Source organism: Streptomyces sp. NPDC058751 (assembly GCF_042746485.1).
Taxonomy (GTDB): domain Bacteria; phylum Actinomycetota; class Actinomycetes; order Streptomycetales; family Streptomycetaceae; genus Streptomyces.
In genome coordinates this window covers 68,089-120,959 of record NZ_JBHYPZ010000004.1, presented here as the reverse complement: position 1 = coordinate 120,959, position 52,871 = coordinate 68,089, and the positions used below count along the sequence as shown (strand labels likewise).

Here is a 52,871-nt window from a genome sequence, read left to right as displayed (position 1 = left end):
TTTTCTTGGGGGTGGGTTTTCCCCCCCGTTCGGTTCCGTTTTCCGGGCCGTCCGGGGGGTTTGTCCCCCGGGGGGGGCGCGGGGGGGGTTTGGCGGGGCGGGGCCCCCGCCCCGCGTATGTTTCACGCCGTCGTCGTGAGCCTTCTCTCGCTTGGTGCAAATGGCTTCAATAGCTTCCTTAGTGGACATTGGCCATGTGGGTGTCGCCCACATGGCGTGTATGTTCCGGGGCCGAGAGCCATGGAAGGGACCAAACCGGTGAACAAGAAGCTCGCGGCCGCACTGTCCGGCGGTGCGGTACTGGTGCTCGCGCTGTCGGGATGCGGCAGCAGCGAGGACAGCGGCAACGACAAGCTGGACTCCTGGGCCAAGCAGGTCTGCGACGCGGTGAAGCCGCAGGCGCAGAAGATCGAGGAAGCGAACGCCGCGATCCAGAAGCAGACCTCGGACAACAGCACGCCGGAGGCCGTCCAGAAGACCGACGCGCAGGCCTTCCAGGACATGTCCGACGCGTACAAGGCGATCGGCGCCGCCGTCGACAACGTGGGACCGCCGGACGTCGAGGACGGCAAGACGAAGCAGGCCAACGCGGTCAAGGAGCTCAACGACATCTCCGCGTCGTACGCCGCCCTGAAGACGCAGGTCGCCAAGCTCGACACCAAGGACCAGGCCAAGTTCGCCGAGGGCCTCAAGGGCATCGCGACCCAGCTCGGCAAACTGAGCCAGAGCGGGAACGACGCCCTGAAGAAGCTGGAGGAGGGCGAGGTGGGCCAGGCGATGGCGCAGCAGCAGAGCTGCAAGTCGGCGGCCGGGTCCCCGGCGGCGGTCAACGGCTGAGAAGGTCCGCGGGCCGAAGGGGTCCGCGGGCCGAGGAAGAGCCCGGCACGTGGGCGCGCCGGGCTCCGGGCTTGCGCCCGCGCCGGCCCCGTGCGGGGTTCTGGGCCTGCGGCCGTGCCGGCTGCGCCGGGCTTCGGGTCTGTCCGCGCCGGCCTGTCCGTGTCGGCCCGGCCGGTCCTGTGCCGCGGGTGCCGAGCCCGTTGTCCACAGGTGAGGCTCTGTCCACAGGGGTGGGTGCCCCTGGGCGATAGCGGACACAATGGGAGGCGTGAGTCACACCAGCCTGTCACCGTTGCCCTCGTCCGATCGCACCGACATCGCCGCCCGCCTGCGGAGCGCGCTCCTCGACGCCTCCTTCACCGCGGACGGTCTCCTCGATCTGCTCGGCGCCCCCGCGTACGCGGCGCTGGCACGCAGTGAGACCGTGCCCGCCCTCCGGGCGACCCGCGGCGACACACCGCTGGAGACGCTCGTCCGGTTGTTCCTGCTGCAGCAGCCCGTGCCGTACACGCGCGTGGTGGACGTGCTGCCCGTCGAGGACGCACTGGAAAGCGGCTGGCTGGCCCGGACGGGCGGGGACGAGGTCGCGGCGAGCGTCGACATCAGGCCCTACGGCGGGCCCGGTGGCGAGGACTGGTTCATCGTGTCCGACCTCGGATGCGCCGTCGGGGGCGCGGGCGGCATCGGCAGCCGGGAGGAAGGCGTCGTCCTCGGCGTGGGAGGTGCCTCCACGACCCTCGCCGGCATCACCGTGCGCGGGCCCGTCGACTCCGCGCTCGACCTCGGCACCGGCTCCGGGATCCAGGCCCTGCACGTCGCGCAGCACGCCACGCGCGTGACGGCGACCGATCTGAACCCCCGCGCCCTGCACATCACCGCACTCACCCTCGCGCTCTCCGGCGCCCCGGCCGCCGACCTGCGCCAGGGCTCCCTCTTCGAGCCGGTCCGCGCCGACGAGACGTACGACCTGATCGTCTCGAACCCGCCCTTCGTGATCTCGCCGGGCGCCCGGCTGACGTACCGCGACGGCGGAATGGGCGGGGACGATCTGTGCCGCACGCTCGTTCAGGAGGCGGGGGACCGGCTGAACGAAGGGGGGTACGCCCAGTTCCTGGCCAACTGGCAGCACGTGGAGGGGGAGGACTGGCAGGACCGGCTGCGTTCCTGGGTGCCGCGCGGCTGCGACGCGTGGATCGTGCAGCGCGAGGTGCAGGACGTCACGCAGTACGCGGAGCTGTGGCTGCGCGACTCGGGCGACCACCGGACGGACCCGGCCGACTACCAGGCGCGCTACGACGCGTGGCTCGACGAGTTCGAGGCCCGCAAGGTGAAGGCCGTCGGCTTCGGATGGATCACCCTTCGCCGGACGGCGGCGGCCGAGCCCTCGATCACGGTCGAGGAGTGGCCGCACTCCGTCGAGCAGCCGCTCGGCGATGCCGTGCGTGAGCACTTCGACCGGGTCGACTACCTGAGACGGAACGACGACGCGGGGCTGCTCGCCGGTCACTTCAGACTGGTGGCGGAGGTCGTGCAGGAGCAGGTCGGACTGCCAGGCGCCGAGGATCCGGAGCATGTGGTGCTGCGTCAGCACCGGGGAATGCGCCGTGCCACCAAGGTGGACACGGTGGGTGCGGGCTTTGCCGGCGTGTGCGACGGCACGCTGAGCGCGGGGCGGATCCTCGATGCCATCGCGCAACTGGTCGGCGAGGATCCGGTGTTGCTGCGGGACCGGACGCCCGCGCAGATCCGCCTGCTGGTCGAGCAGGGATTCCTGGAACCGGTCGAGTAAGCGGTCGCGCCCGCTCGGCGGGGCCGGTCGGCCGGTCCGGCCCCGTGGGGAGAGGCGCGAGGAGACGGGCGGCTTTCCCCGCGCCCGCTGTGCGGGACGGGGCGGGGCGGGCCCCGCCGACGAGCGCCCGCTCGCCCCTGCCCGGGCGGGTTCCATGGGTCGGCGTCTTCCTGTCCCCGTCCGGACGGGCCCCGCCGGCCGGCGAGTGCTCGACCTGTCCGGGTGGGTCCCGTGGGTCTGGTCCGGTTCGGGTCGGGAGCGGGATCCGTTCGGCAGCGTTCGGCGGGAGGGGAAACCGGCCAATATGCACGACCCTCTTCGGCGCCGTGGCCGTCGTCGATGGTTACTCGCGGTATTCGCGAGACCCGCATATGGATGGCCGATATGAATGACCGAGCCGCATGACGGATATGGATAGGCGAACGGAGAGGGGCGCGTACTCGAGCCGCGGGAGATATTCCGTGGAAAGAAGGTGAGGGAAGAGGACCGGGCGCGGGAGAACCCTGCGTGCGGCGGGCGGCGGCGACGGGACCGGGCGGTACGCGGGCGTGGGACGGCGGCCGCCGAGCGATCGGCGGGAGGAGGAGGGGAACGACGGATTCGCCACAGTCGGGAGCGTGCGGCGCCGTGTCGGCGGGCCGGGGACGGCGGGGTGGACCGTGAGCCGGGCGGGGTGCGGGAGCCCCCTGGGGCACCGGTTGCCCGGTGTTCACCGTGGGTTCGTACGCCGGCTGCCGGGGCGTGTCAGTCTCGCGAGCCGGGGGACCCGGGTGAAAGGACAGAGCCATGGAAAGCGGGCCGGCGATCTTCGCGGGGACGGTGTTCGCCCTGTTCGGTGGCGGGATCCTGGCCTGGACGATGGTCCGGGTGCGGCAGGGCGCGCCGGTCGCCCACGGTGTGAACCGCGTCGCATCGGCGGCCCTCGCGGGTGTCGCCGGAAGCGGGGCGCTGCTGCTCGGAGTGTGGTGCTTCACGCGCCTGTGAGACCGCGCGCGAGGGTGAGGGCCCCGGTAAATGGGAAGTTACCCTCCGGATAGGGCCGGAAGGGCAGGTCGACACTCCGGGCGGCAGGAATGGCGGTAGTCGGGTTACCGTTCGAGTGGCCGTTGCGGGCTTTTCCCGTTTGACACGGGGGCGGGATGTACCGTCACACTCCGCAGCGTCAGCAAGACCCGACCCCCCGGGAGCCGAGCCCCCCGGGGTGATTCCGCGTCGACCGGAGAGAAGAGCGAAGTTGTCCCCGACCAGCGACACCGCACACGGCGGCCGCCGACTCGTCATCGTCGAGTCGCCTGCCAAGGCGAAGACGATCAAGGGCTACCTCGGCCCCGGCTATGTCGTCGAAGCGAGCGTCGGGCACATCCGCGACCTCCCCAACGGCGCCGCGGAGGTGCCGGAGAAGTACACCGGTGAGGTCCGCCGCCTCGGTGTGGACGTCGAACACGACTTCCAGCCGATCTATGTGGTCAACGCCGATAAGAAGGCCCAGGTCAAGAAGCTCAAGGACCTGCTGAAGGACTCCGACGAGCTCTTCCTCGCCACCGATGAGGACCGCGAGGGCGAGGCCATCGCGTGGCACCTCCTGGAGGTCCTGAAGCCCAAGGTCCCCGTCCACCGGATGGTCTTCCACGAGATCACCAAGGACGCGATCCGCAGCGCCGTCGCCAACCCGCGCGAGCTGAACAAGCGCATGGTCGACGCGCAGGAGACCCGCCGCATCCTCGACCGTCTCTACGGCTACGAGGTCTCGCCGGTCCTGTGGAAGAAGGTCATGCCGCGCCTGTCGGCGGGCCGCGTCCAGTCCGTGGCGACCCGGCTCGTCGTCGAGCGGGAGCGCGAGCGCATCGCCTTCCGTTCCGCCGAGTACTGGGACCTGACCGGCACCTTCGGCACCGGCCGCACCGGTGACGCGAGCGACCCGTCCAGCCTCGTCGCCCGTCTGACCTCGGTCGACGGCAAGCGCGTCGCCCAGGGCCGCGACTTCGACTCGCTCGGCCAGATCAAGGGCGCGAACACGCTCCACCTGGACGAGACGAACGCCCGCGCGCTCGCCGCCGCGCTCCAGGACACGGACTTCGCCGTCCGCTCGGTCGAGTCCAAGCCCTACCGCCGCTCGCCGTACGCGCCGTTCCGTACGACGACGCTCCAGCAGGAGGCCTCGCGCAAGCTCGGTTTCGGCGCGAAGGCGACCATGCAGGTGGCGCAGAAGCTGTACGAGAACGGCTTCATCACCTACATGCGTACGGACTCCACGACCCTGTCGGACACGGCCGTCGCCGCCGCCCGCGCCCAGGTCACCCAGCTCTACGGCGCCGACTACCTGCCGGCGCAGCCGCGTACGTACGCCGGGAAGGTCAAGAACGCGCAGGAGGCGCACGAGGCGATCCGTCCCTCGGGTGATCGTTTCCGCACCCCCGCCGAGACGGGACTGACCGGCGACCAGTTCAAGCTGTACGAGCTGATCTGGAAGCGCACCGTCGCCTCCCAGATGAAGGACGCGGTCGGCAACTCCGTCACCGTGAAGATCGCCGGCACGTCCGCCGACGGCCGGGACGCCGAGTTCAGCGCGTCCGGCAAGACGATCACCTTCCACGGCTTCCTGAAGGCCTACGTCGAGGGCGCCGACGACCCGAACGCCGAGCTCGACGACCGTGAGCGGCGGCTGCCGCAGGTCGCCGAGGGCGACCCGCTGTCCGCCGAGGAGATCACGGTCGACGGCCACGCCACCAAGCCGCCGGCCCGCTACACCGAGGCATCCCTGGTCAAGGAGCTCGAAGAGCGCGAGATCGGCCGGCCGTCGACGTACGCGTCGATCATCGGCACGATCCTCGACCGCGGTTACGTCTTCAAGAAGGGGACGGCCCTGGTGCCCTCCTTCCTGTCGTTCGCCGTGGTCAACCTCCTGGAGAAGCACTTCGGGCGGCTCGTCGACTACGACTTCACCGCCAAGATGGAGGACGACCTCGACCGCATCGCCCGCGGTGAGGCGCAGGCCGTGCCGTGGCTCAAGCGCTTCTACTTCGGCGAGGGCGACGCGACCGGCGCCGCCGACGCGGGCAACGGCGACGGCGACCACCTGGGCGGCCTCAAGGAGCTCGTCACCGACCTGGGCGCCATCGACGCCCGCGAGGTGTCCTCGTTCCCGGTCGGCAACGGCATCGTGCTGCGCGTCGGCCGCTACGGCCCGTACGTGGAGCGCGGGGAGAAGGACGCCGAGAACCACCAGCGCGCCGACGTCCCCGAGGACCTGGCGCCCGACGAGCTGACGCTCGACCTCGCCGAGGAACTGCTCGCCAAGCCGAGCGGTGACTTCGAGCTCGGCGCCGACCCGCAGACGGGCCACCAGATCGTCGCCAAGGCCGGCCGTTACGGCCCCTACGTCACCGAGGTGCTCCCCGAGGGCACCCCGAAGACCGGCAAGAACGCCGTCAAGCCGCGTACGGCTTCGCTCTTCAAGACGATGTCGCTCGACACGGTGACCCTGGAGGACGCCCTCCGGCTCATGTCGCTCCCGCGTGTCGTCGGCGCTGACGCCGAAGGCGTCGAGATCACCGCGCAGAACGGGCGCTACGGCCCGTACCTGAAGAAGGGCACGGACTCCCGGTCGCTGACCACCGAGGACCAGCTCTTCACCATCACGCTGGAAGAGGCGCTGGCGATCTACTCCCAGCCCAAGCAGCGGGGCCGCGCGGCCGCCAAGCCGCCGCTGAAGGAACTGGGCACCGACCCGGTCAGCGAGAAGCCGGTGGTGGTCAAGGACGGCCGCTTCGGCCCGTACGTCACCGACGGCGAGACCAACGCGACCCTGCGCTCCGGCGACAGCGTCGAGGACATCACTCCGGAGCGCGGCTACGAGCTGCTCGCCGAGAAGCGGGCCAAGGGCCCGGCCAAGAAGACCGCGAAGAAGGCGCCCGCCAAGAAGGCACCGGCCAAGAAGACCGCCGCGAAGAAGACGACGGCTTCGAAGACGACGGCCGCCAAGAAGGCGCCCGCCAAGAAGACCGCCGCGAAGAAGACGGCGGCCTCGGAAGGCTGAGCCACCCGCCGGATCCCGCCGAAGAGCGGAAGCCCCTACACCATTTGGTGTGGGGGCGTCCGTTTGTTCGGGCACCCCTCCGGGGAGTCAGCGGGTCCGGATAGGCTGGCGGGATGACGCGAGCCGAGCAGCCAACGGCCCAGAACTGGGCCCCCGACGAAGCCCTGGTCGCGGATTCGCGCGAGCGTGCCGTCCGCGCGCTGCTGCGGCAGCCGCAGCTGAAGCGGTTGTGGAGCGCACACCTCGTGGGAGGTGTCGCGGACGTCCTGGCGCTGCTCGTCCTGGTCGTGCTCGCCCTCCAGGCGGCGGTCTCCGAGGGTTCCTTCGGGGGAGGCGCCCGCGGGGCCGCCCTCGCCGTGGCGGCCGTCTTCGGGACGCGCGTCCTCGCGACGCTGCTCTTCGGAGCCGTGCTCCTGGGGCCCCTGACGTCGCTCACCTCGCCCGACGGGCCCCTCGACCGGCGCTGGACCATGCTCGTGGCCGACGGCCTGCGGGCCGCGCTCCTCATCGTCGCGCCCCTGTTCATCGACTGGACCCCGGACAACGCGCTCGCCGTGCTCCTGGTCATCGTCTTCGTGTCCGGAGTCGCCGAGCGGTTCTGGACGGTGTGCCGGGAGAGCGCGGCGCCCGCGCTGCTGCCCGCGCCGCCGCTGGAGGGCGCCACCGTGCGCCCGCTGCCGGACCACATGGACGCGCTGCGGAGGCTGTCCCTGCGCACCGCGTTCGTCGCGGTGCCGCTCGCGGCCCTCACCCTGGTCGCCGTCTCCCTCGTCAGCAACATGCTGGGCGCCGGGATCGACTGGTTCCACCTGCACCAGGTGGCGCTGGCCTCGTACGTGGCGGCCGGACTGTTCGCGGCCTCCCTGTCGGTCATGGCCTTCCTCGAACTGCCCGACGCCCGCACCCCGCGCGCGCGGTCGCCGCTCGAAGGACTGCGCCGTCCGAAGTCGGCCACCGGCGGCGACAGGGGCCGCACCGGCGCGATTCCGCTCCTGGTGCCGGCCTGCGCCGCCGTCGCCGGGGCGATCTCGGCCGCCGTCGCCGTCTCCGTGCTGGACGCCATCGACCTGGGCGGCGGCCCGGTGACGTACGGGCTGCTGGTGCTGGCGCTGACCGGCGGCGTCGTCGTCGGCATCCGCACGGCCCCCTCCCTGCTCCCGTCGCTGTCGCGGCGCAGGCTGCTCGCGCTCGCGATCGCCTTCACCGGGATCGCGCTGCTGGCCTCCGGCCTCGTCCCGGACGTCACCACCGTGCTGCTGATCGTCGCCTTCGCCGGGGTGGGCGCGGGCGTCGCCGCCAACACCGGGCACGCGCTGCTCGACCAGGAGACCGAGGACCACAGGCGGGCCCGCACGACCGAGCACCTCCACGCGGTCGTACGGGTCTTCGTGGCGGTCGGCGCGATCGTGGCGCCGCTGGTGGCCGCGGCGATCGGCCCGCACCGCCTGCAGAGCGGCAAGTTCGTGTTCGCGCACGGCGGCGCCGCCTTCACCCTGATGCTGGTCGGCGCCCTCCTCCTGCCGGTGGCCGCCCTGGTGCTCGCCAAGGTGGACGACCGTTCCGGCGTACCGCTGCGCAAGGACCTGCTGGACGCGCTGCGCGGCGGCGACGACCCGGCGCAGACGTCCGCCACGAGCGGCTTCTTCATCGCCCTGGAGGGCGGCGACGGGGCCGGCAAGTCCACCCAGGCGCAGGCCCTCGCCGACTGGATCCGGGCCAAGGGCCACGAGGTCGTGGTGACCCGCGAGCCGGGCGCCACACCGGTCGGCAAGCGGCTCCGCTCGATCCTCCTCGACGTGTCGTCCGCGGGCCTCTCGCACCGCGCCGAGGCCCTGCTGTACGCCGCCGACCGCGCGGAGCACGTCGACACGGTCGTACGTCCCGCGCTGGAGCGGGGCGCCATCGTCATCTCCGACCGCTACATCGACTCGTCCGTGGCCTACCAGGGCGCGGGCCGCGACCTGTCCCCCACGGAGATCGCCCGCATCAACCGGTGGGCGACGGACGGCCTCGTACCGCATCTGACCGTGCTCCTGGACGTGTCGCCGGAAGCCGCCCGCGAGCGGTTCACCGAGGCGCCCGACCGGCTGGAGTCGGAGCCGCTCGAGTTCCACGCGCGCGTGCGGTCCGGTTTCCTGACGCTCGCCGCCGCCGACCCGGGCCGCTACCTGGTCGTCGACGCCGCGCAGGAGCCCGAGGCCGTCACCACGGTCGTACGGCACCGGCTCGACGTGATGCTGCCCCTGTCCGAGGCCGAGGTGAAGGCCCAGGAGGAGGCGCGCAGGGCGGCCGAGGAGGAAGCCCGGCGCAAGGCCGAGGAAGAGGCCGCGCGCAAGGCGGAGGAGGAGCGCCTGGAGCGTGAGCGCCAGGCCCAGCTGGCGAAACTGCGCGCCGAGGAGGAGGAGCGCAAGCAGCGCGAGCTGGAGGAGGCCCAGCGGCGTGAGGCCGAGCGCCAGGCGGAGGAGGCCAGGCAGCGCGCCGAGGAGGCCCGCCGCCGCGCCGAGGAGGAGCGGCTCCGCCTCCTCGCCGAGGAGAAGGCGCGCGCCGAGGAGCAGGAGCGGGCGCGCAGGCAGGCCGAGGAGGAGGCGCGGCTGCGCGCCGAGGCCGAGGAGCGCCGTCTGGAGAAGCAGCGGAAGGCCGAGGAGGCGCTGCTGCGGGCGGAGGAGGCCCGGCGGATCGCCGCGGAGGCCGCCGCCGCTTCGGCGGCCGCGGCGGCTTCGGCCGAGGCCGCGGTGTCGGGCGCCGGGACGGCTCCGAAGCCGGGCGGCCCGAAGGGGGCGCGGGCCGGTGCCGGGACGGGATCCGACGCCGACGAGGCACCGGCGCCCTCGGCAGCTCCGTCTCCGTCCGCTTCCCCCGCCGCCTCGACACCCTCATGGGCCGTGCCGGCCTCCGCGTCGGACAACGAGTCGACCGTGCCCACGCCGGTCGTGCGACCGGGTGAGGGCCGCCCGGGGACCCGCTCCGACGTCGAGGACACGGCCACGCTGCCCAAGCCGCCGGTTCCGGACGAGACGGCGGTGCTGCCGTCCGTCTCCCCGGACGCGGACGCGGACGCGGGCGCGGTCGACGAGACGGCCGTCCTGCCTCCGGTACGGGGCGGGGACGCGGGGACCGGTCCCGACGGGCCGTCCGGCGACCCCACGGACCGGATGCCCCGGGGCTTCTTCCGCGACGAGCGGCCGGCGCCGGGGCCCGAGGGCCCCTCCGACCGCACGCGGGAACTGCCCCAGGTGGACGAGACGGGCGCTCCGCGGCGCAGGCCCCGCCCCGACTGGGCCGAGGAGACCCCGCTCGACGACCTCCCGACCCTGGCGGACGAACTGCTGGGCCCGCGCGAGGACGAGGACGACCGGGACGAGGGCCGTGGCGGCGGCCGAGGCGGGCGGCGGCGCTAGTCCGGCCGATGGCTGACGGCTGACGGCCGGGGGAGCCGTGCTCCGGGACGGTGACCGGGTGGGTCGCGGCTGCGGCTGACGTACGGAGCGCGGGGCCCTCGTACGCGCGCCGGTTACCGGCTGTCGACCGCCGGCTGTCAGGGGGAGCCGGGGCGGTGAGCGGGCGGATGTGTCCGGTTGTCAGTGGCGACCCGCACAATGGACGACGCGAGACGAAGCGCGACGGAGGGGTGGAGCCCATGCCCGTGTGGGACGACCTGGTGGGCCAGGAGAAGGTGGGCGAGCAGCTCGCCGCCGCTGCCCGGGACGCCGACGCCCTCGTCACGGCGGTCGCCGAGGCCGCCCCGCTCCCCGAGGCGTCCAAGATGACGCACGCCTGGCTGTTCACGGGCCCGCCGGGGTCGGGCCGTTCCACGGCCGCGCGCGCGTTCGCGGCCGCGTTGCAGTGCGTGAGCCCGGACCGCGCGCTCGGCGGGATGCCCGGCTGCGGGTTCTGCGACGGCTGTCACACGAGCCTGGTCGGCACCCACGCCGATGTGGAGATCGTCCGCACCGATCTGCTCTCCATCGGCGTCAAGGAGACCCGTGACCTGGTCCGCCGTGCCCAGCTCTCCCCGGCGGGCGGCCGCTGGCAGGTCATCGTCCTGGAGGACGCGGACCGTCTCACGGAAGGCGCGGGCAACGTCCTGCTGAAGGCCGTCGAGGAGCCCGCTCCCCGCACGGTCTGGCTCCTGTGCGCGCCGTCCATCGAGGACGTGCTGCCCACCATCCGCTCCCGCTGCCGACTGCTCACGCTGCGCACCCCGCCGGTCGAGGCCGTGGCCGACATCCTCGTCCGCCGCGACGGCGTCGAGCCCGAGGTCGCGGCGGCCGCCGCGCGCGCGACGCAGGGCCACATCGGGCGGGCCCGCCGCCTCGCGACGGACCCGAGCGCCCGTCAGCGCCGGGCCGCCGTCCTCAAGCTCCCGCTGCGGATCGACGACATCGGCGGCTGCCTCAAGGCGGCCCAGGAACTGATCGACACGGCTTCTGAGGACGCGAAGCAGCTCGCCGAGGAAGTCGACGTCAAGGAGACCGAGGAGCTGAAGGCGGCGCTCGGCGCCGCGCAGGGCGGCCGGATGCCGCGCGGCACGGCGGGCGTCATGAAGGAGCTGGAGGACCGGCAGAAGCGCCGGAGAACGCGTACGCAGCGCGACAGCCTGGATCTGGCCCTGATCGACCTCACCGGCTTCTACCGCGACGTCCTCGCCCTTCAGCTGGGTTCCCGGCTGGCCATCGCCAACGCGGAGGCGGAGGATGTGCTGGAGCGGCTGGCCCGCGGCGGTTCGCCGGAGTCGACCCTGCGCCGCATCGACGCGATCGCCGCGTGCCGCGAGGCACTCGACCGCAACGTCGCTCCGCTGCTGGCGGTGGAAGCGATGACGATGGCGCTCCGCGCGGGCTGATCCCCGCGCGCCCGCCGTCGGGCCCGGGCGGCCCGACCGGTGGGGGCCGGTCAGGGGTGACCCGTCCGTGGCCGGTTGACCGGGTCACTCGTACGAACCGCTTACGCGACTGAAGGTGATCGATTGATCGCGCAAGGTTACGCTCGCGGGATGCACATGAGGCGCACCACACGGCCGACCCGACCCCTCCGTGCGAGCGGCGTGCTGCTGGTTGCCGCGGCGCTGCTCGTCTCGGCCTGCTCCTCCGGGGGCTCCACGACGACGGGGAGCTCCACGAGGCCGGCGGCGACCCAGGCGGTGCTGACCGCGCTGCCGAGTGCCACGCCGTCGGCACTGGCGCCGTACTACGAGCAGAAGCTGAACTGGCGCAACTGCGGCGTGCCCGGCTTCGAGTGCGCCACGATGAAGGCGCCGCTCGACTACGCGAAGCCCGGCTCGGGCGACGTCCGGCTGGCGGTCTCCCGCAAGAAGGCCACGGGGCCGGGCGAGCGGCTCGGTTCGCTGCTGGTCAATCCGGGCGGGCCGGGCGGTTCCGCGGTCGGCTACCTCCAGTCGTACGCAGGGATCGGCTATCCGGCGGACGTCCGTGCCCGCTACGACATGGTCGCGGTCGACCCGCGGGGCGTGGCCCGCAGCGAACCGGTCGAATGCCTCAACGGCCGTGCGATGGACGCGTACACGCAGACGGACACCACGCCGGACGACGAACGGGAGACGGACCGGCTCGTCGAGGCCTTCAAGAAGTTCGCCGAGGGCTGCGGCGCGCACTCGCCCGAACTGCTCCGGCACGTCTCCACGGTCGAGGCGGCCCGTGACATGGACATCCTGCGGGCCGTGCTGGGCGACGAGAAGCTGACGTACGTGGGGGCGTCGTACGGGACGTTCCTGGGGGCGACGTACGCGGGGCTCTATCCGGACCGGGTGGGCCGGCTGGTGCTGGACGGCGCGCTGGATCCGTCCCTGACCGCGCGCAAGCTCAACGAGGAGCAGACGGCCGGGTTCGAGACGGCGTTCCAGTCCTTCGCGAAGGACTGCGTGCGGCACAGCGGCTGTCCCCTCGGCGACGCGGGCTCCAGCCCGGACGAGGTGGGCAGGAACCTGAAGGAGTTCTTCCGGCAGCTGGACAAGGAGCCCGTCCCGACGGGGGACCCGGACGGCCGCAAGCTCGGGGAGGCGCTCGCGACGACCGGGGTGATCGCGGCGATGTACGACGAGACGGCCTGGCCGCAGCTCCGTGACGCGCTCACCTCCGCGATGAGGGACGACGACGGCACGGGCCTGCTCGCCCTCTCCGACAACTACTACGAGCGGGACGCCGACGGCCGGTACGCGAACCTGATGTCCGCCAACGCCGCCGTGAACTGCCTCGACCTGCCGGCCGCCTTCTCCGGCCCGGGCCAGGTGGAGCGGTCGCTCCCCGACTTCGAGAAGGCGTCCCCCGTCTTCGGCGAGGGACTGGCCTGGGCCGCGCTCAACTGCGCGTACTGGCCCGTCGGGAACACCGGCGAGCCCCACCGCATCGAGGCGAAGGGCGCGGCGCCGATCCTCGTCGTCGGCACCACCCGGGACCCGGCGACCCCGTACCCCTGGGCGCGGTCCCTCGCCTCCCAGCTCTCCTCCGGGACGCTCCTGACCTATGTCGGCGACGGTCATACCGCGTACGGGCGCGGCAGCGAGTGCATCGACTCCACGATCAACCGCTACCTCCTCCAGGGCACCCCGCCCGAGAAGGGAAAACGCTGCTCATAGCCCTGCGGGGCCCTCGCGCGGCACCCGCCCCGGGGCGTGTGCGAAGCACCCCCGGAAACTGTGTAGACTTACCGACGTTGCTGATCGCACCATGGGTGCGGACAGCGCGCCGCCTTAGCTCAGATGGCCAGAGCAACGCACTCGTAATGCGTAGGTCTCGGGTTCGAATCCCGAAGGCGGCTCCAGCGAAGCTCCAGGACTCACTCGCCGTGACCTGGGGCTTTTGCTTTTACCGGATACGACGGCGGGTGCGGGCGCGAGCCGCGCGGCGGTCTCCAGTCTCAGTTGCGGGCTCGGGGACAGGTTCCGGGGTGGGCAGGAAGGTGTCTCCCCTGCGGCGCATCACGTCCTTCGAGAGATGCGAGCGGCCCTTGACGTAGCGGCGCGTCTGACTGATCTGGGTGTGCCGCAGGATCTCCATGCATATGGAGACGCGACCTTTCGGTCTCAAGCCGTCCCGAACGGCAAGGGTCGGGTCCGCCCTCGGCCCGCTCTGTCCCGGGCCCCTGGCCACAGTTGGAAGGCAACCCGAAGAGGACCTTCCGAAGTGGCGGGAACTGGCCGACCGGTACGCCGGGCTGATCAGGAGCGGCGAGATCGGGCCCGACCAGCAGCTTCCGCAGATTCGGGAGCTCGTAGAGGCGGGCGAAGGCTCCAAGGAGACGGTGAGACGGTTCACAAGGCTTACAAGGCATGGGAAGCCGAGGGGCTGGTCGCGATGACCCGTGGTCACGGCACGGTCGTTCGAAGAAACCCGGATCGTCGACCCGGCCCCGGGCCCGGCCGGGCGGGGCGGAGGGTTCCGGGTCCTCTACGACGCCGGATACGAGATCGACCACATGACCGAGGTTCTCTTCGCCCGCGCGCCCACCGCGGATGAGACTCAGCTACTCCAGCTCTCGCCCGGCGAGTGAGTGGTAGAAGCTCCACCGGACCACGCGCACTGTTCGAAGAGCGGCACGTGCCCGTCTCGTCTGCCCTCCTGGTGAGCAAGCCCTACGAGGAACGGCGGTCGTACGCGACCGCCCGCAAGCTGTGGCCCGACGCCGAGGAGGTTCCCGACGGCATCAGGGCCGCGTTCGAGCGGCTGCGCGACAACGGTTTCACGAGTCGGCTCATGCCGGAAATCGCAGATCAGACAACAGACCTCGCGAGCGACCTCGATCTGCACCAGCGCCGTCTCCACCTGCGCCCGCGCGCGGATGACTTCCACAGCCTCGGCGTGCCGGTGTTTCTCCCCGCGGACGGTCATTTCCCGGTCGTGGGCCGTCTGCTCACGCTGGTCGGTACGCCGACGCCGCCCGGTCAAGGCGTGGCCGAGGGCGGTAGCGATGCCCCGAAGCGGCAGCGGCGGCATGAGGCCATAGGCATATGCGGCAAAGTCGAGCGCGCCCTCGGCGTGATTACTCAATGTTACTGATTCAATCCACTTGGTCACTAGTCGTGACGTGCACGACGCCCGTAACCAAGGAGAGAACCCTCATGCGACGCATGCTCACCAGGGCGGCCGGTCTGGCCGCCGTCGGCGTGCTGGCCTTCGCCACGGCGCAGCCCACCCAGGCCAACACCCTCGGCAAGCAGCCCGGCCACGCCGCCGCCGAGAGCTCCGCGTACTTCGTGATGACCGACATCACGCGGGAGGAATTCGTCATCAAGCTGACCAAGCCCGGGGACATCGAGCACGCCCGGGAACTCGTCAACGGGCAGACCACCGACCGTCCTCACGTGTTCACGCGGATCGTCAAGCGGCAGGCTTCCTACAACCCGCGCTGGAGCTACCACAACAGCCCTGACAACACGGAATTCTTCGACCAGGCCTTCGAAGTCTGTGACGCGACCATCCCGTACGTCGAAGACAACATCGACGAAGCCGGCGGCCCCTTCCTGCCCGGCCTGGTCTGGTGCGACTGGACCTCGCGCCTCATCAGGGAAATCCCCGCCCCGTAGCTGACCGGCAAGGCCGGCCGGCGCCGTGCTCTCACGACGCCCCGACTCCAGTCTCGATTGCTGTGGAATCCGGCGTCGTCTGCACCCGTCGACGAACGTTCGGCACGTCGCCTGACCTGCGAGACGAGTCGACTGTCAGGCACCCCTGGACCGCCACGGAACAAGCCCGGACAGCTCGTAATGCGTAGGTCTCGGGTTCGCATCCCGAAGGCGGCTCCGATGAGGGGCCAGGTCGCATGGCTTGTGACCTGGCCTTTCGGGTTGTTCCGGGTGTGACGTGGCACGTGGCGGCTCCGTGCGACCGACGGTCGCCCCGGTTGGCTGGATGGCCGGGGCGGGTTCGTCCGGGTTGCGAGTGGCGGGGACCACCCCGTGGTGGAGCGAGAGGGGCGCGGGCATCGCCCCGAACGCTCCCGAGGCGCCCGGCATATGACCGGCCGTCCGCTTCGTCGGATCGATGCCGACCCACGCCGCCGGCCCGTTCGGCATCGGCACGGGGGCCGCGAACGAGGACGGCTTCCGCATGCCCGTCCGCTCGTACGGGTCGTCCTGTCCGAGCGCGCTCAGGATGCCCCGATCCCGATCCCAGTGCCGACGACATGGCGAGGCGTTCCGGTTCCGCCTGGGCCGGCCCGCGTCCTCGAAGGCCCCGCGGGCCGCGGCCACGGCCGGCTGTTCCCCGCGGTCGAGCTTGTGGCCTGGACCCGGCCGATCGCCTCGACCGGGTCCGCGGTCACCGTCCCCGCGATCCGTCATGAATGCCGGATTCCCCGTGCGATCAACAAGTGCCCGGTCCTGCCGATTTTCGAAGAATGATCTGTTCCGTTTCATCGGGGACGGAAACCGTCGTCCGGGTGGCCGCCGTCGTCGGCCGACGGACCGTGATGGTGGTGATCCCGTCAGGGGGAGGGGTTCGCCATGGAGGGATCGTTGTATCTTCGATGGTGGAGACTGCCACGATCGAAGGAGTCGGCTCATGGCGCGCAGCGGTAACGCCGAGCGGCACGGGGCGTCCCCCCGGAAGGACTTCCTCATCGCCGAGCGGCCCGGCTACCTGCTCCACAAGGCCGGGCTGGTGCTGGTGGAGGACGTGGAGAAGGCGCTGGCCGGGGTGGGCATGCGCATCCGCGACTTCTTCGTGCTGGCCGCTCTGGCCGGCGGACCCGAACTCTCGCAGCAGGACCTGAGCCGACTGCTCAACCTCGACCCGACCACCGTCGTGACGGTGATCGACGAGATGGAGCGCAACGGGCATGTCGAGCGCCGGCGCAATCCGGCCGACCGGCGGCGCTACAACCTGATCCTCACGGAGTCCGGCCGTGCGGCGCTCGCGACGGCGGACCGGGTGGCCACGGAGGTCGAGTCGGCCTTCTTCGGCGGGCTCGCGGAGGACGAGCGCGAGGCGCTGCGCAAGATGCTCGGCGTCCTGATGGCGGGCCGCTGGCCCGCCTCGGTCTGTTCCGACTGACGCGCGCTCCCCGCCCGCCTCCTCGCCGGTTCCCTGTTCGCTCCTCACCGGCTCCTCGCCTGCTCTCCGCCGGGCTCTCGCGGATTCCCCGTTCGCTCCTCGCCGGCTCTTCGTCCGTTCTTCGCCTGCTCCTCGCGCACTCTCCGCCCACTCTCCGTCTGCTTCCCGCTCGCCTCTCGCGGAAGTCCGCGTCGCCGTTTCGGCGGTCTCGCGGGCTTCTGTCGTACCCGGGGGCGTCACTGTGGGTGGCCGTGCTCCCGGGAAGGGCGGGCCGGCCGTCGGCCGGCCCGTCGACCGCTACCGAACGTCACGAACGTTGACGCATGGCTTTCCGATTATCTAGATTTCCATCATCTGAGGATCCAGCTGATTGGAAGGTTCTCGCATGTCCGCAGAACGCGTTCCGTCGCCCACGAGGTGGTGGACACTCGGGATCGTCGCGTTGGGCTCGTTCATGCTGATGCTCGATCTGAGCGTGGTCTCCATCGCGCTTCCGCAGATCCACCGCTCCCTGGGCGGCAGCTTCGCCGACCTCCAGTGGGTGTTCGACGCCTACGCCCTCACGCTGGCGGTCTTCCTGGTGGCGGCGGGTTCGCTCGCCGACCGGATCGGCCGCCGGAAGGTCTTCCAGGTCGGCTTCGCCGTCTTCACCGTCGCCTCCCTGGCCTGCGGTCTGGCCGACGGACCCGGGCAGCTGAGCTGGTTCCGCGCCGTCCAGGGCCTCGGCGCCGCCATCATGTTCGCGGTCGGTCCGGCGATGCTCGGCCACGAGTTCCACGGCAAGGAGCGGGCGACCGCCTTCACCGCGTTCGGCGCCGCCGTCGGTCTCGCCGTCGCCACCGGTCCGCTCATCGGCGGCGCGCTGATCGACGCGCTGTCCTGGCGCTGGATCTTCTACATCAACGTGCCGGTCGGCGTGCTCACCCTGCTCGTTGGCGCGCTGCGCGTCCGCGAGTCGCTCGACAAGCGGGCCCACCCCACCGACTGGTCCGGTCTCGCCACCTTCAGCATCGCGCTCGGGGCACTGGTCCTCGCCACCGTCCGCGGCCCCGTGGAGGGCTGGACCAGCGGCGCCACGCTCGGTCTGTACGCCGCCAGCGCGCTCTTCCTGGTCCTCTTCCTGGTCATCGAGCGCCGGCTGGGCGAGCGGGCCCTGATCGACCCGGCGTTCTTCCGCAGCCCCACCTTCGTGGGCATCTCCCTCGTCGCCATGATCGGCAACGCCGGAGCCCTGCCGTCGGTGTTCTTCGAGACCAGCTACCTGGAGAACATGCTGCACGTGGACGCCTGGGGCACGGGCCTCAGGTTCCTGCCGCTGACCGGCGCGATGTTCGTCGCCGGCGCGCTCGGCGGCGGGCTCATCGGCAAGGTCCCCTTCCGGCTGCTGCTGGGCGGCTCGACCGCGGTCATGGCCGTCGGCATCCTCTTCCTGAACCTGACCGAGGCCGACTCGTCCTGGACCGTGCTCGTCCCGGCGCTGGTCATCTCGGGCTTCGGCATGGGCGCCTTCAACCCGGCCCGGGCGGCGCTGGCCATCGGCGTCACGGAACCGGCCAGGGCCGGTGTCGCCTCCGGCGTCAACGAGACCTTCCAGCAGGTCGGCATCGCGGTCGGCATCGCCGGTGTCGGCGCGTACTTCCAGCACGGCGTGGCCGACGACTTCACCGCTTCCGAGGTCGGCAGGCAGATGGGGAACGGCGCCGCGGAGGAGGCCGCGCACGGCATCAGCGCCGGTTCCCTCGACGCGGTCGCCAAGGCCGCCGGTCCGTTGCACGACGAGGTGCTGGCCGCCGGGCAGGACGCGTTCATGAGCGCCTTCCACGGCGCCATGACCCTGAGCGCGGCCCTCGGGTTCGTCGCCGCGCTCATCGGCTTCACCATACTGCGCACGAAGGACCTGCACGCCGGCGCGCCGTCGACCGTCCCGCCGGACGTCGACGAGGACGGCGAGGTGCGCTCCGACGGCTCGCCGGACGTCACGGTGGGCGCGTCGGCCTGAGACCGCCGTCCCTCCGAAGCGCCGCCCCGGTGGTTCCCTCCCCCGCGCCACCGGGGCGGCCCACCGCTGTCCCGGCCCGCGCCCCGAGGCGCGGGCCGGTGGCCTTCCCGGCCCCCGGTCCCGGATGTATGGGCGCAGACCGGGACGTACGCGCGGCGTACCCGAGGGCGTACTTGAGGGGTCGTCCGGGTGAACGACTAGCATCGCGGCACAGTTGTCGGCCGGGATGGGGTGGGTGTCGTGTCACAGGCGGAGGAGGGGCCGCGGATCGCCGTAGCCGTGGTGACCATGGGCAACCGGCCCGTCGAGGTCGACGCGCTGCTCACCTCCGTGGCCAAGCAGGACGTGGCCCCCACCAGGATCGTGATCGTCGGCAACGGCTGCCCGCTGCCGGAGTTCGCCGAACGCCTCGGCCTGCCGGGCGAGGTGACCGCGATCGAACTCGACGACAACCTCGGCTGCCCCGGCGGCCGCAACGTCGGCCTGAGCCGGCTCCGTGAGTTCGGGGACGTGGACGTGGTCGTCGAACTGGACGACGACGGCCTCCTCGTCGACCCCGACGTGCTGCGCAAGGTGCGCGACCTGTACGCGGCCCGGCCGCGGCTCGGCATCGTCGGCTTCCGCATCGCCGACGAGCACGGGGAGACGCAGCGCCGCCACGTGCCGAGGATCGGGGCCAAGGACCCGATGCGCGGCGGACCCGTCACCGGCTTCCTCGGGGGCGGCCACGCGCTGTCCATGCCGATGCTCGCCGAGACGGGGGACTGGCCCGCCGAGTTCTTCTTCGCGCACGAGGAGACCGACCTCGCCTGGCGGGCCATCGACGCCGGCTGGACCGTGCTCTACGAGCCCGAGCTGCTCCTCCAGCACCCCAAGACCTCGCCCGCCCGGCACGCCATCTACTACCGGGTGACCGCCCGCAACCGGGTCTGGCTCACCCGCCGCAGGCTGCCCCTGGCGCTGATTCCCGTGCACCTGGGGGTCTGGATCGTGCTCACGCTCCTGCGCACGCGGTCGGCCGGCGGCCTCAGGGCCTGGTTCGGCGGGTTCGCGGAGGGGCTGCGGAAGCCCGGCGGGGAGCGGCGCCCGATGCGGTGGCGGACGGTCTGGAGGCTCACCCGCCTCGGCCGCCCGCCGGTCATCTGAACCGGCGCGCCACCGGCCGGACCGTCCTCCGGGGCCGCTCGTCGTCCGGAGCGGCTCACCGGGCCCGGCACGGACGGAGGCCCCGGTCGATCACCTCGACGACCAGGGCCTCGCGCGTTCCCGGATCCGGCCACGGCGGCGACACTCCCCCGAGTTACGCGTAGTACGCGCGCACCGTCGGGCCAGATCCGATGGCTTGATCACATCAGCCTGCGCCAACGGATCGCTAACATATGGCCAACGGTTCCCTCGGGGACGATCACTTGACCGGCGCGAACCCGTCCCGCGAGGGCGCGAAACCGCCGTGGTGCGCGGCCGTCGCGGCCGGGCGGAAAGGCAATGGGCGGCGTGATGCGGAACGGGCTGCGGTTCGGACTGCTGGGGCCGCCCGTCCTCTACGACGCCGGCGGCGAGGCCGGCCCGATCGGCGGCCGCAAGATGCGTGCCCTGCTGACCGCGCTGCTCCTCGAACCGGGCCGGGTCGTCTCCGTCGACGCGCTCAAGGACGCGCTGTGGGGCGGGGCGCCGCCCGCCTCCGCCCAGGCGTCCCTGCAGAACCACGTGACCCGGCTGCGCCGTCTCCTCGACGATCCCGAACGGCTGCGTGCGATACCGCCGGGGTACGTCCTGCGGGTCGGTGAGGGCGAGCTGGACGTCCGCGTCTTCGAGCGGCACGCCACCGCGGCGCGGGACGCGCACGCCGAGCGCGACTGGGAGCGGGCGCTGCGCGAGTCCACCGCCGCGCTCGCGCTGTGGCGCGGCACCCCCTTGAGCGGGCTGCCGCCCGAGACCGGCGGACACGCCCTCGTCCAGCGCCTGGAGGAGGCCCGGCTGCTCGTCCTGGAATGGGGGTACGAGGCCGAGCTGTGCCTCGACCCGACGGCGTCCCGGCTCGACCGGCTGGCCCCGGAACTGGCCGCCCGTACGGCCGAGCACCCGCTCCGCGAGTCGTTCCACCGGCTTCTGATGCTCGTGCTGCACCGCACCGGACGCCAGGCCGAGGCCCTCGCCGTCCACCGCGATCTGCGGGCCCGTCTGCTCGACGAACTCGGCATCGAGCCGGGACCCGCCGTGCGCAGGGCCCACCTGGAGATCCTGCGGGACAACGACCGGATCCCCGGCGGGATCCACCCCGCCGACCCGCCCTCGCGCGGGCCCGGCACCGCCGGCCCGGACGGGGCCCGGACCGGAGACGGGCCCCCGGCCGGGGGCAGGACCCCGGCCCGGGAAACGGCCCGCGAGCGAGACGGCGACCGGGAGTACGGCGGGGGTGCGGTCCGGCACCCGGCATGGGACCGGAACGCGGACGGGACCGGCGACGGGATCCGGGCCGAGGACGGGTACGGCGGGGACGGGGACGGCGGCCGGAGCGCCGGCCGGGACGGTGGCCGGGGCCGGAGCGAGGGGCGGACCGGCGACGGCGGTCGCGTGGACGGCGGTAGCCGCGGCGGTCGCGGCGGCGAGGGCCGGGGCGGGGACGCCGACTGCGACCGCGACGGAGATCGGGGCCGGAACGGCGACCGTGACGGCGGTCGGGGCGGGCGCGTCGGCCGTGACGGCGATCGTGATGCCGGACGGGGCCGGGACACCGGCCGTGATGGCGACCGTGATGGCGGCCGGGACGGGAGCGGTGGCCGCGACGGCGATCGTGACGGCGGTGGGAGCCCGGTCCGGAACGACGGCGGGGACGGCGGGGCGGGGGAGTCCGGGGGTGAGGCGGGGGAACAGGGCGTCGCCCTGCCGCCCCGGCCCGCCCAGCTCCCGCCGCCCCCGGCACACTTCACCGGACGCGAGGACGTCCGCGACCGGCTGCTCCAGATCCTGGACCCGGAACACCCCGCGCGCCTCGCCCACCCTCAGGACCCGGCACACCCGGACCGCGGACCCGACGGCGGAGCCTCCCCGGACACGTCCGCCGGCACACCCGGCCCCGGCTCCGGCGTCACGACGACCACCGGGACGCCCGGCCGGACGCCCCGCAGGGCAGCCGGCCCGACGTCCTCCGGAGCGGGCGGCGCGCACGGCCGGTCCTCCGGTGGCGGTCCCGCCACCGGTCTGCCGCGCGTCGCGGTGATCAGCGGGATGGCGGGCGTCGGCAAGAGCGCGCTCGCGCTCCACGTCGCACACGGACTGCGGGAACGTTTCACCGACGGTCAGCTGTACGTCAACCTGCACGGCGCAACCCCCGGCATGACCCCGCTCACCGCAGGTCAGGCGCTCGCCGCGCTCCTGCGCGACCTGGGGGCGGAACCCCGGCGCATCCCCGAACACCCCGACGCGGCAGCGGCGTTGCTCCGCTCCATGCTCGCGCCCACCCGCACCCTCATGGTGCTGGACGACGCGGCGCACGCCGCCCAGGTGCGCCCGCTGCTCCCGGCCGGCGCGGGCTGCGCGGTGATCGTGACGAGCCGCTCGCCGCTGACCGCCCTGGACGGCGCCGACCGTTTCCCGCTCGCGCCGCTGACGGACGAGGACAGCGCGGCCCTGCTCCGCGCGGTCTCCGGCCGCCGGGACGGACTCGACGGAGGCCACCCCCTCGTCGAGCTCACCGGCCGGCTGCCGCTCGCCCTGCGGGTCGTCGCGGCCCGTCTCGCCGCCCGCCGCGCGCTGACCCCCGACGTCCTCGCCGGTCAACTGGCCGCCACGGAAGGGCGGTTGCACCACCTTGAGTACGACGACCTGAGCGTGCGCCGCTCGCTCGCCGTCGCGCACGACGCGCTGGGCGCCTCCGAGCGCGAGGCCGACCGGGACGCGGCGCTCGCCCTGTGCCGCATCGGCGCGCTCGACCTGCCCGCGTACGGAGCGGCCCTCGTCGCCCGCCTCACCGGCACCGACGAACGCCGCGCCGAGGCCGCGCTCGACCGCCTCGTGGATGTCGCCCTCCTGGAGGAGACCGCGTACGGGCGGTACGCGCCGCACGATCTCGTACGGGATTTCGCCCGGGAGATCGCGGGCGCGGCGGAGTGCGCCCCCACGGCACCGACGGCGGCAGCGGACCTGGCCGCCGGTCATGACGCGGCCGTCGCCGAGCGAGCCCTGCGCTGGTACGCCGGTGTCGCCGCCCGCTCCCTGGAGGCGATCGTCGAACCCGGTCTCGACAGGGAGGACCGCAGCAGGCCGACCGCCTCGCAGCCGGCCGGGCACGCGGCGGACGTGGCGGCCACGCCCCCGTTCCGCTGCCGACGGGAGGCGTTCGCCTGGGGCGACACGGAGCTGGCGAACGTGGTCGCGCTCGCGGAGCGGTACGCGCACGACTCGCCGTACTTTCCCCTGCTGGCCCGCCTGCTCAACCCGTACGTCCAGCGCAGTGGCCGGGTGGCCGAGCTGGAGGTCCTCCAGCGGGCCGCGCTCGATGCGGCGCGGCTGCTCGGCGACGAGGCCGCCGAGGCGTACGCGCTCGGCGACCTCGGGGGCCTGCACTTCATGACGGGCCGGGTGGGCGAGGCCCTCGCCCTGAACGACGAGGCGCTCGGCATCTGGCGGCGCCTCGGGGTGCTCTCCTGTCAGCGGCGGTCCCTGAACAACCGGGGCATGCTCCTCGAATCCCTCGGCCGGCACGCCGAGTCGGGTGAGGCACTGCTCCAGAGCCTCCAGTTCTCGCGGGAGTTGGGCGACCCGCACATGGAGGCCATCACCTACAGCCACCTCGGCAACCTGTACGAGCACACCGACCCGCGGGCCGCCATCGAGCACCACAAGCGCAGTCTCGCGATCGGCGACTCCGTGCAGGACGTGATCATCCGGCACTCCGCGCACTGCAACATCGGCTACGCCCACCTCACGCTCGGCGAACCGGCCGCCGCCGTACCGCACTTCGAGGAGAGCCTGCGCATCTTGGGCGGCCACGGCGACTGGCACGGCGAGTCACAGACCAGGCTCGGCCTGGTGCGGGCCCTGCGCGGTGTCGGCCACGCGGAGCGGGCCGCGCGCGAGTGCGACCTGCTGCGGTGCCGTGCCGACCGCCGTGCCGACCGTTACACCGGGGGCCTCGCCCGGCACCAGGCGGGTCTGCTGCTGTGGGAGGGCGGCGAGGCCGAAGCGGCCCACGAGGAGTGGGCGTCGGCTCTGGAGGCCCTGGAGGAGACGGACAGTCCGGTGACGGGCGAGCTGCGGAAGCTGCTGGCGGGTGGACCGGTGGTGACGGCTTCACCGTGAGGCCTACCGGAGGCCGGTGCCGCCCGGTGCCGGGCGGGCGCCGTCATTTCGCGTCCGCGTAGCACCGTACGATCGCCGTCGTGAACGGAAAACGCACCGGCGTCGGCCCGAACGTGAGGCGGTTCGCGAGCTCGGCCGCGTCACGGACGGCGGCCACCACGGTGTCGGCCTCCTCGGCGGGGCAGTGCACGATCACCTCGTCGTGCTGGAAGAAGACCAGCTCGGCGGCGAGCTCCGAGCAGGTGCGGCGCAGGGCCGCCAGCATCAGCAGGGCCCAGTCGGCGGCGCTGCCCTGCACGACGAAGTTGCGCGCGAACCGTCCGCGGGCGCGGGAGTCGGAGGACGCGTACCCCGGCACCCAGCCCTGGTCGGCGGCGGCCTCGTCGGGACCGTCCTGCGGGATGCCCGCCTCCTCCCCTCCGCCGCCCGTCCCGGCAGCCGGAGGGCAGGTCCGCCCCAGCCAGGTCCGCACCAGGCGCCCCTCCTCACCGGCGCGGGCCGCGTCGTCGACGTAGGCGACCGCCTTGGGGAAACGGCGGCGGAGCAGGGCGAGGTTCTTCAGGCCGTCCCCGGACGTCTGGCCGTAGACGGCGCCGAGCACGGCGAGTTTGGCCTGCGCCCGGTCGCCGGAGAACGCCCGGTCCGACACCGACTGGTAGAGGTCGCTCTCCCGGCCCGCGACCTCCATCAGACCGGGGTCGCGGGAGACGGCCGCGAGGACGCGCGGCTCCATCTGGTCGGCGTCGGCGACGACCAGCCGCCAGCCTGGGTCGGCGACGACGGCACGCCGGATCACCTTGGGGATCTGGAGCGCGCCGCCGCCGTTGGTCACCCAGCGGCCGGTGACGGTCCCGCCCGGCAGGTACTCGGGCCGGAACCGCCCGTCGCGCACCCAGTCCTGGAGCCAGGACCAGCCGTGCGCGACCCAGATCCTGTACAGCTTCTTGTACTCGATCAGCGGCTTCACGGCCGGATGGTCGACCGACTCGATCTCCCACCGCCGGGTGGACCTGACCTTGATCCCGGCCTGCGCGAACGCCTTGACCACGTCGGCCGGCAGGTCGGGTCTGACCCGTCGTCCGAACGCGGCGGACACTTCGGCGGCGAGCTCGGCGAGGCGCCGGGGCTCGCCGCCCCCGGTGTACCGGTCGCCGAGCAGTTCGTGCAGCACGTCCCGGTGGACGCCCGCGCTCCACGGCAGCCCCGCCCGGTTCATCTCGGCGGCGACCAGCGTCCCCGCGGACTCGGCGGCCGTCAGCAGCCGCATCCGGTCCGGGTGCTCGGCCGCGTCGTGCCGGCGCTGCTGGTCGGCGTAGACCGCGAGGAGGTCCGCCAGCGGCACGTGCACCGGGCGGGGTTCGAAGAGGGACGACTGCGAACCGGGCTCGGCGGAACGCTGCGGCGGGTCCGGCGGCACGGGGCCGCCGCGCAGTCTCGCCAGCGCGGCGGCCGCCGACCGGGGCTCGCCGAGCCGCCCCTCGTGTCCGAGCAGCAGGGTCTCGGCGGCCTCCACGTCGTAACACCGCTCCACTCGCACCCCCGTGGCGAGCAGTCGCGGGTAGACGTCGGCCGTCGACCGCCACACCCACCGGCTCACGTCCGGTCGGGTCCGTACGGCCTCCGCGAGGTCCGCCTCCCGGCGGATCCCTCCCGTGGGCAGCCCGTCGGGGCCGAGGGCGGCGAGCTCCACGCCACCGTCCTCGGCCGGCGCGAGAGCCCAGCGCCCGGTCATGCCCCCGAGTCTTGCAGGGGGGTCTGACAATGCCTTCCGACGTCCCGGACCTCCCACCCGGTCGTCCCGGACCTCCCATCCGGCCGCCCCCGGACTTCCTCGGCGGCCGGTCCGTACGGGACCCGTTCGGGGGCCTCGTCGGCGGCCGGGGAGCGCGGTGACGGCGTGGCGCCTTGACGGGCGGCGACGCACTGTCCACAGGGTGTGGACGAGTTCATGGCCGCGGCGCGGGGTGCGGGCCGGCCCCCGGGCCGCCCGTGACACGATCGGGGGATGAGTACGTCCAGCACCGTGGAGCGCGCCTTCGCGGCCGCCCTCTACGCCGACACCGAGACGGCGCTCGACGCCGGAGCCTCCGTCCTCGCCGCCGACCCGGCCTCCGACGCCGAGCTCGCACGGCGCGGCGAGGAGTTCGTCGCGGCGGGCTGGCGGCGCGGCTGGCAGCCCGCGGATGTCGTACGGATCGTGCGGCGCGACCTGGACGACGTGCACGTACGCCTGGTGATCTCCTTGATCCTCAAGGAACGGGAGGGCGACGGCGCGCCCCGGGGCGCACGCTGGGCGGCCCAGCTCGACGAGCTGGAGGCCGAACCCCACGACCTCCGGGCCGACCGTTTCTCACGCGCCACCGTGACCCTGGAGCTGTACCGCCTGCTCCTGCGGCTGCCCTCCATCGAGCCGCTGGACCCGCCCAGGGAGCCGGTGACGGCCGCCGCCCCGCAGGAGACGCGCATGCTCACCCGCATCCGCGCCCTGCTCGCGAAGGCGGAGGCGACCGGGTTCCCCGAGGAGGCGGAGGCGCTCAGCGCCAAGGCGCAGGAGCTGATGGCGCGGCACAGCATCGACGAGGCGCTGCTCGCGGCGCGGACCCACGCGAAGGACGCGCCCGGCGCCTGCCGCATCGGCGTCGAGCCGCCGTACGAGACGGCCAAGGCCGTGCTCCTGGACGCGGTCGCGGGGGCGAACCGCTGCCGGGCCGTGTGGAACGAGGCCCTCTGCTTCTCGACCGTCGTCGGCTTCGAACCCGACCTGGAGGCGGTCGAGCTCCTGTACACCTCGCTCCTCGTGCAGGCCACGACGGCGATGACGAAGGCGGAGGCGGCGCAGCGGGCGGGCGGCCGCAAGCGGACGAAGACCTTCCGGCAGTCGTTCCTGGCCGCGTACGCGCACCGGATCGGCGACCGGCTCGCGTCGGTCGCCGGGGAACAGGTGACCGCCACGGAGGAGGAGCTGCTGCCGGTCCTGGCGGCCCGTGACGTGGCGGTCGCGGACCACCTGGACCGGATGTTCCCGGAAACGGTGACGACGCGGATGCGCGGGATCACCGACGAGGCCGGATGGCACGAGGGCGCCGCGGCGGCGGACCGCGCACAGGTCCGGGGCAGACGCCCGCTCCCCTAGGACCGGAGCCACGGCCGCGGGCGGGTGCCGCGACCGTGTGCCGTACGTCAGCCGTCGTGCCGCGTGCCGTGCTGCATGTCGCTCGCCGTGCCGTACGTCAGCCGTCGTGCCGTACGTCAGTCGCCCGCGTGCTGGAACGGCGTCGTGGAGGCGTTCGGCTCGGTCGCCGATGCCTTCCCCGCGACCGGGCCGTACGACCACGGGAAACTCTGCGCGGTGTCGGCGCCGGGCAGGGCGATCTTCAGCGTCTTCACGGCGAGGGTCTTGGCGTCGCCCTCGGCGCCCCGCACGTAGGTGATGGTGAAGGACGCGGTCTCGCCCTCGGCCAGGGGCAGTTCCTCCGGTGCCGCGGACCCGTCCGCCTCGATGTCCGCGGAGGTGCCGCCCGCCTCCAGGGTGAGCCCGGGGAAGCCCTTCAGGGTGCACGGGGCGCCCTTGTTGGTGAGGGTGACGGGGATGTTGCCCGTGTCCCCGGCGGCCGTGGCGGCGTTCGCGGGGCCGACCTGGATCCCGGTGTCGCCGATCGCGCAGGCCGCGGCGGCCGCCTTCGTCGCCGAGCCGGCCGTGTCACCGGATTTCTCGGAGCTGCCGGTGCCGTCGGAGCCGCCGTCGCAGGAGGTCAGGGCGAGGGCCGCCGCGAGGACGGTGACGGCGATGGGCAGAGCGCGCATGGATTCCCCTGGAAGTCGTGACGATGTGCATGGATCATCACGCACTCGGGTCGGCCGGGGTCACGCAGCCCTTGCCGTTCACCCGCACGGGACCGGTATCGCCCGGTATTGCCCGCGGGCGCTCCGGACCTGTCGGTACGGCGGCACGATCCCGTGGGGTTCGCGACCGGGCGGCCGGGCCGGCGGGTGACCGGCCATCGGGTGACGGAGGCATCGGCCGACCGGTCATCGGGTCATCGGGCGTTCATGATCCCGCCTTCAGGAACCCGTGGGCTCAGGAGCCCAGGCCCGCCGTGGGCAGACCCGTGGGCAGCTTTCCGCCCTCGCTCTTGGTGTACGTCTCCTTGCCGAGGTCACCCTCCCAGGTGATCGTCAGGGTCGTACCGCTGACGGAGTCGACCATGCCGACGGCGCGCTTCTTGCTCCCGTCCGTGCAGGAGAGGCGGATCATCTGCATGTCCGCCTCGTCGGACGACGTGCCGCTGCACACCGTGCCGCCGGTCGCGAAGAGGCCCGCCTGCTTGCCGTTGATCATGAGCGCCACGACCTTGCCGTCCGCGGTGGTGAGCCAGCTCCCCTGGAGCTTGCCGCCCGCCGCGGAGGTGCTTCCGGAGCCGCCGCCGGTACCGGCGGCGTCCGTCGCGGACGCGTTCGGGCTCGCCGACGGGTCCCCGGAGTCGCCGCTCCCGCCGCTGCAGCCGGTCAGCACGAGCGCCGCCGCCAGTCCCGCGGTCGCGGCCGCGACACGCGCGTGGCGGGACGGGAAGGTCGCCGTAGTCACTGAAGCCCCCAAGGGTGGGATGGATGCGGGTCGCACGGACGATCGAAGCAAGCTATCAGGAGGCCCCGGCGCCCCCTCCGGGAATCAGGCGTGCGGTTGCTCACGGGCGGGCGCCAGGGCGGGAGGGGGGGCTGTCGGGAAGGAGGCGGGAGACCGCCGGGAAGGACGTGGGAGAGGAAGCGGGGAGGAAGCGGGGAGGGCACGAGGGTGCCATGGGTAGGAAATTCCCTACGGTTGACGCGTAGGGAATCCCCTACCTATGCTGCGGCCATGAACATCACTCACGCCTCGTTCGTCACGCTTCCGGTCGCCGACCAGGACCGGGCCCTCCGCTTCTACCGGGACGTCCTCGGATTCGCGGTCACCGCCGACCTGGACCTGCCGTCCGGCCGGTGGCTCCAGGTGGCACCGGAGGGAGCGCAGACCGTCTTCACGCTCTCGGGTCCGGGAATGGGGGCTTTCACACCCGGCGAGGCCCGGGGGATCATGTTGGTGACGACCGATGTCGACGCCGACCGCGCGCGGCTCGCCGCCGCCGGTGTCGCGGTGGAGGGTCCCGACGACCTTCCCTGGGGCCGCATGGCCTCGTTCCGGGACCCCGACGGCAACGGTCTGATGCTGATCACGGAGAAGGCCCTGGAGTCGGCCGCGGAGTAGGAGCGAAGGGGGCTGGGCGCACCATGACGGGAATCGGTGCCGGACCGGGAACCGGGACCGGGCCGGGGGCCGCGGCCGGAACGCGTACCGAGGCGGGGGCCCCGGCCGGCGTTCCCGGCGGAACCGGAACCCCGGCCGGGGCCCCCGCGGGAGCCGGTGCTCCCGTCGACGCTCCCGCCGCCCGCGAGGACCGGCTCTTCGCGGCACTCGCCAACGCCACCCGTCGTGAAGTGCTCAGGCTCCTGCGCGAGCAGGGGCCCCAGCCCGTCCAGGCGCTGGCCGACCACTTCGCCATGCGGCGCCCCAGCCTCTCGGAACACCTCAAGGTGCTCCGGGAGGCCGGACTCGTGTCCGAGGAGCGCGCCGGCCGGCAGCGCATCTACCGTCTGGAGGCCGCCCCGCTCGCCGACGTCCAGGACTGGCTCCATCCGTACGAGCGGTTCTGGCGCGACAGGCTGATGGGTCTCGGTGACCTCCTGGACCGCATGCCCGACGATGCCGAGACATGAACTCCGACCCGCAGGACATGAACTCCGACCCGCGCCACCCCGACCCGCACCATCCCGACCCCGACCCGCAGGACGCCGACCCCCGAGATCCCTCGGCCCCTGGACCCGCCCCCGCCCCCGCCCCCGCCGACGACGACCTCACGACCATCCGCGTCGCCCAGTTCCTGCCGCATCCGCCCGCCAAGGTCTGGCGCGCGCTCACCGAGCCCGAACTGCTCGCGCAGTGGCAGATGCCGGGGTCGGAGGACTTCCGGCTGGAGGTCGGTCACCGGTACACGCTGACCGCCGTCCCGCGCCCGGGCGTGAACTTCTCCGGCACGGTCGACGTGCGCGTTCTCGCCTACGAGCCCCAGCGGATGCTGAGCGTCCGGTGGGCCGACGCCGACCCGCGGCGGACCGCGGACTGGACCATTACCTGGACACTGGAACAGGAAGGGCGCGGTACGCGTCTCTTCCTAGTGCACGAGGGATTCGATCCGGACGATCCCGCACAGATGATGGCGCGGAAGATCATGGACGGGGGCTGGAGATCGCATGTGATGCGGTCTCTGGGGAATGCGCTGGACCAGATGTAGGCCCGCACCGCACTCCGGTGAGGCGCGGGCCGTAGTCGGGTGAACGACAGCCGGTAGTCAAGGGCCGGTAAAAGCTGTAACCGCAGGACCACCCCGCGTGCACGTGCATCTGCCCATGCATCTGCACATGAACAGAGCTATGATCCGAGTCAGTTGACTACTGCATCTATGGCCACCTCAGCCACTGCACGACCGGGGGAGTGACCTGTGGACCACGACGTGTTCGACGTGGATGACGTGTACGACGGTATGGCTGAATTCGTGTACAACGGCATGGCCGCGACCAAGCTGGACGGCGTCGCCTGGCAGAAGAGCCGGCACAGCAACTCACAGGGTTCCTGCGTGGAGTTCGCGCGGCTGCCCGGTGGTGACGTGGCCGTGCGGAACTCGCGGTTCCCCGAGGGGCCCGCGCTCGTCTACACGCGCGCCGAGATCGAGGCCATGCTCCTGGGCGTCAAGGACGGCGAGTTCGACCACCTGATCGCGGGCTGACGGCCGTGGTCACGAGCCGCCCCGGACCGGCCGCCCGCGGGAGGGTGAGCGCGGCGCGGATCACGTAAACCTGGGGTGAGCTTCACTCAGTGTTTAGTAACGCGCGTAGAACCGCGGCGCCAAAAGGCGCCGCGGTTCGCTACTCGGATGAGGGCGCGGCCGTACCCGGCTGCGCTCCCAGCCGGAACAGCGCCCAGACGACCTTGCCGCTGAGCGTTCCGGCGAGCGGGTGCCAGCCCCAGCTGTCCGAGAACGAGTCGACCAGGAAGAGGCCGCGCCCCGACTCCGCCGCGAAGTCCTCCGAGTCGCCGGCGACCGGGCTCTCGTGGCTGGGGTCGCGCACGGCGCACACCAGTCGTGAGGTCCACCTCATCAAGTGCAGCCGTACGGACGGCCCTTGGTCGTCCTTGCGGGGCGTGTCCGCGGGCAGCGCGTGCCGCAGGGCGTTGGTGACGAGTTCGGAGACCACGAGGCAGACGTCGTCGAAACGGTCGCCGATCTCCCACTGGTCCAGCGTTCCGCGGGTGAACTGCCGGGCCTCGCGCACCGCTTCGTAGCGGGCGGGCAGGGCGCACGAGGCGGCGCCCGACACGGCTGCGGGATCGAGAGGCGGAAGGCCCTGCCGTAAGGGTTCGAGCATGGTCGATCCATTCGTCCCCATGCGAGGCACTCCCGGGTGTTCGCGGTCGTTGCGATGCAGCGGTGGCGCGGGGACCATGGTTCCGAATGCGTACAGCAGATGCAAGGGCAGATGCACGTGCACGCGCCCGAATTGGACCTTCCTCTGCTACTTCTTGCTCATTTCTTCCTTCACCTTATTCTCAGTTGTTGCCGCTTCACTGATCCCTTCCTGTGCCTGTGCTTTGGCCGCTTTCCGTTTCCGTAACTGAACGAGTACTGCTTGAAGTGTTTTAGTGGCAGACTGCGGCGTCTGGAAGACGGCTGGGGAGGCTGACGAACGTGAGCGCTGGTGAGTCGAGCGGCTCGGTGGTGCGGCGCATGCTGCTGGGATCGCATCTGCGGCGTCTGCGCGAGTCGCGCGGCATCACCCGTGAGGCCGCCGGCTACTCGATCCGCGCCTCCGAGTCGAAGATCAGCCGTATGGAGTTGGGAAGGGTGAGCTTCAAGACCCGGGACGTCGAGGACCTGCTGACTCTGTACGGCATCACCGACGAGGCCGAGCGCACCTCCCTGGTCTCGCTCGCCAAGGAGGCCAACGTCGCGGGCTGGTGGCACAGTTACTCCGACGTCCTGCCCAGCTGGTTCCCCACCTACGTCGGCCTGGAGGGCGCGGCCCACCTGATCCGGGTGTACGAGGTGCAGTTCGTGCACGGTCTGCTCCAGACCGAGGCGTACGCCCACGCCGTCGTCCGGCGCGGGATGAAGGGCGCCTCCGCCGCCGACGTCGACCGGCGCGTGGCCCTGCGCCTGGAGCGGCAGAAGTACCTCCTCTCCGAGAACGCCCCCGAGTTCCACATCGTCCTCGACGAGGCCGCGCTGCGCCGCCCGTACGGCGACCGCGAGGTGATGCGCGGACAGCTCCAGCACCTGATCGAGGTCTCGGAGCGGCCCAACGTGCGCCTTCAGGTCATGCCGTTCAGCTTCGGCGGGCACTCCGGCGAGAGCGGCGCCTTCACCATCCTGAGCTTCCCCGAGTCCGATCTGTCGGACGTCGTCTACCTGGAGCAGCTGACCAGCGCGCTCTACCTGGACAAGCGCGAGGACGTCAACCAGTACGAGGGCGCGCTCAAGCAGCTCCAGCAGGACAGCCCCGGCCCGGCCGAGAGCCGCGATCTCCTGCGTGGGCTGCTCCAGCTCTCCTGAGAGTGGCCGGACTTCTCCTGTCTCCTCCAACTCCCTTGAAACACAAGTACGATGACATGTGATCAGACCGTGATCGGATGTCTGCTGACCCGGGCCAAGGACTGTCTCGGCAGCACAGGGATTTGAGGGAGCACATGTCGTCCTACTTCACCGACCTGGCCCAGCAGTACATCGACGGCGAGTGGCGTCCGGGGACGGGCTCCTGGGACATCATCGACTTCGACCCGTACGACGGCGAGAAGCTGGCGTCGATCACGATAGCCACGGTCGAGGAGGTCGACGACGCCTACCGCGCGGCCGAGCGCGCCCAGAAGAAGTGGGGCGCGACGAACGCGTACGCGCGCCGCGCGGTCTTCGAGAAGGCGCTCGCGGTGATCGACGAGCGCGAGGCCGAGATCACCGACGTGATCATCGCCGAGCTCGGCGGCACCCGGCTCAAGGCGGCCTTCGAGCTGCACCTCGTCCGGGAGTTCCTGCGCGAGTCGGTCCAGCTCGCGCTGCGTCCCGAGGGGAAGATCATCCCCTCGCCGACCGACGGCAAGGAGAACCGCCTCTACCGCGTGCCGGTCGGTGTCGTGGGCGTCATCAGCCCCTTCAACTTCCCCTTCCTGCTGTCGGTCAAGTCCGTCGCCCCGGCCCTCGCGCTCGGCAACGGCGTGGTCCTCAAGCCGCACCAGAACACCCCGATCGCCGGTGGCTCCCTGGTCGCGAAGATCTTCGAGGAGGCGGGCCTGCCCGGCGGTCTCCTCAACGTCGTCATCACCGACATCGCCGAGATCGGCGACGCCTTCATCGAGCACCCGGTCCCGAAGGTCATCTCCTTCACCGGCTCCGACAAGGTCGGCCGGCACGTGGCCACGGTCTGCGCGGCGAACTTCAAGCGCTCGGTGCTCGAACTAGGCGGCAACAGCGCCCTGGTGGTCCTCGACGACGCGGACGTCGACTACGCGGTCGACGCGGCGGTCTTCAGCCGTTACGTCCACCAGGGGCAGGTGTGCATGGCCGCCAACCGCGTCCTGGTGGACCGGTCGGTCGAGGCCGAGTTCACCGAGAAGTTCGTCGCCAAGGTCAGGACGCTGAAGACCGGCGACCCGCGGGACCCGCAGACGGTCATCGGCCCGGTCATCAACTCCTCCCAGGCGGACGCGCTGGCGGGCGTCGTCGAGCAGGCGATCACCGAGGGCGCCACCGCCCTGCTGCACGGCGCCACCAGGGACAACCTGGTCGAGCCCTCCGTCCTGACCGGCGTCCCCGCCGACTCGGACCTGCTGCGCCAGGAGGTCTTCGGACCGGTCGTCTTCCTCGTCCCGTTCGACGGGGAGGAGGAGGCGGTCCGGATCGTCAACGACACCCCGTACGGCCTCTCGGGCGCCGTCCACACGGCCGACGTCGAGCGCGGCGTGAACTTCGCCAAGCAGATCGACACCGGCATGTTCCACGTCAACGACGGCACCGTCCACGACGAACCCCTCGTCCCCTTCGGCGGTGAGAAGCACTCCGGCATCGGCCGCCTGAACGGCGAGACGACGGTCGACGCCTTCACCACGACCAAGTGGATCTCGGTGCAGTACGGGCGGAGCCGCTTCCCCTTCTGAGGCGCCTTCGCGTCCCGGGACGCCTTCGCGTGACCGTCCGGCGCGCCCGGACCCTTGCGGACAGAACCTGACCGCAAGGGTCCGTAGCGTCATCGGTGTCATCCCGGAGGGACCCGATGAGAGGCGGCAGATCATGGTCACGCATGTGCGGGCGGAAGAGCAGGGCGACGAGCGGGGGGCGCTGCTCGCCTTCGTCGAGGAGCAGCGCGGCGGCATCCGCCGTGCGCTGCTCGGGCTGACCGAGGAGCAGGCCGCGAGCCGGCCGAGCGCGAGCGAGCTCTCCCTGTCCGGGCTGCTCAAGCATGTCGCGGAGGTCGAGCAGGGCTGGATCGCGCGGGCCAAGGGCGAGCCGCCGGCGGTCAGGCGCGACGAGTCGAACTGGCACGAGTGCTTCGTCCTCGCCGAGGGCGAGACGGTCGCCTCGCAACTCGCGTACTGGGAGAAGGTCGCCGCCGAGACGGACGCCTTCCTGCGCTCGGTGCCCAGCCTCGACGACACCTTCGCGCTTCCGCCGGACCCCTGGTTCCCGCCCGAGGGCCGTGTCTCGATGCGCTGGCTGGCCCTCCACCTGATCCGCGAGACGGCCCGGCACGCCGGGCACGCGGACATCATCCGCGAGTCCCTGGACGGCAAGACGGCCTTCGAGCTGGTGGCGATGGAGCAGGGCTCCTCCTGGGGCTGAACGCCCCACCCCTAGGCTGGGCGGTATGTCAGCGATCCGTCTCCTCGTGCTCGGCGCGGTCCGCCAGCACGGGCGGGCCCACGGCTACCAGGTGCGCAACGACCTGGAGTACTGGGGCGCGCACGAGTGGTCCAACGCCAAGCCCGGCTCGATCTACCACGCGCTCAAGCAGATGGCCAAGCAGGGACTGCTGCACGCCCACGAGGTCGCGCCGTCCACGGCCGGCGGGCCACCGCGCACCGAGTACGAGATCACGGCCGCGGGGACCGAGGAGTTCCTGTCGCTGCTGCGCGAGTCCCTGACGTCGTACGACCAGAAGATGGACGTCCGCTCGGCGGGCATCGGCTTCCTCGTCGACCTGCCGAGGGAGGAGGCGGTGGCCCTCCTGGAGGAGCGGATCCGCGGGATCGAGCAGTGGCGCGGGGCCGTCACCGAGTACTACGTGCCCGAGGACGGCCCCGCGCAGCTCGGGCACATCGGCGAGATCATGGACCTGTGGGTCCACTCCGCCGACGCCGACGCCGCCTGGACCCGGGGCCTGATCGCCCGGATCGAGGGCGGCGCCTACACCTTCGCCGGGGAGGGCGAGCCGTTCGTCGGGGTCCTCCGGGAGGGCGAGGAGAACCCCTACGCGACGGGGGAGCGGCACCCGGAGGACGCGCGCTGAGCCGCGCGCATCTCACCGCTAATCAAGTTTGACTAATGCCGAAGCCCGGCCTACCCTCCGTTGGCGCGCCAGTAGTCAAGTTTGATTACTGGCTGTCGGAGCCGGCCCGGAAGCGGGCCGGAGCGGAGGGAGCGGGATGACCGGGGCGATCGTCGTCGAAGGCGTACGCAAGCGGTACGGGGACAAGCACGCGCTCGACGGACTGGACCTGCTGGTGGGGCGCGGCACGGTGCACGGGGTGCTCGGCCCCAACGGCGCGGGCAAGACGACCCTGGTCAGGGTCCTGTCGACGCTGCTGCGGCCGGACGGCGGCCGGGTGGAGGTCGCCGGGCACGACGTGGTGCGCGAGGCCCGCCGGGTGCGCTCGCGCATCGGCCTGCTCGGCCAGCACGCCGCGCTCGACGAGGAGCTCGGCGGCCGGCAGAACCTGGAGATGTTCGGGCGCCTCCACCACCTGGGCGCCCGTGCCGCGCGGGCGCGTGCCGACGAGCTCCTGGAGCGCTTCGGGCTCGCCGACACCGGCCGCAAGGCGGTCCGCGCCTACAGCGGCGGCATGCGGCGCCGCCTGGACCTGGCCGCGTCGCTCATCACCGAGCCCGAGGTCCTGTTCCTGGACGAGCCGACGACCGGGCTCGATCCGCGCGGCCGGGCGGAGGTGTGGTCGGCGGTGCGCTCCCTGGTCGGCGGCGGCACGACCGTGCTGCTCACCACCCAGTACCTGGAGGAGGCGGACCAGCTCGCCGACCGCATCTCGGTCGTCGACCGCGGCCGGGTCATCGCGGACGGCACGGCCGACGAGCTGAAGTCCCGGACGGGCGGCGACCGCATCGACGTGGTGCTGCGCGACGCGGGCATGCTGGGCGCCGCCGTGGCCCTGCTGCCGTTCGCGGGGGAGGGCGTCTCGGTCGACGCCGACCGCCGTCTGCTCAGCGCTCCGGTCACCGACCGCATGGCCGCCCTCGCCGCGGTCGTGCGGACCCTGGAGGAGGCCGGGATCGAGGCGGAGGACATCGCGCTGCGGCGCCCGACGCTGGACGAGGTGTTCCTGCACCTGACCGGGGACGAGTCGCGAGTCAAGGAGGCCGTGTGAGCACGACGTACGACACCGTCCGTGAGGGGGATCAGGGGTTCCGGCGGCCGGGGGAGCCCGGTGGGCCGCGCGAGCCCCGCGCGGGAGCCCGCGTGCTCTCCGACTGCTGGACCATGACCCGCCGCGAATTCGCCCGCTGGGCACGGCAGCCCGTCCAGGTGGTGGTCGGCCTGGTCTTCCCCGTGATGCTGCTCCTGATGTTCGGTTATCTGGTCGGCGGAGGGCGGGGCGTCGAGGGCGACTACGTCGACTACCTGGTGCCGGGCATGCTCGCCCTGACCATGACGTTCGGCCTGGAGAGCACGATGCTGGCCGTCACCCAGGACCTCGGCAAGGGCGTCGTCGACCGCTTCCGCTCCCTGCCGATGGCCAACGGCGCCGTCCTGGTGGGCCGTTCGGCCGCCGACATGCTCCAGTCGGCGATGGGCCTGGCCGTGCTGGCCGGGGTCGGGTACGCGCTCGGCTGGCGCGCCGACAGCACCCCCGGCGCGTTCCTCGCGGCGATGGGTCTGCTCCTGCTCCTCCGGTTCGCCATGCTGTGGATCGGCATCCACCTGGCGCTGGTGGCGGGGAAGCCCGAGCTGGTGCAGGCCGTGCAGATCCTGGTCTGGCCCGTCGGCTTCCTGTCCAACGCCTTCGCCTCCCCCGGCTCGATGCCCGGCTGGCTGGGCACGTTGGTCGACTGGAACCCCATGTCCCAGACGGCGACCGCCGTCCGTGACCTGTTCGGCGGACCGGGCGGGGAGCCGGGCCACGTCGGCGCCGCGATCCTGTGGCCGCTGGCCCTGCTCGCGGTCTTCTTCCCGCTGGCGGTAAGGAGGTTCGCCCGCCTGAGCCGCTGACGGACCGTCAGGGCGGCCGGACACCGGGACACCTCGGGCGCTCCGGCCCCCACGGCAGCCCACCTCGCCCCGCGGCAGTTGTCTCCCGGCCCGGCCCGGCCCGGCCCGGCCCGCCGGGCCGGGAGAGGGGAGGACCGGGCGGGACTTTCAGTGGTGGAAGCTCGTCGCCTCCCCCTTGTCCCGGGTCAGCGGATGCGGCTGGCGGCGCAGTTCGGGCAGCAGGCGGGTCAGGTCCTCGACGAAGAGGTCCGCGAGGTCGGAGGAGAAGCCGTTGCGGCACACCACGCGGAGCACGGACAGGTCCTCACGGTTCTCCGGGAAGGTGTACGCGGGCAGCAGCCAGCCGCTCTCGCGCATTCTCCGGGACACGTCGAACACGTCGTACGCGGTCACCTCGGGCGCCGTCGTGAAGGCGAACACCGGCAGTTCGTCGCCCCGGGTGATGAGCCGGAAGTCGCCCATGGAGTCGACGCGTTCGGCGAGCGCGCGTGCCACGTCCCTGGTCGTCTGCTGCACGGCGCGGTAGCCCTCCCGGCCCAGCCGCAGGAACGTGTAGTACTGCGCGACGACCTGGGCCCCTGGGCGGGAGAAGTTGAGCGCGAAGGTCGGCATGTCGCCGCCCAGGTAGTTCACCCGGAAGACCAGTTCCTCCGGCAGTTCCTCCGCCGTCCGCCACAGCGCCCAGCCGACGCCCGGGTAGACCAGGCCGTACTTGTGGCCTGAGGTGTTGATCGACGACACCCTGGGCAGCCGGAAGTCCCAGACCAGGTCCTCGTCGATGAAGGGCGCGACCATCGCTCCGGACGCGCCGTCGACGTGGACCGGGATGTCGAGCCCCGTGCGCTCCTGGAGCCGGTCCAGCGCCGCGCACAGCTCCTGGATCGGTTCGTAGGACCCGTCGAAGGTGGATCCCAGGATGCCGACGACGCCGATCGTGTTCTCGTCGCACAGCTCGGCCGCCGCCTCGGGGTCGAGGTGGAACCGGTCGCCCTCCATGGGGATCTGGCGGGCCTCGACCTCCCAGAAGTTGCAGAACTTCTCCCAGCACACCTGGACGTTCACGCCCATGATCAGGTTCGGCCGGGCACCCGGGTAGCGGTCCGCGTTGCGCTTGGCCCAGCGCCGCTTCAACGCCATGCCGGCGAGCATGCAGGCCTCGCTCGACCCGGTCGTGGAACAGCCCACCGCGGCCGACGGGTCCGGCGCGTTCCACAGATCGGCGAGCATCGACACACAGCGCCGCTCCAGTTCGGCCGTCCGGGGGTACTCGTCCTTGTCGATCATGTTCTTGTCCCGGCACTCCGCCATCAGGAGGCCCGCCTGCGGTTCCATCCAGGTGGTGACGAAGGTGGCCAGGTTCAGCCGGGAGTTCCCGTCCAGCATCAGCTCGTCGTGGACGAGCTGGGCCGCGATCGTCGGCGGCAGCGGGCCGTCCGGGAGACGGTGCTTGGGCGGAGCCTCGACCATGCCGCTGACCGGATTGGCCTCGCCGTAGAAGGGGTTGACGCGGTGCGAGCGGGCATCGGGCTTCTGCTGGCCCTGGTGGAGCGGCATGGGCTTTCTCCCAACGGTTCGGCGGGACAGGTGTCCCATTTGTTCATCGGACGAGGGTGCCCCGGCGGTTCACCGGACGGAGCTCCCGTCCTCGTGCAGTTGCATCTGCGGCCGTCCGGTCACCAGCAGCCAGGCCGGCAGGGAGGCGATGCAGAGCAGGGCGATGATCGTCGGCGAGCTGACCAGGACGGCGGCCGTGAACAGGCTCACCCAGCCCTGCCGGGTGACCGCGAGGAGCGTGCCGAGGACTCCCGCGGCCAGTGCCAGCGACGGCGGGACCGACGGCACCAGCGCGTGGGCGCACAGGCCGAACGAGGCACCCACGAAGACGGAGGGGAAGATCCGGCCGCCCCGGAACCCGCAGCACGTGGCGACGACGAGCGCGGCCAGCTTCACCACGGCCATCAGGGCGAACCGGCCCGCCGACCAGCCGTCCGGGTGCCGGGCGATCTCGGCGACCTGGTCCAGGCCCTTGAACAGCGTCAGCGGCCCGCCCAGGCAGCCCAGCAGGCCGAGGACGAGCCCGCCGACGGGCAGGGACACCATCGGATGACGCAGGAGGGCGAACACCTTGTGGACGTAGGGGAGGGCGTGAACCGCGGCCATGCCGAGCACCGCCGCGGCGCAGGCGATCACCACCGCGGCCAGTACGTCGGCCCAGCCGGGGCTGCCGAGCGGGGGCAGCCCCAGGTCGAAACTCGCGTGTCCCAGCAGCGACGTGATGATCGAGCCCACCGAGGCGGCCGTCAGCGGCCCGAAGAGGTTGTCCCACAGCAGACCCCTCATCTGCCGCCCGGCGAGCGCCTCGGAGACGACCAGCGCCGCCGCGACCGGCGTACCGAACAGGGCGCCGATCGTCCCCGCCTCGGCCAGGACCACCCACAGCTCGCCGGGCGCCCCGGGCGCGAACCGGCGGCCGGCCCAGAACGCCAGCGCGACGTTGGTGGCGATGATCGGGTTCTCGGGACCGAGGCTCGGACCGCCCGCCAGCATCAGCACGGTCGCCACGAGCAGCCCGGGGAGGATGTAGGGGGCCATCGGCTTCGCCTGGAGCCCCAGGGTCGCCGGATCCGGGCCCGCGTGCCCCGGCGCCTTCCACACCACCAGACCGACCAGGACGCCGGTGGTGGTGAGCATGACGATCATCCAGAGCGAGGAGTACCCGCCGATGCCGAGCGCGTCCGGCAGGTCCGTCCACAGCACGTCCTTGAGCTGTTCGGCGAGCCTGCTCACGCCCACGAACAGGAGGCTCGAGACCGCTCCCACGACCACGGCGGGGAGGAACAGCGGCAGCAGCGTCCGTGCGGGCGTCGCCCGGGCGGTGGCCGGTCCCGGGGGAGCCGCTTCTTGGGTCACGGGCCCACGTTAAGCGCGCCAATCGGACATAACACCCTGAGTGTCGCCGTCGGAGCGAGGCCCGGGGCTCCGGGCTTGCACCTCACCTCACGTCAGGGCCCATCGTGAAGGGCGTACCGAGGAAGGAGCGGAAGTTGAGCTACTCAGTGGGCCAGGTCGCCGGATTCGCCGGGGTCACGGTGCGCACGCTGCACCACTACGACGAGATCGGTCTGCTCTCACCCGGCGGACGCAGCCACGCGGGTCACCGGCGCTACGGCGACGACGACCTCGACCGGCTTCAGCAGATCCTGTTCTACCGGGAGCTCGGCTTCCCGCTCGACGAGGTCGCCGCCCTGCTCGACGACCCGGAAGCGGACCCGCGCGCGCACCTGCGCCGCCAGCACGAGCTGCTGACCGCCCGGATCGAGAAGCTGCAGAAGATGGCCGCGGCCGTGGAGCACGCCATGGAGGCATGCACGATGGGCATCAACCTCACGCCCGAGGAGAAGTTCGAGGTCTTCGGGGACAAGGACCCCGAGGAGCACGCGGAGGAGGCCGAACGCCGCTGGGGCGGCACGGAGACGTACGCCGAGTCGCGGCGCCGGACCGCCCGCTACACCAAGGACGACTGGAAGCGCATGCAGGCCGAGGCGGCCTCCTGGGGCGAGCGGTACGGCGCCCTCATGGAGGCCGGGGAGCGGCCGGACGGCGCACGGGCCGTGGACATGGCCGAGGAGCACCGGCAGCACATCACCAAGTGGTTCTACACCTGCACGTACGAGATCCACCGGGGTCTCGGCGACATGTACGTCGCGGACGAACGGTTCAAGGCGTTCTACGACTCCGTGCGGCCGGGCCTGGCGGAACACCTGAGGGACGCGATCGCGGCGAACGCCGCCCGGCACCCCGGGGAAGCCTGACCGGTGAGGGGCGTCCGCCGGAGCGGGCGCCCCTCACCGCTTCCCCCGGGGCCCGCCGGCGGACCCCGGGGGGCCCGCCCCGCCCGGTGCGGGTCACCGCCCCCGCGAATGGGGCCTACTCCTTCACCAGGACCACGGCCGTGCCGTAGGCGCACACCTCCGTGCCCACGTCCGCCGCCTCCGACACGTCGAAGCGGAACATGAGGACGCCGTTGGCGCCACGCGCGCGTGCCTGGTCCACGAGCCGCTCCATGGCCTGGTTGCGGGTCTCCACCAGCGTCTTGGTGAGCCCCTTGAGCTCGCCGCCGATCATCGACTTCAGGCCCGCGCCGATCTGGCTGCCCAGATGCCGTGAGCGGACCGTGAGGCCGAAGACCTCGCCGATGACCTGCTCGACGCGATGGCCGGGAACGTCGTTCGTCGTCACGACCAGGACGTCCGCGTGGGGACCCTGGCCGCCGCCGTATTCATCGATGCCCATGGCCCACAGCTTTGTCCCGGTCGTCGCACAGTGCATCCTGGAGTGACGGGTGGAACCTGGCGTTGACCCATTGCGTTGATAGCTTTGGTCGGCCGTACAGGAACGCCGAACCTCCCTTCACCCCTCAGGAGCCCGGACCCGTGATGACGCTCGCCCTAGGTCCCAGCTGGCTGGATCCGAACACGCTCCTGGACAATTTCGGCATCTGGGGCCTGCTGCTCATCGTCTTCGCCGAGTCCGGCCTGCTCATCGGCTTCTTCCTGCCGGGTGACTCGCTGCTGTTCACCTGCGGTCTGCTGATCGCCACGGACGCCATGGACTTCCCGCTGTGGGGGGCGATCGTGCTGATCTGCCTCGCCGCGATCCTCGGCGACCAGGCGGGTTATCTCTTCGGCAAGAAGGTCGGACCCTCGCTCTTCACCCGCCCGGACTCCCGCCTGTTCAAGCAGGAGAACGTGGTCAAGGCGCACGAGTTCTTCGAGAAGTACGGCCCCAAGTCGCTGGTGCTGGCCCGCTTCGTGCCCATCGTGCGCACGTTCACGCCGATCATCGCGGGCGTCAGCGGCATGAGGTACCGCCCCTTCCTCACCTTCAACATCATCGGCGGCATCCTGTGGGGCGCGGGCGTCACGCTGCTCGGCTCCTGGCTCGGCAAGATCGAGTTCGTCAACAAGCACATCGAGCTGATCCTGATCCTGATCGTGCTCGTCTCGGTGGTCCCGATCATCATCGAGTTCCTGCGCGCCCGCTCCCAGGCCAAGAAGAACCCGCCGCAGGCGGAGGAGGACTCCCAGGACTTCCCGGAGTCCCAGGACTTCCAGGACTTCCCGGATCCCTTCCAGGTCCCGTCCGAGGCCGCCCGCACCCGCCCCGCCGCACCCGTCATGGACGACGCGACCAGGCCGCTGCGCGTGCCGCCGATCCGCGAGGGCCAGGACCCGTCGTACGGCGGCCAGGGCCACGGCCGGCCCTACGGCGACCAGGGCCACGGCCAGTCGTACGGCCGTCAGGGCCAGGACCGGCCGTACGGGAACCAGGGCCAGGACCAGTCGTACGGGAACCAGGGCCAGGGCGGGGCGTACGGCGACCAGGGGCACGGCGGGGCGTACGGGAACCAGGGCCAGGGCTACGGCCGTCAGGGCGACGCGTACCCGGCCCAGCAGCAGTACCAGCAGCCCCGGCCTCAGCACCAGAACCAGCAGCACCAGCCGCAGCACCAGAACCAGCCGCAGCAGCAGTACCAGCAGCCGTACGGCGCGGACCAGGGCTACGGCTACGACCAGCAGCAGTACGACCAGGGGTACCAGCAGGGCTACGACCAGGGCCAGGCCCAGCAGCCCCAGGACCACCCCCGGCGCCAGTACGGCTCCGAGCAGTACCCGTACGGCCAGGGTCCCGCGCAGAACTGAGACGCCCGACCGGTCCACCTGAGCCCGGTCCGCCCCGTCCGGCCCGTTGGGCCGGGCCCGGGCGGGCCGGGCTCAGAACCCGCGGGTCCGTTTGGCGGCCCGCCGCTCGCCGGCGGAGCCGCCCGGCAGGCGCAGGAACAGCCGCGAGATCTCCGAGCCCAGGTTCACGCCGATCGCGATGGCCATGGCGAGGGCCGCGGCCTTGGTGAGCGACACCAGCCCCTTGTCGACGTTGTTCTGGGCGATCGAGAGCAGCCCGAAGTAGGTCGCCGAACCGGGCAGCAGGGGCCCGATCGCGGCCGTCGTGTAGGGCAGCGCGGAAGCGAACCGGTAGCGCGAGAGCAGTTGCCCGAAGAGGCCCACCAGGCCCGCGGCGACGGCCGTGGAGGCCACCGGCGATATCCCGCCCGCGTAGTGCATCGCCCCGTACACCGACCAGGCCACGCCTCCGTTGAGGGTCACGGCGAGCACGGTGGAGCGTTCCTGCTGGAGCAGGACCGCGAAGGTGAGCGACAGCGCCATCGCCGCGGCGATCTGGAGCAGCGGCCGCTCGGAGATGTTCAGCGCCGCGTCCGGGTCGAGCTGGGCGCCCAGTTTCACGCCGAAGTAGAGCACCACCAGGACGCCGACGACGATGCCCACGAAGAGGTACATGACTTCGAGCAGTCGCGCGGACGCGGTGATGTAGAAGCCGGTCAGGCCGTCCTGCACCCCGGCGACGAGCGCCCGCCCCGGCAGCAGCGCGAAGAGCCCACCGGTGATCACGGCGGACGCCTTCACGTCGACGTGCGCCACCGTGAGCGCGACCCCTATCGCGGCGGGCGGCATCGCGGCCGCCGTGAACTGGTAGAACTCCGGCAGCCCGCGTCCCGCGCACAGCCAGGCGAGCCGGTCGCCGAGCATCGCGCCGAGCGCGGCGGCGACGAACACGACCGCGTCACCGCCGACGAGCACCGAGGCCGCGCCGGCCAGCAGCCCGCCGGAGGCGGTCAGCGCCCAGCCGGGGTACGGGTGCCGGTTGCGCCGTATCTCCGCGAGCCGCCTGTACGCCTCTTCCAGGTGGATGGCGGTGTCCGGGTCGCTCAGGTCGTCGACGAGCCGGTAGACGGCCGCCAGGCGCGTGTAGTCGGTGCCCCGGCGGCGCACCGTCCGTGACGCCGTGACCGGGTCGTCCACCAGGGACGGCTGGTGCGAGATCGACAGCAGGGTGAAGGTGACGTTCGGCTCGCAGCGGTCGAGACCGTAGGAGCGGCAGACGGCGAACATCGCCGTCTCCACGTCCTCGGCACCCTCGCCGCCGGCGAGGAGCAGCTCGCCGATGCGCAGGGTCAGGTCGAGGACGCGCGGGACGGCGGGCCCCGGCTCGTCCTCCTTGTGCACGGGCTCGGGCGCGGGCCGCTCGGCCACCGGCATGCGCAGCATCGTGCGCATGCGGTCCTGCCACGGCGCGTCCTTGGTCAGGCTGACCAGGGGAACGCCGGTCGCGGGCGTGAAGGCGGGAGGCGCGTTCCGGGCGCTGTAGGTGCGCGGCGTGCCGAACGCCGAGCCCTCCTGTTCCGGCCCGGCGGGCCGCGGTGCGTCGAGGCCCTCGGGCAGCGCGAACTCCGACGTCGTCGACGACTCGTCGTCGGCCGCCGCAGGATCCGGCGGGGTCACGCCCGTGGGCGGGCCGAAGGCGCTCCTCGCCTTGTCCGAGCGCGGTTCGCGGTCTTCCGCTTCCGGGTCCGCCACCAACTCCAGCCTCGCCTTTCCCGTCCGTGCCGTTCTCCTTCTTGCCTTCCGTATGCCTCAGTATGCGTACGGACACACGAACGGGCCGCGTGGCCCCCGGGGGGATCACGCGGCCCGTTCGGAAGAGGAGCGGGAGGCCGGCGGCCGCCCGCGGGGGGTCAGTGACCGCCCTGGTCCTTGAAGCGCTTGTACGAACGCTCGATCTCGGCCTCGGCGTCCGCGCGGCCGACCCAGTCGGCGCCCTCGACGGACTTGCCCGGCTCCAGGTCCTTGTAGACCTCGAAGAAGTGCTGGATCTCCAGGCGGTCGAACTCCGACACGTGGTGGATGTCACGCAGGTGCTCCACGCGCGGGTCGTGCGCCGGGACGCACAGCAGCTTGTCGTCGCCGCCGGCCTCGTCCGTCATGCGGAACATGCCGATCGCGCGGCACTGGATGAGGCAGCCCGGGAAGGTCGGCTCGTCCAGGATGACCAGGGCGTCCAGCGGGTCGCCGTCCTCGCCGAGGGTGTTCTCGACGAAGCCGTAGTCGGCCGGGTAGCTGGTCGAGGTGAAGAGTCGACGGTCCAGACGGATCCGACCGGTCTCGTGGTCCACCTCGTACTTGTTCCGTGAACCCTTCGGAATCTCGATCGTGACGTCGAACTCCACCGGTGGCTCCTCCATGATCAGCAGATACTTCTGGTGATTAAGTGTCCCTCACGCAGGTGGGTGATCGCGAAAGGGGCTGGTGGTCGTGCCAGAGCTGAGAGCTTGGCGGGCCGCGAGACCGCATGTGGTGCGGGTCGCGCGGATGGTGGGACCGCATGTGACGCGGGTCACCCGAGCGGTGCGGCCGCGTGCCGTGCGACTGACGACACCGCAGCTCACGGCCGTCGCGGCCACCGTCGGCCTGGTGCTCGCGGCCGGGGCGGCGACAGCGGCCGGTCCCTGGGACTCCACCGGCCAGCGTACGGCCGAGCGCGACTGGGCCGCATCGCGGACGCCCGAGGGTGGCACACATCACGCGCGCGCGTCCGCCGGGCGCCGGACGTCACCCCGTCCCGCCCCCAGCGCCGCATCCGTGCTCCCCGGGCTCGGCGGCCGGGCGAGCACCGTGCCCGCGCCCGCCGGCAAGGCCCTCGCGAACATCCTCGACCCGCTGCTGGCCGACCCCGTCCTCGGCTCGGTGCGCACCGCCGTCGTGGTCGACGTGGCCACCGGCGAGCGGCTCTACGGCAAGGGTGCCGAGCAGGTCCAGACGCCCGCCTCCACCACGAAGATCGCGACCGGGGTCGCCGCCCTCGCGGCCCTCGGTCCCGACCACCGCATCCGGACGCGTACGGTCCTGGAGCCCGACACCGAGGAGGTCGTGCTCGTCGGCGGCGGCGACCCCACGCTGACCGCCCGCAAGCCCGCGGACGGCTGGGCCGACCTGGGCACGCTCGCCGAGAAGACGGCCACCGCCCTGAAGGCCCGTCACATGGACCACGTGACGCTCTCCTACGACACCTCCCTGTACTCCGGCCCCGCCCTTCACCCCATCGGGGTCAACGACAACATCGCGAAGGTCACCCCGCTGATGACCGACGAGGGCCGCCTGGACCGCTCGACCAGCGGGCCTGCCGGGCGCTCCGCGGACCCGGCCGCGGACGCCGCGCGGAAGTTCGCGGACCTGCTGCACGACCACGGCGTCACCGCGACGGCGCCCGGTCCCTCGAAGGCGACGAACCGTTCCCAGGCCCTCGCCTCCGTCTCCTCGCCGCCGCTGTCCACCCTGGTCGAGCGGATGCTGACCAACAGCGACAACGACATCGCCGAGGCCCTGGCCCGTCAGGTCGCGCTCGCGTCCGGCGAGGAGGCCAGCTTCGACGGCGACACGAAGGCGATGCACGCCCAGCTCAGGAAGCTCGGACTCCCGCTGGACGGTGCGCGGTTGGCGGACGGCAGCGGCCTGAACCGCGCCGACCGGCTCTCCGCCGACCTGCTCGCCGCCCTGCTGGCCAAGGCCGGTGACCCGGCCCACCCCGAACTCCGTCCGGTCCTCACGGGTCTGCCCGTCGCCGGCTTCACCGGCACCCTCAGCGGCCGGTACGCCGACGCCCCCACCGCCACCGGGGTCGTCCGCGCGAAGACGGGCAGCCTGACGGGGGTCAACACCCTGGCCGGCACCGTCGTCGACAAGGACGGCCGCCTGCTGGCCTTCGCCTTCCTGACCTCCGACGCCGCCGATCCCCCGAACCCCGAGGAGGCCCGGGCGGCGCTGGACCACGCGGCGACGGCCCTGGCGGCGTGCGGCTGCCGGTAGTCCCCGCCGGCCCGGAACCCGTCACTCCCGGCCCGGGGGAACCAGGAGCACCACCTGTCCCCCGGCCGGAAGGCACGCGGCGTCGGACCCTCACCGCAGCCGGACCCGCTCACGTACGGTTGACGCATGACGAGCATCGGCGGTGCCGCATCTCCTGGGATGGTCGACTGGAACCTCGCGGTGGCGACCGCGACCCGGCTCGTACGGCCCGGCCCGGAGGTGAGCCGCGACGAGGCCCGGGCCATCGTCGCCGAACTGCGTCGGCACGCGAAGGCGTCGGAGGAACACGTCCGGAGCTTCACCCGCATGGGTGCGGACGTCGTCCACGACACCCCCGTCCTCGTCGTCGACCGCCCCGGCTGGGTCCGGGCGAACGTCGCCGGGTTCCGGGAGATCCTCAAGCCCCTGCTGGACAAGATGCAGGAACGGCGCGGCAGCACCCCGGGCGGAGCCGTCCTCGGAGCCGTCGGCGGCAAGGTCACCGGTGTCGAACTGGGCATGCTGCTGTCGTTCCTGGCGTCGCGGGTCCTCGGGCAGTACGAGACGTTCGCGCCCGCGACCAGGGACCTGCCCGCGGGGGCGCCGACCGCCTCGGGAAGCAGCGGCGGCAGACTCCTGCTGGTCGCCCCGAACATCGTGCACGTCGAGCGCGAACTCGACGTCCAGCCCCACGACTTCCGCCTGTGGGTGTGCCTCCACGAGGAGACCCACCGCACCCAGTTCTCGGCCGTGCCCTGGCTGCGCGACCACCTGGAGGGCGAAATCCAGTCGTTCTTGGCGGAGACCGAGGTCGACCCCATGACCGTCCTGGAGCGCATCAGGGAGGCCGCGCAGTCGCTCTCGGGCTCCCGCCCCGACAGCGAGGAGGACGACGGCGGACGTTCCCTCGTGGAAATCGTGCAGACGCCCGCCCAGCGCGAGATCCTCGGCCGGCTCACCGCCGTGATGTCCCTCCTGGAAGGGCACGCCGACTTCGTGATGGACGGCGTCGGACCCGCCGTGGTCCCCTCCGTCGCCGAGATCCGCGAGAAGTTCCAGCAGCGCCGCGCCAAGGGCGCCTCCCGCCTCGACATGGCCCTGCGCAAACTGCTCGGCCTGGACGCCAAGCTCAGGCAGTACAGGGACGGCGAGCGGTTCGTGCGGGCCGTCGTCGACGAGGTCGGCACGGACGGCTTCAACCGGGTGTGGACCTCGCCGAACACGCTCCCGACCAAGGCGGAGATCGCCAAACCGGCGGACTGGGTCGCGCGGGTGCACCGGAAGGCGGAGTCGTGAACCCGGCGGAACGGTCGTGAAACGAATCCGGCCGACGGCAGGCAAACGCTCCTGCTATCACCCGTCCGAGGGACCGTGGAGCATGGGTAGGCGTGCAATGCTCGGGGAACGCCCCGGTTCTGTCACCATCGACACACTCTGAGTGACAGATCCCCGGGCTAACCCCCCGAAAACTTCATGAAGGGAACCGGACATGGGTCCCCATCCTGCGGTCGCGGCGATACGCCTGGCGGTCCGCCGCGTACTCCACGACATCCTGGCCGAACAACCGCCCGCACACGACACCCCGCGCACGCCCGCACACGGTGCCGCGCGCCCCTGCGCGCCCGACGCGGAACGCGTCCCCGCTCCCGGAACACGGCGTGGCACCGCCGCGCCCGCGCGGGCCCCGCACGACCTGACCCGCGCGAGCTCCCCACCCCGGCCGGGCGAGGACGTCCCCCCGGGACCGCTCGTGCTCGTCGCCTGCTCAGGCGGTGCCGACTCCATGGCGCTCGCCTCCGCCCTCGCCTTCGAAGCCCCCAAACTCGGCATCCGCGCCGGTGGCATCACCGTCGACCACGGTCTGCAGCCCGGCTCCGAGCTGCGCGCCGACGAAGTCGTGCTGCGCCTCACCGAACTCGGGCTCACCCCGGCCGAGTCGATCGCCGTCACCGTCGGCCGCGACGGCGGCCCCGAGGCCGCCGCCCGTGACGCCCGGTACGCCGCCCTGGACTCCGCCGCCGAGCGCCACGGCGCCGCCGCGATCCTCCTCGGCCACACCCGCGACGACCAGGCCGAGACGGTCCTGCTCGGCCTCGCCCGCGGCTCCGGCATCCGCTCCCTGTCCGGCATGGCCGCGGTCTCGGGGGCCGACGGCCGTTACCGCCGTCCCTTCCTGCACCTGGACCGGCAGACCGCCCGCAAGGCGTGCATGGTCCAGTCGCTGCCCGTCTGGGACGACCCGCACAACGCCGATCCGGCCTACACCCGCTCCCGGCTCCGCCACGAGGGTCTGCCCGCCCTCGAGAAGGCCCTCGGCAAAGGCGTGGTCGAGGCCCTCGCCCGGACGGCGCAGCTCTCCCGGGACGACGCCGACGCCCTCGACGCGTGGGCCAGTCAGGCCGAGGCGTCCGTGCGCGACGCGGCCGGCCTCCTGGAGTGCGCCAAGCTCTACGTCCTGCCGCCCGCCGTGCGCCGCCGGATCCTGCGCCGCGCGGCCATCGAGGCGGGCGCTCCGGCGGGGTCGCTGTTCGCCCGGCACATCGAGGAGATCGACCGGCTGATCACCGGATGGCGCGGTCAGGGGGCCATCAATCTCCCGGGCAAAGTCGTCGCCCAGCGCCAGGGTGGCAGACTGGTGATTCGGCAAGGCTGAAACCGGACCCTGCGCCGGGGCCGCTCACGCGGTTCCCCGGACCCCTTCCCTCGGGTCGCGGGTGGTCCGAACGGCCGCGCGGGCGAGCCGAAGGGGACCACCGCCGGTTACATGGCGCCCTGTAGGTGACGAGCCCAAAAAAGTGGGACGGACGACCGAAAGTGATGCGGGTGGACGCGAAAGACATGGGCACCGACCTCAAGTCGGTGCTCATCACCAAGGAAGAGATCGACGCGAAGCTGGCCGAGCTGGCCGCGAAGATCGACGCGGAGTACGCGGGCAAGGACCTGCTGATCGTCGGAGTGCTCAAGGGTGCCGTGATGGTCATGGCGGACCTCGCGCGTGCGCTGTCCACCCCCGTCACCATGGACTGGATGGCCGTGTCGTCGTACGGCGCGGGCACCCAGTCCTCCGGCGTGGTGCGGATCCTCAAGGACCTGGACACCGACATCAAGGGCAAGCACGTCCTGATCGTCGAGGACATCATCGACTCCGGGCTGACCCTGTCCTGGCTGATCTCCAACCTCGGCTCCCGCGAGCCCGCCTCGCTCAAGGTGTGCACGCTGCTGCGCAAGCCGGACGCGGCCAAGGTCGCGATCGACGTCGAGTGGGTCGGCTTCGACATCCCGAACGAGTTCGTCATCGGCTACGGCCTGGACTACGCCGAGAAGTACCGCAACCTCCCGTTCGTCGGTACGCTCGCGCCTCACGTCTACGGCGGCTGAGCGCCCTCTTCCTGAGGGCGGCTCAGCCCCTGTAGGACGATCGGGAACCCCAGCGGGTTTCGCGCCGTTGGAGCATGCGTGGACGGGATTGCCAGCAGTCCCCTGCGGCTTCGGGTGACAATGCTGGGGTACCGTCCGAAGAACAGTCTTTATCAAACTCACTATGGCAGGAGGGACGGGGCGGCACCGCTCCGTATGGATGGACGTGAAGCGATACTTCCGTGGGCCGGTCATGTGGATCGTGCTGGCCGTCCTTGCCGTGGTCGTGTTGATGCAGGTCGTCGGTTCGTCCGGCGGCTACAAGACGGTGGACACCGGCCAGGTCGTCCAGGCGATCAATGACAACAAGGTCGAGTCAGCCAAGATCACCACTGGCGACGAGCAGGTCATCAAGGTCTCGCTGAAGGACGGCGAGAAGGTCGAGGACAGCTCGAAGATCCAGGCGAGCTACATCGGCGACCAGGGCGTGGCCCTGGCCAACACCCTGCAGGACAAGTACCAGAACAAGCAGATCCCGGACGGCTACACCGTCTCGCCGTCCAAGCAGAACCCCTTCGTGGGCATCCTGCTGTCCCTGCTTCCCTTCGTCCTCATCGTCGTCGTCTTCCTGTTCCTGATGAACCAGATGCAGGGCGGCGGTTCCCGGGTCATGAACTTCGGGAAGTCCAAGGCGAAGCTCATCACCAAGGACACCCCGAAGACGACGTTCGCGGACGTCGCGGGCTCGGACGAGGCCGTCGAGGAGCTCCAGGAGATCAAGGAGTTCCTCCAGGAGCCGGCGAAGTTCCAGGCCGTCGGCGCGAAGATCCCCAAGGGCGTCCTGCTGTACGGGCCTCCCGGTACGGGCAAGACGCTCCTCGCGCGCGCCGTCGCGGGCGAGGCCGGCGTCCCGTTCTACTCGATCTCCGGCTCCGACTTCGTCGAGATGTTCGTCGGTGTCGGTGCCTCCCGGGTCCGTGACCTGTTCGAGCAGGCCAAGGCGAACGCCCCGGCGATCGTCTTCGTCGACGAGATCGACGCGGTCGGCCGTCACCGCGGCGCCGGCCTCGGCGGTGGTCACGACGAGCGCGAGCAGACCCTCAACCAGCTGCTCGTCGAGATGGACGGCTTCGACGTGAAGGGCGGCGTCATCCTGATCGCCGCCACGAACCGGCCCGACATCCTCGACCCGGCCCTCCTGCGCCCCGGCCGCTTCGACCGTCAGATCGCGGTCGACCGCCCGGACATGCAGGGCCGTCTGGAGATCCTCAAGGTCCACCAGAAGGGCAAGCCGGTCGCCCCGAACGTCGACCTGTCCGCGGTGGCCCGCCGGACCCCCGGCTTCACCGGTGCCGACCTGGCGAACGTGCTGAACGAAGCCGCGCTGCTCACCGCGCGCAGCAACCAGAAGCTGATCGACAACGGCATGCTGGACGAGGCGATCGACCGTGTGGTCGCGGGCCCGCAGAAGCGGACCCGGATCATGTCGGACAAGGAGAAGAAGATCACCGCGTACCACGAGGGCGGACACGCCCTGGTCGCGGCCGCTTCCCCGAACTCCGACCCGGTCCACAAGATCACGATCCTGTCGCGCGGCCGTGCCCTCGGCTACACGATGGTCCTGCCGGACGAGGACAAGTACTCCACCACGCGCAACGAGATGCTGGACCAGCTCGCGTACATGCTGGGCGGCCGCGCGGCCGAGGAGCTCGTCTTCCACGACCCGACCACCGGTGCCGCGAACGACATCGAGAAGGCCACGGCCACCGCTCGCGCGATGGTCACGCAGTACGGCATGACCGAGCGTCTCGGCGCGATCAAGTTCGGCGGCGACAACACCGAGCCCTTCCTGGGCCGGGAGATGTCGCACCCGCGCGACTACTCGGAAGAGGTCGCCGCGCTCGTCGACGAAGAGGTCAAGAAGCTCATCGAGAACGCGCACAACGAGGCCTGGGAGATCCTGGTCGAGAACCGCGACGTCCTCGACCAGCTCGTGCTCCAGCTGCTGGAGAAGGAGACGCTGAGCAAGGAGCAGATCGCCGAGATCTTCGCTCCCATCGTCAAGCGCCCGGCCCGCCCCGCGTGGACCGGCTCCTCCCGCCGTACGCCGTCCACCCGCCCGCCGGTGCTCTCCCCCAAGGAGCTGTCGCTGACGAACGGGGCGAACGGCTCGACGGCGGCCATCGCCACGGCGACGGAGTCGGTTTCGGCCACGGAGACGGCCCCCGAGGACCGCACCGAAAGCTGAGTCCGGCTCGGCTTCCAGCGGCCTCACCAGGCCCGGAATGGATGCCGCGCCCCCCAGGTTCTAGCCTGGAGGGCGCGGCAT

General features: G+C 72.0%; 39 protein-coding genes, 1 tRNA gene and 4 pseudogenes. 33 read left to right on the top strand and 11 right to left on the bottom strand.

The genetic code is table 11. The features are described from left to right. Window positions 1-240: 240 nt before the first annotated feature. The 8 genes from ACFW6B_RS05775 (at window position 241) to ACFW6B_RS05740 (ending at window position 13,439) form a co-directional block, all read left to right on the top strand. The gene (locus ACFW6B_RS05775; RefSeq protein ID WP_386592377.1) at window positions 241-837 is read left to right on the top strand and encodes a small secreted protein; all 597 of its coding nucleotides are present in this window, start codon (window positions 241-243) and stop codon (window positions 835-837) included. A 259-nt stretch (window positions 838-1,096) separates the two neighbouring features. Continuing rightward, entirely contained in the window at window positions 1,097-2,626 is a 1,530-nt protein-coding gene (locus ACFW6B_RS05770) for a methyltransferase (RefSeq protein ID WP_386592375.1), read from the top strand. Window positions 2,627-3,412: 786 nt separating this feature from the next. Then, window positions 3,413-3,610, top strand: coding sequence for a hypothetical protein (locus tag ACFW6B_RS05765; protein ID WP_386592372.1), 198 nt, complete (start codon window positions 3,413-3,415; stop codon window positions 3,608-3,610). 250 nt (window positions 3,611-3,860) lie between these two features. Beyond that, on the top strand, window positions 3,861-6,662 hold the full coding sequence (gene topA, locus ACFW6B_RS05760; protein ID WP_386592370.1) for a type I DNA topoisomerase: 2,802 nt from the start codon (window positions 3,861-3,863) through the stop codon (window positions 6,660-6,662). A gap of 113 nt (window positions 6,663-6,775) precedes the next feature. After that, complete coding sequence (gene tmk, locus ACFW6B_RS05755; RefSeq protein ID WP_386592368.1) at window positions 6,776-10,060, top strand: dTMP kinase; 3,285 nt, start codon at window positions 6,776-6,778, stop codon at window positions 10,058-10,060. Window positions 10,061-10,299: 239 nt separating this feature from the next. Continuing rightward, a complete protein-coding gene (locus ACFW6B_RS05750; protein ID WP_386592366.1) occupies window positions 10,300-11,505 on the top strand; it encodes a DNA polymerase III subunit delta' in 1,206 nt (401 codons plus the stop codon). A gap of 150 nt (window positions 11,506-11,655) precedes the next feature. Continuing rightward, a complete protein-coding gene (locus ACFW6B_RS05745) occupies window positions 11,656-13,254 on the top strand; it encodes an alpha/beta hydrolase (RefSeq protein WP_386592364.1) in 1,599 nt (532 codons plus the stop codon). Window positions 13,255-13,362: 108 nt separating this feature from the next. Continuing rightward, window positions 13,363-13,439: transfer RNA gene (locus ACFW6B_RS05740), tRNA-Thr, on the top strand. A 44-nt stretch (window positions 13,440-13,483) separates the two neighbouring features. Here the strand turns inward: ACFW6B_RS05740 and ACFW6B_RS05735 are convergent. Beyond that, a pseudogene (locus ACFW6B_RS05735) lies at window positions 13,484-13,675 on the bottom strand (integrase); the annotation flags it as partial. An 85-nt stretch (window positions 13,676-13,760) separates the two neighbouring features. Here ACFW6B_RS05735 and ACFW6B_RS05730 point away from each other — a divergent pair. From ACFW6B_RS05730 to ACFW6B_RS05720, 3 genes and pseudogenes are all read left to right on the top strand, one after another. After that, window positions 13,761-14,165: pseudogene (locus tag ACFW6B_RS05730) on the top strand (GntR family transcriptional regulator); the annotation flags it as partial. Further along, a pseudogene (locus tag ACFW6B_RS05725) lies at window positions 14,162-14,380 on the top strand (YdcF family protein); the annotation flags it as partial. The pseudogenes ACFW6B_RS05730 and ACFW6B_RS05725, both read left to right, overlap by 4 nt. 356 nt (window positions 14,381-14,736) lie before the next feature. Continuing rightward, window positions 14,737-15,201 (top strand): calmodulin-binding protein, encoded by a 465-nt coding sequence (locus ACFW6B_RS05720; protein WP_386592362.1) that lies wholly within the window; start codon window positions 14,737-14,739, stop codon window positions 15,199-15,201. Window positions 15,202-15,336: 135 nt separating this feature from the next. Here the strand turns inward: ACFW6B_RS05720 and ACFW6B_RS05715 are convergent, their stop codons facing one another. Next, on the bottom strand, window positions 15,337-15,630 hold the full coding sequence (locus ACFW6B_RS05715) for a hypothetical protein (protein ID WP_386592706.1): 294 nt from the start codon (window positions 15,628-15,630) through the stop codon (window positions 15,337-15,339). Between the two features lie 547 nt (window positions 15,631-16,177). On the opposite strand from ACFW6B_RS05715, the gene ACFW6B_RS05710 reads away from it, so the two are divergent. The 4 genes from ACFW6B_RS05710 (at window position 16,178) to ACFW6B_RS05695 (ending at window position 23,969) form a co-directional block, all read left to right on the top strand. Next, window positions 16,178-16,669 (top strand): MarR family winged helix-turn-helix transcriptional regulator, encoded by a 492-nt coding sequence (locus tag ACFW6B_RS05710; RefSeq protein ID WP_386592360.1) that lies wholly within the window; start codon window positions 16,178-16,180, stop codon window positions 16,667-16,669. A 385-nt stretch (window positions 16,670-17,054) separates the two neighbouring features. Continuing rightward, window positions 17,055-18,668 carry an MFS transporter gene (locus ACFW6B_RS05705; RefSeq protein WP_386592358.1) on the top strand — a complete coding sequence of 538 codons (1,614 nt, stop codon included), beginning with the start codon at window positions 17,055-17,057 and terminating at the stop codon, window positions 18,666-18,668. Between the two features lie 231 nt (window positions 18,669-18,899). Further along, window positions 18,900-19,814 carry a glycosyltransferase family 2 protein gene (locus tag ACFW6B_RS05700; protein WP_386592356.1) on the top strand — a complete coding sequence of 305 codons (915 nt, stop codon included), beginning with the start codon at window positions 18,900-18,902 and terminating at the stop codon, window positions 19,812-19,814. Between the two features lie 339 nt (window positions 19,815-20,153). Further along, window positions 20,154-23,969: a BTAD domain-containing putative transcriptional regulator gene (locus ACFW6B_RS05695; protein WP_386592354.1), complete on the top strand. Its 3,816-nt coding sequence runs from the start codon at window positions 20,154-20,156 to the stop codon at window positions 23,967-23,969. 43 nt (window positions 23,970-24,012) lie between these two features. On the opposite strand, the gene ACFW6B_RS05690 is transcribed toward ACFW6B_RS05695, so the two are convergent. Continuing rightward, window positions 24,013-25,701 carry a bifunctional 3'-5' exonuclease/DNA polymerase gene (locus ACFW6B_RS05690; protein ID WP_386592352.1) on the bottom strand — a complete coding sequence of 563 codons (1,689 nt, stop codon included), beginning with the start codon at window positions 25,699-25,701 and terminating at the stop codon, window positions 24,013-24,015. A gap of 273 nt (window positions 25,702-25,974) precedes the next feature. On the opposite strand from ACFW6B_RS05690, the gene ACFW6B_RS05685 reads away from it, so the two are divergent. Further along, on the top strand, window positions 25,975-27,102 hold the full coding sequence (locus tag ACFW6B_RS05685) for a DUF2786 domain-containing protein (RefSeq protein WP_386592350.1): 1,128 nt from the start codon (window positions 25,975-25,977) through the stop codon (window positions 27,100-27,102). 116 nt (window positions 27,103-27,218) lie between these two features. On the opposite strand, the gene ACFW6B_RS05680 is transcribed toward ACFW6B_RS05685, so the two are convergent. Both ACFW6B_RS05680 and ACFW6B_RS05675 read right to left on the bottom strand, forming a co-directional pair. Continuing rightward, window positions 27,219-27,773, bottom strand: coding sequence for a DUF4232 domain-containing protein (locus ACFW6B_RS05680; RefSeq protein ID WP_386592348.1), 555 nt, complete (start codon window positions 27,771-27,773; stop codon window positions 27,219-27,221). 274 nt (window positions 27,774-28,047) lie between these two features. Then, window positions 28,048-28,554 carry a hypothetical protein gene (locus ACFW6B_RS05675; RefSeq protein WP_386592346.1) on the bottom strand — a complete coding sequence of 169 codons (507 nt, stop codon included), beginning with the start codon at window positions 28,552-28,554 and terminating at the stop codon, window positions 28,048-28,050. A gap of 270 nt (window positions 28,555-28,824) precedes the next feature. Between ACFW6B_RS05675 and ACFW6B_RS05670 the strand changes: the two genes are divergently transcribed. From ACFW6B_RS05670 to ACFW6B_RS05655, 4 genes and pseudogenes are all read left to right on the top strand, one after another. Beyond that, a complete protein-coding gene (locus ACFW6B_RS05670; RefSeq protein WP_386592344.1) occupies window positions 28,825-29,211 on the top strand; it encodes a VOC family protein in 387 nt (128 codons plus the stop codon). A 179-nt stretch (window positions 29,212-29,390) separates the two neighbouring features. Further along, window positions 29,391-29,720, top strand: a pseudogene (locus tag ACFW6B_RS05665) (ArsR/SmtB family transcription factor); the annotation flags it as partial. Further along, the gene (locus ACFW6B_RS05660) at window positions 29,717-30,295 is read left to right on the top strand and encodes an SRPBCC domain-containing protein (protein WP_386592342.1); all 579 of its coding nucleotides are present in this window, start codon (window positions 29,717-29,719) and stop codon (window positions 30,293-30,295) included. The pseudogene ACFW6B_RS05665 and the gene ACFW6B_RS05660, both read left to right, overlap by 4 nt. A 207-nt stretch (window positions 30,296-30,502) precedes the next feature. After that, window positions 30,503-30,787: a DUF397 domain-containing protein gene (locus ACFW6B_RS05655; RefSeq protein ID WP_386592339.1), complete on the top strand. Its 285-nt coding sequence runs from the start codon at window positions 30,503-30,505 to the stop codon at window positions 30,785-30,787. Window positions 30,788-30,926: 139 nt separating this feature from the next. On the opposite strand, the gene ACFW6B_RS05650 is transcribed toward ACFW6B_RS05655, so the two are convergent. Then, window positions 30,927-31,448, bottom strand: a complete 522-nt coding sequence (locus tag ACFW6B_RS05650) for an ATP-binding protein (protein WP_386592338.1) — start codon at window positions 31,446-31,448, stop codon at window positions 30,927-30,929. 338 nt (window positions 31,449-31,786) lie between these two features. Here ACFW6B_RS05650 and ACFW6B_RS05645 point away from each other — a divergent pair, with 338 nt between their 5' ends. The 6 genes from ACFW6B_RS05645 (at window position 31,787) to ACFW6B_RS05620 (ending at window position 37,487) form a co-directional block, all read left to right on the top strand. Further along, window positions 31,787-32,611: a helix-turn-helix domain-containing protein gene (locus tag ACFW6B_RS05645; RefSeq protein WP_386592702.1), complete on the top strand. Its 825-nt coding sequence runs from the start codon at window positions 31,787-31,789 to the stop codon at window positions 32,609-32,611. Window positions 32,612-32,745: 134 nt separating this feature from the next. Next, window positions 32,746-34,206, top strand: a complete 1,461-nt coding sequence (locus ACFW6B_RS05640) for an aldehyde dehydrogenase family protein (RefSeq protein WP_386592336.1) — start codon at window positions 32,746-32,748, stop codon at window positions 34,204-34,206. Window positions 34,207-34,339: 133 nt separating this feature from the next. Continuing rightward, entirely contained in the window at window positions 34,340-34,888 is a 549-nt protein-coding gene (locus ACFW6B_RS05635; RefSeq protein ID WP_386592334.1) for a DinB family protein, read from the top strand. Window positions 34,889-34,913: 25 nt separating this feature from the next. Next, window positions 34,914-35,555: a PadR family transcriptional regulator gene (locus ACFW6B_RS05630; RefSeq protein ID WP_386592332.1), complete on the top strand. Its 642-nt coding sequence runs from the start codon at window positions 34,914-34,916 to the stop codon at window positions 35,553-35,555. A gap of 136 nt (window positions 35,556-35,691) precedes the next feature. After that, window positions 35,692-36,645 carry an ATP-binding cassette domain-containing protein gene (locus ACFW6B_RS05625; protein WP_386592330.1) on the top strand — a complete coding sequence of 318 codons (954 nt, stop codon included), beginning with the start codon at window positions 35,692-35,694 and terminating at the stop codon, window positions 36,643-36,645. A 113-nt stretch (window positions 36,646-36,758) separates the two neighbouring features. Next, the gene (locus ACFW6B_RS05620) at window positions 36,759-37,487 is read left to right on the top strand and encodes an ABC transporter permease (protein ID WP_386592700.1); all 729 of its coding nucleotides are present in this window, start codon (window positions 36,759-36,761) and stop codon (window positions 37,485-37,487) included. A gap of 147 nt (window positions 37,488-37,634) precedes the next feature. Here the strand turns inward: ACFW6B_RS05620 and ACFW6B_RS05615 are convergent, their stop codons facing one another. Both ACFW6B_RS05615 and ACFW6B_RS05610 read right to left on the bottom strand, forming a co-directional pair. Next, window positions 37,635-39,041 (bottom strand): glutamate decarboxylase, encoded by a 1,407-nt coding sequence (locus ACFW6B_RS05615; RefSeq protein WP_386592328.1) that lies wholly within the window; start codon window positions 39,039-39,041, stop codon window positions 37,635-37,637. Between the two features lie 69 nt (window positions 39,042-39,110). After that, a complete protein-coding gene (locus tag ACFW6B_RS05610) occupies window positions 39,111-40,397 on the bottom strand; it encodes an ion channel protein (RefSeq protein WP_386592326.1) in 1,287 nt (428 codons plus the stop codon). 134 nt (window positions 40,398-40,531) lie between these two features. Here ACFW6B_RS05610 and ACFW6B_RS05605 point away from each other — a divergent pair, with 134 nt between their 5' ends. Then, window positions 40,532-41,299 (top strand): MerR family transcriptional regulator, encoded by a 768-nt coding sequence (locus ACFW6B_RS05605; RefSeq protein ID WP_386592324.1) that lies wholly within the window; start codon window positions 40,532-40,534, stop codon window positions 41,297-41,299. Between the two features lie 115 nt (window positions 41,300-41,414). Here the strand turns inward: ACFW6B_RS05605 and ACFW6B_RS05600 are convergent, their stop codons facing one another. Beyond that, complete coding sequence (locus tag ACFW6B_RS05600) at window positions 41,415-41,780, bottom strand: YbjQ family protein (protein ID WP_151472542.1); 366 nt, start codon at window positions 41,778-41,780, stop codon at window positions 41,415-41,417. Window positions 41,781-41,920: 140 nt separating this feature from the next. On the opposite strand from ACFW6B_RS05600, the gene ACFW6B_RS05595 reads away from it, so the two are divergent. Next, window positions 41,921-43,189, top strand: a complete 1,269-nt coding sequence (locus ACFW6B_RS05595) for a VTT domain-containing protein (protein WP_386592322.1) — start codon at window positions 41,921-41,923, stop codon at window positions 43,187-43,189. A gap of 72 nt (window positions 43,190-43,261) precedes the next feature. On the opposite strand, the gene ACFW6B_RS05590 is transcribed toward ACFW6B_RS05595, so the two are convergent. Then, window positions 43,262-44,920, bottom strand: a complete 1,659-nt coding sequence (locus tag ACFW6B_RS05590) for a threonine/serine exporter ThrE family protein (RefSeq protein ID WP_386592320.1) — start codon at window positions 44,918-44,920, stop codon at window positions 43,262-43,264. Between the two features lie 158 nt (window positions 44,921-45,078). Beyond that, on the bottom strand, window positions 45,079-45,570 hold the full coding sequence (locus ACFW6B_RS05585) for an inorganic diphosphatase (RefSeq protein ID WP_037625961.1): 492 nt from the start codon (window positions 45,568-45,570) through the stop codon (window positions 45,079-45,081). Between the two features lie 79 nt (window positions 45,571-45,649). On the opposite strand from ACFW6B_RS05585, the gene dacB reads away from it, so the two are divergent. From dacB to ftsH, 5 genes are all read left to right on the top strand, one after another. After that, the gene (dacB, locus tag ACFW6B_RS05580; RefSeq protein ID WP_386592318.1) at window positions 45,650-47,206 is read left to right on the top strand and encodes a D-alanyl-D-alanine carboxypeptidase/D-alanyl-D-alanine-endopeptidase; all 1,557 of its coding nucleotides are present in this window, start codon (window positions 45,650-45,652) and stop codon (window positions 47,204-47,206) included. A gap of 126 nt (window positions 47,207-47,332) precedes the next feature. Next, a complete protein-coding gene (locus ACFW6B_RS05575) occupies window positions 47,333-48,481 on the top strand; it encodes a zinc-dependent metalloprotease (protein WP_386592316.1) in 1,149 nt (382 codons plus the stop codon). A 193-nt stretch (window positions 48,482-48,674) separates the two neighbouring features. After that, on the top strand, window positions 48,675-49,838 hold the full coding sequence (gene tilS / locus ACFW6B_RS05570) for a tRNA lysidine(34) synthetase TilS (protein WP_386592314.1): 1,164 nt from the start codon (window positions 48,675-48,677) through the stop codon (window positions 49,836-49,838). 164 nt (window positions 49,839-50,002) lie between these two features. After that, on the top strand, window positions 50,003-50,563 hold the full coding sequence (gene hpt, locus ACFW6B_RS05565; RefSeq protein ID WP_037625953.1) for a hypoxanthine phosphoribosyltransferase: 561 nt from the start codon (window positions 50,003-50,005) through the stop codon (window positions 50,561-50,563). Between the two features lie 199 nt (window positions 50,564-50,762). Beyond that, window positions 50,763-52,790, top strand: a complete 2,028-nt coding sequence (gene ftsH / locus ACFW6B_RS05560) for an ATP-dependent zinc metalloprotease FtsH (protein WP_386592697.1) — start codon at window positions 50,763-50,765, stop codon at window positions 52,788-52,790. The last annotated feature ends 81 nt before the right edge of the window (window positions 52,791-52,871 follow it).

Bases quoted from the DNA above. Each gene is read 5' to 3' on its own strand.
- ACFW6B_RS05775 (WP_386592377.1), top strand. From the start codon at position 241: ATGGAAGGGACCAAACCGGTGAACAAGAAGCTCGCGGCCGCACTGTCC.
- ACFW6B_RS05770 (WP_386592375.1), top strand. From the start codon at position 1,097: ATGGGAGGCGTGAGTCACACCAGCCTGTCACCGTTGCCCTCGTCCGAT.
- ACFW6B_RS05765 (WP_386592372.1), top strand. From the start codon at position 3,413: ATGGAAAGCGGGCCGGCGATCTTCGCGGGGACGGTGTTCGCCCTGTTC.
- tmk (WP_386592368.1), top strand. From the start codon at position 6,776: ATGACGCGAGCCGAGCAGCCAACGGCCCAGAACTGGGCCCCCGACGAA.
- ACFW6B_RS05750 (WP_386592366.1), top strand. From the start codon at position 10,300: ATGCCCGTGTGGGACGACCTGGTGGGCCAGGAGAAGGTGGGCGAGCAG.
- ACFW6B_RS05745 (WP_386592364.1), top strand. From the start codon at position 11,656: ATGCACATGAGGCGCACCACACGGCCGACCCGACCCCTCCGTGCGAGC.
- ACFW6B_RS05720 (WP_386592362.1), top strand. From the start codon at position 14,737: ATGCGACGCATGCTCACCAGGGCGGCCGGTCTGGCCGCCGTCGGCGTG.
- ACFW6B_RS05715 (WP_386592706.1), bottom strand. From the start codon at position 15,630: ATGCCGGGCGCCTCGGGAGCGTTCGGGGCGATGCCCGCGCCCCTCTCG.
- ACFW6B_RS05710 (WP_386592360.1), top strand. From the start codon at position 16,178: ATGGCGCGCAGCGGTAACGCCGAGCGGCACGGGGCGTCCCCCCGGAAG.
- ACFW6B_RS05705 (WP_386592358.1), top strand. From the start codon at position 17,055: ATGTCCGCAGAACGCGTTCCGTCGCCCACGAGGTGGTGGACACTCGGG.
- ACFW6B_RS05695 (WP_386592354.1), top strand. From the start codon at position 20,154: ATGGGCGGCGTGATGCGGAACGGGCTGCGGTTCGGACTGCTGGGGCCG.
- ACFW6B_RS05690 (WP_386592352.1), bottom strand. From the start codon at position 25,701: ATGACCGGGCGCTGGGCTCTCGCGCCGGCCGAGGACGGTGGCGTGGAG.
- ACFW6B_RS05685 (WP_386592350.1), top strand. From the start codon at position 25,975: ATGAGTACGTCCAGCACCGTGGAGCGCGCCTTCGCGGCCGCCCTCTAC.
- ACFW6B_RS05680 (WP_386592348.1), bottom strand. From the start codon at position 27,773: ATGCGCGCTCTGCCCATCGCCGTCACCGTCCTCGCGGCGGCCCTCGCC.
- ACFW6B_RS05670 (WP_386592344.1), top strand. From the start codon at position 28,825: ATGAACATCACTCACGCCTCGTTCGTCACGCTTCCGGTCGCCGACCAG.
- ACFW6B_RS05660 (WP_386592342.1), top strand. From the start codon at position 29,717: ATGAACTCCGACCCGCAGGACATGAACTCCGACCCGCGCCACCCCGAC.
- ACFW6B_RS05650 (WP_386592338.1), bottom strand. From the start codon at position 31,448: ATGGGGACGAATGGATCGACCATGCTCGAACCCTTACGGCAGGGCCTT.
- ACFW6B_RS05645 (WP_386592702.1), top strand. From the start codon at position 31,787: ATGCTGCTGGGATCGCATCTGCGGCGTCTGCGCGAGTCGCGCGGCATC.
- ACFW6B_RS05640 (WP_386592336.1), top strand. From the start codon at position 32,746: ATGTCGTCCTACTTCACCGACCTGGCCCAGCAGTACATCGACGGCGAG.
- ACFW6B_RS05635 (WP_386592334.1), top strand. From the start codon at position 34,340: ATGGTCACGCATGTGCGGGCGGAAGAGCAGGGCGACGAGCGGGGGGCG.
- ACFW6B_RS05630 (WP_386592332.1), top strand. From the start codon at position 34,914: ATGTCAGCGATCCGTCTCCTCGTGCTCGGCGCGGTCCGCCAGCACGGG.
- ACFW6B_RS05625 (WP_386592330.1), top strand. From the start codon at position 35,692: ATGACCGGGGCGATCGTCGTCGAAGGCGTACGCAAGCGGTACGGGGAC.
- ACFW6B_RS05620 (WP_386592700.1), top strand. From the start codon at position 36,759: ATGACCCGCCGCGAATTCGCCCGCTGGGCACGGCAGCCCGTCCAGGTG.
- ACFW6B_RS05615 (WP_386592328.1), bottom strand. From the start codon at position 39,041: ATGCCGCTCCACCAGGGCCAGCAGAAGCCCGATGCCCGCTCGCACCGC.
- ACFW6B_RS05600 (WP_151472542.1), bottom strand. From the start codon at position 41,780: ATGGGCATCGATGAATACGGCGGCGGCCAGGGTCCCCACGCGGACGTC.
- ACFW6B_RS05575 (WP_386592316.1), top strand. From the start codon at position 47,333: ATGACGAGCATCGGCGGTGCCGCATCTCCTGGGATGGTCGACTGGAAC.
- tilS (WP_386592314.1), top strand. From the start codon at position 48,675: ATGGGTCCCCATCCTGCGGTCGCGGCGATACGCCTGGCGGTCCGCCGC.
- hpt (WP_037625953.1), top strand. From the start codon at position 50,003: ATGCGGGTGGACGCGAAAGACATGGGCACCGACCTCAAGTCGGTGCTC.
- ftsH (WP_386592697.1), top strand. From the start codon at position 50,763: ATGGACGTGAAGCGATACTTCCGTGGGCCGGTCATGTGGATCGTGCTG.